Annotated in this window: 42 protein-coding genes and 1 other annotated feature; of the genes, 27 read left to right on the forward strand and 15 right to left on the reverse strand. The window is 45.5% G+C overall.

Annotation, left to right across the window (positions count from 1 at the left end):
• Nucleotides 1-21: 21 nt before the first annotated feature.
• The 11 genes from murE to lpxC all read left to right on the forward strand — a co-directional run bounded on the left by murE (nucleotide 22) and on the right by lpxC (nucleotide 13,567).
• Nucleotides 22-1,503 (forward strand): UDP-N-acetylmuramoyl-L-alanyl-D-glutamate--2,6-diaminopimelate ligase, encoded by a 1,482-nt coding sequence (murE, locus tag R8269_RS12495; RefSeq protein ID WP_318222550.1) that lies wholly within the window; start codon nucleotides 22-24, stop codon nucleotides 1,501-1,503.
• The gene (locus R8269_RS12500) at nucleotides 1,500-2,864 is read left to right on the forward strand and encodes a UDP-N-acetylmuramoyl-tripeptide--D-alanyl-D-alanine ligase (protein WP_054574276.1); all 1,365 of its coding nucleotides are present in this window, start codon (nucleotides 1,500-1,502) and stop codon (nucleotides 2,862-2,864) included. The genes murE and R8269_RS12500 overlap by 4 nt, the downstream gene beginning before the upstream one ends.
• A complete protein-coding gene (gene mraY, locus R8269_RS12505; RefSeq protein WP_005372931.1) occupies nucleotides 2,864-3,946 on the forward strand; it encodes a phospho-N-acetylmuramoyl-pentapeptide-transferase in 1,083 nt (360 codons plus the stop codon). The genes R8269_RS12500 and mraY overlap by 1 nt, the downstream gene beginning before the upstream one ends.
• Nucleotides 3,947-3,985: 39 nt before the next feature.
• On the forward strand, nucleotides 3,986-5,299 hold the full coding sequence (murD, locus tag R8269_RS12510) for a UDP-N-acetylmuramoyl-L-alanine--D-glutamate ligase (RefSeq protein ID WP_033906092.1): 1,314 nt from the start codon (nucleotides 3,986-3,988) through the stop codon (nucleotides 5,297-5,299).
• A gap of 18 nt (nucleotides 5,300-5,317) precedes the next feature.
• Nucleotides 5,318-6,514: a cell division protein FtsW gene (ftsW, locus tag R8269_RS12515; RefSeq protein ID WP_005372933.1), complete on the forward strand. Its 1,197-nt coding sequence runs from the start codon at nucleotides 5,318-5,320 to the stop codon at nucleotides 6,512-6,514.
• Entirely contained in the window at nucleotides 6,501-7,568 is a 1,068-nt protein-coding gene (gene murG, locus R8269_RS12520) for an undecaprenyldiphospho-muramoylpentapeptide beta-N-acetylglucosaminyltransferase (RefSeq protein WP_047102003.1), read from the forward strand. The genes ftsW and murG overlap by 14 nt, the downstream gene beginning before the upstream one ends.
• A gap of 23 nt (nucleotides 7,569-7,591) precedes the next feature.
• Complete coding sequence (gene murC, locus R8269_RS12525) at nucleotides 7,592-9,049, forward strand: UDP-N-acetylmuramate--L-alanine ligase (protein WP_005387395.1); 1,458 nt, start codon at nucleotides 7,592-7,594, stop codon at nucleotides 9,047-9,049.
• Nucleotides 9,050-9,241: 192 nt separating this feature from the next.
• Nucleotides 9,242-10,024, forward strand: coding sequence for a cell division protein FtsQ/DivIB (locus tag R8269_RS12530; protein WP_215810548.1), 783 nt, complete (start codon nucleotides 9,242-9,244; stop codon nucleotides 10,022-10,024).
• Nucleotides 10,017-11,279 (forward strand): cell division protein FtsA, encoded by a 1,263-nt coding sequence (ftsA, locus tag R8269_RS12535; protein ID WP_005372946.1) that lies wholly within the window; start codon nucleotides 10,017-10,019, stop codon nucleotides 11,277-11,279. Before R8269_RS12530 ends, ftsA begins: the two co-directional genes overlap by 8 nt.
• 30 nt (nucleotides 11,280-11,309) lie before the next feature.
• A complete protein-coding gene (ftsZ, locus tag R8269_RS12540; RefSeq protein ID WP_017633617.1) occupies nucleotides 11,310-12,548 on the forward strand; it encodes a cell division protein FtsZ in 1,239 nt (412 codons plus the stop codon).
• 101 nt (nucleotides 12,549-12,649) lie between these two features.
• Entirely contained in the window at nucleotides 12,650-13,567 is a 918-nt protein-coding gene (gene lpxC, locus R8269_RS12545) for a UDP-3-O-acyl-N-acetylglucosamine deacetylase (protein ID WP_005381871.1), read from the forward strand.
• Between the two features lie 113 nt (nucleotides 13,568-13,680).
• On the opposite strand, the gene R8269_RS12550 is transcribed toward lpxC, so the two are convergent.
• Complete coding sequence (locus R8269_RS12550) at nucleotides 13,681-14,139, reverse strand: DUF721 domain-containing protein (RefSeq protein ID WP_005381869.1); 459 nt, start codon at nucleotides 14,137-14,139, stop codon at nucleotides 13,681-13,683.
• Nucleotides 14,140-14,546: 407 nt separating this feature from the next.
• On the opposite strand from R8269_RS12550, the gene secA reads away from it, so the two are divergent.
• From secA to carB, 5 genes are all read left to right on the forward strand, one after another.
• Nucleotides 14,547-17,276: a preprotein translocase subunit SecA gene (gene secA / locus R8269_RS12555; protein ID WP_136976978.1), complete on the forward strand. Its 2,730-nt coding sequence runs from the start codon at nucleotides 14,547-14,549 to the stop codon at nucleotides 17,274-17,276.
• 155 nt (nucleotides 17,277-17,431) lie between these two features.
• On the forward strand, nucleotides 17,432-17,830 hold the full coding sequence (gene mutT, locus R8269_RS12560) for an 8-oxo-dGTP diphosphatase MutT (protein WP_005387387.1): 399 nt from the start codon (nucleotides 17,432-17,434) through the stop codon (nucleotides 17,828-17,830).
• Between the two features lie 110 nt (nucleotides 17,831-17,940).
• Nucleotides 17,941-18,750 carry a 4-hydroxy-tetrahydrodipicolinate reductase gene (dapB, locus tag R8269_RS12565; RefSeq protein ID WP_005381860.1) on the forward strand — a complete coding sequence of 270 codons (810 nt, stop codon included), beginning with the start codon at nucleotides 17,941-17,943 and terminating at the stop codon, nucleotides 18,748-18,750.
• Nucleotides 18,751-19,231: 481 nt separating this feature from the next.
• Nucleotides 19,232-20,371, forward strand: coding sequence for a glutamine-hydrolyzing carbamoyl-phosphate synthase small subunit (gene carA / locus R8269_RS12570; RefSeq protein ID WP_017821483.1), 1,140 nt, complete (start codon nucleotides 19,232-19,234; stop codon nucleotides 20,369-20,371).
• A gap of 16 nt (nucleotides 20,372-20,387) precedes the next feature.
• The gene (carB, locus tag R8269_RS12575) at nucleotides 20,388-23,621 is read left to right on the forward strand and encodes a carbamoyl-phosphate synthase large subunit (protein WP_005381854.1); all 3,234 of its coding nucleotides are present in this window, start codon (nucleotides 20,388-20,390) and stop codon (nucleotides 23,619-23,621) included.
• A gap of 323 nt (nucleotides 23,622-23,944) precedes the next feature.
• Here carB and R8269_RS12580 read toward each other — a convergent pair whose 3' ends face one another.
• Nucleotides 23,945-24,370: a hypothetical protein gene (locus R8269_RS12580; protein ID WP_017633621.1), complete on the reverse strand. Its 426-nt coding sequence runs from the start codon at nucleotides 24,368-24,370 to the stop codon at nucleotides 23,945-23,947.
• Nucleotides 24,367-25,236, reverse strand: a complete 870-nt coding sequence (locus R8269_RS12585) for a hypothetical protein (protein WP_167415012.1) — start codon at nucleotides 25,234-25,236, stop codon at nucleotides 24,367-24,369. The genes R8269_RS12580 and R8269_RS12585 overlap by 4 nt, the downstream gene beginning before the upstream one ends.
• Before the next feature lie 304 nt (nucleotides 25,237-25,540).
• On the opposite strand from R8269_RS12585, the gene R8269_RS12590 reads away from it, so the two are divergent.
• Entirely contained in the window at nucleotides 25,541-26,320 is a 780-nt protein-coding gene (locus R8269_RS12590) for a TSUP family transporter (RefSeq protein ID WP_017821480.1), read from the forward strand.
• Here the strand turns inward: R8269_RS12590 and R8269_RS12595 are convergent.
• The 10 genes from R8269_RS12595 to gltB (R8269_RS12640) all read right to left on the reverse strand — a co-directional run bounded on the left by R8269_RS12595 (nucleotide 26,262) and on the right by gltB (R8269_RS12640) (nucleotide 43,363).
• Nucleotides 26,262-27,116: a LysR family transcriptional regulator gene (locus tag R8269_RS12595; RefSeq protein WP_215810547.1), complete on the reverse strand. Its 855-nt coding sequence runs from the start codon at nucleotides 27,114-27,116 to the stop codon at nucleotides 26,262-26,264. The genes R8269_RS12590 and R8269_RS12595 overlap by 59 nt on opposite strands.
• Before the next feature lie 128 nt (nucleotides 27,117-27,244).
• Nucleotides 27,245-27,865, reverse strand: a complete 621-nt coding sequence (locus R8269_RS12600; RefSeq protein WP_005387377.1) for a TRIC cation channel family protein — start codon at nucleotides 27,863-27,865, stop codon at nucleotides 27,245-27,247.
• 69 nt (nucleotides 27,866-27,934) lie between these two features.
• Nucleotides 27,935-28,756 carry a vitamin B12 ABC transporter substrate-binding protein BtuF gene (gene btuF, locus R8269_RS12605; RefSeq protein WP_017821478.1) on the reverse strand — a complete coding sequence of 274 codons (822 nt, stop codon included), beginning with the start codon at nucleotides 28,754-28,756 and terminating at the stop codon, nucleotides 27,935-27,937.
• Nucleotides 28,756-29,709, reverse strand: coding sequence for a cobalamin biosynthesis family protein (locus R8269_RS12610; RefSeq protein WP_215810546.1), 954 nt, complete (start codon nucleotides 29,707-29,709; stop codon nucleotides 28,756-28,758). Before R8269_RS12610 ends, btuF begins: the two co-directional genes overlap by 1 nt.
• 11 nt (nucleotides 29,710-29,720) lie before the next feature.
• A complete protein-coding gene (gene mtnN / locus R8269_RS12615; protein WP_005381837.1) occupies nucleotides 29,721-30,416 on the reverse strand; it encodes a 5'-methylthioadenosine/S-adenosylhomocysteine nucleosidase in 696 nt (231 codons plus the stop codon).
• A 63-nt stretch (nucleotides 30,417-30,479) separates the two neighbouring features.
• The gene (locus tag R8269_RS12620; RefSeq protein ID WP_017821476.1) at nucleotides 30,480-30,908 is read right to left on the reverse strand and encodes a DUF1499 domain-containing protein; all 429 of its coding nucleotides are present in this window, start codon (nucleotides 30,906-30,908) and stop codon (nucleotides 30,480-30,482) included.
• Nucleotides 30,909-30,998: 90 nt separating this feature from the next.
• Complete coding sequence (locus tag R8269_RS12625; RefSeq protein ID WP_064353627.1) at nucleotides 30,999-32,411, reverse strand: FAD-dependent oxidoreductase; 1,413 nt, start codon at nucleotides 32,409-32,411, stop codon at nucleotides 30,999-31,001.
• 20 nt (nucleotides 32,412-32,431) lie between these two features.
• Entirely contained in the window at nucleotides 32,432-36,895 is a 4,464-nt protein-coding gene (gltB, locus tag R8269_RS12630; protein WP_064376565.1) for a glutamate synthase large subunit, read from the reverse strand.
• 448 nt (nucleotides 36,896-37,343) lie between these two features.
• Nucleotides 37,344-38,813 (reverse strand): glutamate synthase subunit beta, encoded by a 1,470-nt coding sequence (locus tag R8269_RS12635; protein WP_318222551.1) that lies wholly within the window; start codon nucleotides 38,811-38,813, stop codon nucleotides 37,344-37,346.
• Complete coding sequence (gene gltB, locus R8269_RS12640) at nucleotides 38,813-43,363, reverse strand: glutamate synthase large subunit (protein ID WP_215810545.1); 4,551 nt, start codon at nucleotides 43,361-43,363, stop codon at nucleotides 38,813-38,815. Before gltB (R8269_RS12640) ends, R8269_RS12635 begins: the two co-directional genes overlap by 1 nt.
• A gap of 551 nt (nucleotides 43,364-43,914) precedes the next feature.
• Here gltB (R8269_RS12640) and R8269_RS12645 point away from each other — a divergent pair.
• From R8269_RS12645 to R8269_RS12660, 4 genes are all read left to right on the forward strand, one after another.
• Complete coding sequence (locus R8269_RS12645) at nucleotides 43,915-44,874, forward strand: TIGR01212 family radical SAM protein (RefSeq protein ID WP_017633631.1); 960 nt, start codon at nucleotides 43,915-43,917, stop codon at nucleotides 44,872-44,874.
• A 35-nt stretch (nucleotides 44,875-44,909) separates the two neighbouring features.
• On the forward strand, nucleotides 44,910-46,655 hold the full coding sequence (locus tag R8269_RS12650) for a GGDEF domain-containing protein (RefSeq protein ID WP_025768422.1): 1,746 nt from the start codon (nucleotides 44,910-44,912) through the stop codon (nucleotides 46,653-46,655).
• 237 nt (nucleotides 46,656-46,892) lie between these two features.
• Complete coding sequence (gene arcB, locus R8269_RS12655; RefSeq protein WP_215810544.1) at nucleotides 46,893-49,247, forward strand: aerobic respiration two-component sensor histidine kinase ArcB; 2,355 nt, start codon at nucleotides 46,893-46,895, stop codon at nucleotides 49,245-49,247.
• 1 nt (nucleotide 49,248) lies between these two features.
• Nucleotides 49,249-49,698, forward strand: a complete 450-nt coding sequence (locus tag R8269_RS12660; protein ID WP_215810543.1) for a hypothetical protein — start codon at nucleotides 49,249-49,251, stop codon at nucleotides 49,696-49,698.
• A gap of 85 nt (nucleotides 49,699-49,783) precedes the next feature.
• On the opposite strand, the gene arcA is transcribed toward R8269_RS12660, so the two are convergent.
• Nucleotides 49,784-50,500 (reverse strand): two-component system response regulator ArcA, encoded by a 717-nt coding sequence (gene arcA, locus R8269_RS12665; protein WP_005381824.1) that lies wholly within the window; start codon nucleotides 50,498-50,500, stop codon nucleotides 49,784-49,786.
• Between the two features lie 361 nt (nucleotides 50,501-50,861).
• On the opposite strand from arcA, the gene R8269_RS12670 reads away from it, so the two are divergent.
• Nucleotides 50,862-51,269, forward strand: a complete 408-nt coding sequence (locus tag R8269_RS12670) for a DUF3293 domain-containing protein (RefSeq protein ID WP_005381823.1) — start codon at nucleotides 50,862-50,864, stop codon at nucleotides 51,267-51,269.
• A 64-nt stretch (nucleotides 51,270-51,333) separates the two neighbouring features.
• Nucleotides 51,334-51,816 carry a putative 4-hydroxy-4-methyl-2-oxoglutarate aldolase gene (locus R8269_RS12675; RefSeq protein WP_005381822.1) on the forward strand — a complete coding sequence of 161 codons (483 nt, stop codon included), beginning with the start codon at nucleotides 51,334-51,336 and terminating at the stop codon, nucleotides 51,814-51,816.
• On the opposite strand, the gene R8269_RS12680 is transcribed toward R8269_RS12675, so the two are convergent.
• Complete coding sequence (locus R8269_RS12680; RefSeq protein ID WP_167415017.1) at nucleotides 51,813-52,283, reverse strand: ribonuclease regulator; 471 nt, start codon at nucleotides 52,281-52,283, stop codon at nucleotides 51,813-51,815. The genes R8269_RS12675 and R8269_RS12680 overlap by 4 nt on opposite strands.
• A gap of 423 nt (nucleotides 52,284-52,706) precedes the next feature.
• Between R8269_RS12680 and thrL the strand changes: the two genes are divergently transcribed.
• The 4 genes from thrL (at nucleotide 52,707) to thrC (ending at nucleotide 57,606) form a co-directional block, all read left to right on the forward strand.
• Nucleotides 52,707-52,784, forward strand: coding sequence for a thr operon leader peptide (thrL, locus tag R8269_RS12685; RefSeq protein ID WP_074192076.1), 78 nt, complete (start codon nucleotides 52,707-52,709; stop codon nucleotides 52,782-52,784).
• Nucleotides 52,720-52,839: a sequence feature (Thr leader region), on the forward strand. (Overlaps the previous gene by 65 nt.)
• Before the next feature lie 53 nt (nucleotides 52,840-52,892).
• Nucleotides 52,893-55,352, forward strand: coding sequence for a bifunctional aspartate kinase/homoserine dehydrogenase I (thrA, locus tag R8269_RS12690; protein WP_258476711.1), 2,460 nt, complete (start codon nucleotides 52,893-52,895; stop codon nucleotides 55,350-55,352).
• A gap of 20 nt (nucleotides 55,353-55,372) precedes the next feature.
• Nucleotides 55,373-56,329: a homoserine kinase gene (gene thrB / locus R8269_RS12695; RefSeq protein WP_017635074.1), complete on the forward strand. Its 957-nt coding sequence runs from the start codon at nucleotides 55,373-55,375 to the stop codon at nucleotides 56,327-56,329.
• Nucleotides 56,326-57,606 (forward strand): threonine synthase, encoded by a 1,281-nt coding sequence (gene thrC / locus R8269_RS12700; protein ID WP_005381818.1) that lies wholly within the window; start codon nucleotides 56,326-56,328, stop codon nucleotides 57,604-57,606. The genes thrB and thrC overlap by 4 nt, the downstream gene beginning before the upstream one ends.
• Nucleotides 57,607-57,671: the final 65 nt, after the last annotated feature.

Raw genomic sequence — 57,671 nt, forward strand, 5'->3', positions numbered from 1 at the left:
GCCAAAGCTCGGAGAACAAATATGACTAAAGCCATCAGTATGGACGTGCTGCTTTCCCCTTGGGTGGATTGCCCTAGCTTATCGTCCGTTCTTGTTTCTGAATTGGAGCTCGACAGCCGAAGAGTTCAACCTGGAACCACGTTTGTAGCAGTGATTGGCCATGTTGTGGATGGGCGTAAATTCATTGCCTCTGCAATTGAGCAAGGTGCAAATGCAGCCCTGGCGCAAGCCTGTGATGTCAAAACTCATGGTACTGTGGAAATCATTGATGATGTTCCCGTCATTTACATTGATAGGTTGGACCAACGTTTATCCGCGATTGCTGGAAAGCTTTATGCTTACCCTGATATGGATTTGATTGGTGTCACCGGCACCAACGGCAAAACCACCATTACCCAGTTAATAGCGCAATGGCTAGAACTGCTTGACCATAAAGCGGCGGTAATGGGAACAACAGGAAATGGCTTCCTCAATAACTTGCAACAAGCTGCGAATACAACGGGGAATGCCGTTGAAATTCAGAAAACGCTCTCCTCTCTCGCAAATCAACAAGCCACATACACCGCGCTAGAAGTATCTTCTCATGGCCTGACGCAAGGTCGTGTCAAAGCACTATCATTTGCGGCGGGCGTGTTTACTAACTTAAGTCGTGACCACTTAGATTATCATGGCACGATGGAAGAGTATGCCAATGCAAAGCTTGGGTTGTTCACGCAACACCAATGTGAACGTGCCATTATCAATGTTGATGATGAAGTAGGTCATCAATGGGCGTCGCAGTTAAGTAATGCGATCGCTGTCTCGCTCAAGGCGAACACTGAATTTGAAAGCGCAATTTGGGCGACGGAAGTCAGTTACGCGGAGTCAGGGATTACTATTAAGTTCCATGGTAAGTTTGGCTCAGGTGAATTGCGCGCGCCATTGATTGGTGAGTTTAATGCAACCAACTTAATGCTCGCTTTTGCGACCTTATTAAGCTTAGGTAAAGAGAAACAAGCGTTACTCGAAACCGCAGGTCAACTGCAACCTGTACTCGGCCGAATGGAGTTATTCCAAACTGAGGATCGTGCCAAAGTCGTGGTCGATTATGCCCATACTCCTGATGCTTTAGAAAAAGCGCTGCAAGCTTTACGAGTTCATTGTGAAGGCCAGCTGTGGGCTATTTTTGGCTGCGGTGGTGATCGCGATGCAGGTAAGCGCCCGATGATGGCGGAAATTGCAGAGCGTCTAGGCGACAGAGTGGTGTTGACTGACGATAACCCACGCAGCGAAGACTCGGTTCAGATTGTGAAAGACATGTTAGCTGGGCTGTCAAAACCTGCTGAAGCGATTGTTCAGCATGACCGCTTCAAAGCACTGTCTTATGCCATTGAAAATGCTTCGCCAAACGACATTATCTTGTTAGCTGGGAAGGGTCATGAAGATTATCAGATTCGTAATGGCGAAACGATTCATTACTCCGACCGCGAGTCCGCAATGCAACTTTTAGGATTGACCTCATGATCAAAGTAACGTTATCTCAAATTGCAGACATCACACGTGGCGAGCGATTCGGCGACGATCTACTTATCGACGCGGTTTCTACTGATACACGAGCGATTGAGCGTGGGGCTCTATTTGTGGCGTTAGTAGGGGAGCGCTTTGATGCGCACAACTTTTGCCAACAAGCGGTAGATGCAGGTGCCGGTGCTTTACTCGTGGAAAAACGCTTAGATGTGAATGTGCCGCAAATTGTGGTGTCGGATACCAAACTTGCATTGGGTGAATTTGCTTCTTGGGTGCATCAAGCATGCCAAACACCTACCGTTGCCATCACCGGAAGTTGCGGTAAAACGACCGTAAAAGAAATGGTTGCGAGTATCCTGCAATTGAAAGGCAAAGTGCTATTCACGGCGGGTAACTTCAATAATGATATTGGTGTTCCGTTGACATTATTACGCTCACAGCAGGATGATGATTATGCCGTGATTGAGCTTGGTGCTAACCATATAGGTGAAATTGCTTACACGACTCAGTTAGTAAAACCAGATATCGCGTTAGTGAACAATGTAGCAGCCGCTCACCTTGAAGGCTTTGGTTCTATCGATGGCGTGAAACAAGCCAAAGGTGAAATCTACCAAGGCCTTTCAGCTGGTGGTATTGCGATTGTTAACCTAGACAGCAATGGTGAAGCCAAGTGGGATGAAGTGTTAGCAGATAAGAAAGTCATTACTTTTTCACAAAGTAATACTGATGCAGACTTCTTCGCTTCTAACATCGTATTGAACGCCGCAGGTGAAGCAAGCTTTGACTTACATATCGCAGCAAGCTCACAAGAAATTGAACTGTCTCTGGGTATTATAGGTCAACACAACGTTGCGAATGCGATCGCTGCTTCTATTATTGCGTTACAAATGGGAGCTACATTAGAAGAGGTTCGTGCTGGCCTTAAACATTTGAACAAAGTGAAAGGTCGCGTCGAGGTTGAAGCGCTGAGCGAAAAGATAAAATTGATTGACGACAGCTACAACGCGAGCGTGCCAGCCATGAAAGCGGCAGTTGATTTATTGGCCGCTTTCCCAGGTCAACGCTGGCTGATTTTAGGTAATATGGCGGAATTGGGCGAGGAAAGTCTTGCACTTCATCGTCAAGTCGGGGAACATGCTGCCCCACAAAAATTTGAACATGTTCTCACATATGGTGCAGACGCCAAGGTGATCAGTGATCTTTGCCAAGGCATTCATTTTGAGACGCACCAAGAGATGATTGAATACATCAAGCAGCATCTAGACCAAGCCGTTCCTGAAAACCATACGATATTGGTGAAAGGAGCGAATGGTGCACGTATGTTTGAAGTCGCTGCTGCTTTGAAGGAGTATTATTAATGATTATTTGGCTTGCCGAGCTGCTACAGCCATACCTGTCTTTTTTCCGATTGTTTGAATACTTGTCTTTTCGAGCAATCCTAAGCGTATTAACCGCTCTAGGTCTGTCATTATGGATGGGACCAATCATGATCAAGCGTTTGCAAATGCTGCAAATTGGTCAGGTAGTGCGTAACGAAGGTCCTGAATCTCACTTTAGTAAGCGTGGTACCCCAACAATGGGCGGTATCATGATCTTAGCGGCCATCTCAATCACGATTTTGCTATGGACAGACTTATCCAACCCTTACGTATGGGCGGTACTGACAGTCTTACTTGGCTACGGTGCGGTCGGATTTGTTGATGATTATCGTAAAGTGGTACGCAAAAATACCGATGGCTTGATCGCGCGTTGGAAGTACTTCTGGCAGTCGTTGATCGCGTTTGTCGTCGCTTTCGCATTGTATGCTTACGGTAAAGACACAGCAGCAACTCAGCTAGTGGTGCCATTCTTTAAAGACATCATGCCGCAGCTTGGTTTGATGTATATCATTCTGACTTACTTTGTCATTGTAGGTACAAGTAACGCGGTTAACCTGACTGATGGTCTAGACGGTTTGGCAATCATGCCAACGGTTCTTGTTGCAGCAGGCTTCGCGGTTATTGCATGGGCGACCGGTAACGTTAACTTCTCTGAATACCTTCATATTCCATACTTACCACATGCTTCTGAGTTGGTTGTCGTATGTACAGCAATCGTCGGTGCAGGCCTTGGTTTCTTGTGGTTTAACACGTATCCAGCACAAGTGTTCATGGGTGATGTCGGCTCACTAGCGCTTGGCGGCGCGTTAGGCACTATTGCTGTTCTCGTTCGTCAAGAGTTGGTGTTGGTGATCATGGGCGGTGTGTTTGTGATGGAAACGCTGTCGGTAATTCTACAGGTGGGTTCATACAAACTGCGTGGTCAGCGCATTTTTCGTATGGCACCGATTCACCACCACTACGAATTGAAAGGTTGGCCAGAACCTCGCGTAATCGTGCGTTTCTGGATTATTTCTATGGTTCTTGTTCTGATTGGTCTTGCGACATTGAAAGTGCGTTAATCGCACTTTCCAAGAACAAGATTTACAGTGTGATCAAATATGGAACGTTGGCAAAACATACATAGTGTTGTCGTCGTAGGGCTCGGTATTACCGGGCTCTCTGTCGTTAAACACCTAAGAAAAAATCAGCCACAGCTTGTGGTCAAAGTCATTGATACTCGCGTAAACCCTCCGGGTGCAGAGCGCTTGCCGGAAGATGTTCAACTGCATAGTGGTGGTTGGAATACAGACTGGCTTTCTGACGCGGATCTTATCGTGACCAACCCTGGTATTGCGCTAGCGACACCAGAGATCCAAGCCGTATTAGCAAAAGGTACGGCAGTAGTAGGTGATATCGAGTTATTCGCTTGGGCGGTGCAGAAACCGGTGATTGCGATTACGGGCTCAAACGGTAAGAGCACAGTAACCGACCTCACAGGTGTGATGGCTAACGCTGCAGGTTTGGATGTTGGCGTTGGTGGTAACATCGGTGTGCCTGCTCTGGATTTGTTAGAACAAGACGCAGACCTATATGTACTCGAACTCTCGAGCTTCCAGTTAGAAACGACGTCAAGCTTAAAGCTCAAAGCCGCTGCGTTTCTGAATCTTTCTGAAGATCATATGGATCGTTATCAAGGCATGTCTGACTATCGACAAGCTAAGTTGCGTATTTTTAACCATGCTGCTCTTGCAGTCGTGAACCGTGATGATCAAGAAACCTTCCCAGACGCAGAGATGCCATTGGTGACATTTGGCAGCGACAATCAGGACTTTGGTCTCGAGGTGGATGGCAACCGTACTTGGCTGCTCGATCACGGTCAACGAGTTGTCGCAAGTGATGAGCTTAAGTTGGTTGGTAAGCACAACTTATCTAACGCTCTGGTTGCTTTAGCGCTATTAAAAGCTGCGGACGTAAACTATCACAAAGCATTGAATGCACTTAAAAATTACACGGGACTGACACACCGATGCCAGGTGGTTGCGGATAATCAAGGCGTCAAATGGGTGAATGACTCTAAAGCAACTAATATTGCCAGCACTATGGCTGCGCTATCTGGTTTGGAATCGACAGGCAAGCTCTACTTACTCGTTGGTGGTGTTGGCAAAGGTGCTGACTTCTCGCCATTAAAACCGATCTTCGCGACGCTTAACTTGCAACTGTGTTGCTTTGGCGCTGATGGCGATGAATTTATGCCACTGCATGAATCTGCAATACGTTTCGACACTATGGAAGATGTGATTCAACAAGTATCTTCGCAGTTAAAACCAGGTGATATGGTGATGCTGTCTCCTGCATGTGCTAGCTTTGATCAATTCGACAACTTTATGGCAAGAGGTGATGCTTTCGCTGCTCTTGCTCAGAAATATGCATAATTAAAGGTTACACACTTCGTGGGTTTAGGTAACGTTAAACGCAGTATTGGCAATTGGCTCAAGCATCCAGCCCCAGAGGCGATGTTTGATCGTCAGTTAGTGTGGATTGCACTGGGTTTGATGTTGACTGGTTTGGTCATGGTAACCTCTGCATCATTTCCAATCAGCTCTCGATTAACGGAACAGCCGTTCCACTTTATGTTTCGTCATGCGACGTTTCTCGTGCTGGCGTTAGGGACCTCCGCTGTTATTTTGCAAGTGCCTTTGCAAGAGTGGTTTAAGAAGAGCCATTACTTACTTTGGGCTTCTTTCGCACTGTTGATCATCGTGCTCTTGGCGGGTAAGTCGGTTAATGGTGCGTCTCGTTGGATTCCCCTTGGGCTGTTTAACCTTCAGCCAGCGGAAGTCGCGAAGCTATCGCTGTTTATCTTCATGTCTGGTTACTTAGTTCGAAAGCAAGACGAAGTACGACAAACGTTCTTTGGTGGCTTTATGAAGCCAATCATGGTGTTTGCCTTCTTCGCAGTATTACTACTTGGTCAGCCAGACTTGGGGACGGTCGTCGTGATGCTGGTCACGCTGTTTGGCATGCTTTTTATCGCAGGTGCAAAACTAACCCAGTTTCTCGCCTTGATGGTGGCAGGTATCGGCGCTGTAGTAGGTTTGATTCTCGTCGAGCCATACCGTATGCGACGAGTAACCTCCTTCCTTGACCCGTGGGAAGATCCATTTGGCAGTGGCTATCAGTTGACTCAGTCTTTGATGGCGTTTGGTCGTGGTGAATGGTTCGGACAAGGTCTCGGTAATTCAATTCAAAAACTGGAATATCTACCGGAAGCGCATACCGACTTTGTGTTTGCCGTACTTGCTGAAGAGCTTGGTTTCGTAGGCGTAGTGCTGGTCTTAATGCTGATTTTTAGCTTGGTGCTAAAAGCGGTTTACATCGGCAAGCGTGCATTTGAAGAAGGCGAAATGTTCGGAGGTTATCTGGCTTTCGGAATTGGTATTTGGTTTGCGTTTCAAACCTTGGTTAATGTTGGAGCTGCCGCCGGTATTGTTCCAACTAAAGGTTTAACACTTCCACTCATCAGTTATGGTGGTTCTAGTCTAATAATTATGTCCGTCGCAGTGTCCATACTACTGCGTATCGATTACGAATGCCGCTTGAAACGCGAGCAACAACAATCAGAACAACAAGCTAATGAAACAAAATAAACGTTTGATGGTGATGGCTGGTGGTACTGGCGGTCACGTATTCCCAGGTTTGGCGGTAGCAAAACAGCTTCAAGAGCAAGGTTGGGAGATCCGTTGGTTAGGTACGGCGGATCGAATGGAAGCGGATTTGGTGCCAAAACATGGCATTGAAATCGACTTTATCAAAGTGAAAGGGTTACGAGGTCAAGGCGTTAAACGTCTTCTTGCAGCACCATTTCAAATTATCAATGCCATTATGCAGGCTCGTGCTCACATGAAACGCTGGCAGCCAGACGCAGTGCTTGGTATGGGCGGTTATGTTAGCGGCCCGGGCGGTATTGCCGCTTGGATGAGTGGCATTCCTGTTGTTCTGCATGAACAAAATGCAGTAGCAGGTTTAACGAACCAATGGTTATCGAAAATCGCTAAGAAGGTTTTTCAGGCTTTCCCAGGCGCTTTTCCAAATGCCGAAGTGGTTGGGAACCCAGTTCGTGAAGATGTGACTCAATTAGCAGCGCCAATTGAGCGCATGCAAGAGCGCCAAGGTCCAATTCGCATTTTGGTGATGGGTGGCAGCCAAGGCGCACGTATTCTTAACCAAACTCTGCCAGAAGTGATGTCGAAATTGGGCGAAGATTACTATGTTCGTCATCAAGCGGGCAAAGGTGCCGCCGAAGAAGTGAATGCAGCATACCAAGCTAATGGTGTGGTAAATGCAGAAGTAATGGAATTCATTGATGACGTTGCAGAAGCTTACGCATGGGCTGACCTTTTAGTTTGTCGCTCTGGAGCGTTAACCGTTTCTGAAGTCTCGGCGGCAGGTGTAGGCGCTATTTTTGTTCCATTCATGCACAAAGACCGCCAGCAAGCACTTAATGCAGACCACTTGGTGGATTGCGGCGCGGCGAAAATGATTGAACAACCAGATTTAACCGTTGAGTCTCTGACTCAGCAGATCCAACAATTGGATCGCCAAGCTTTACTTACAATGGCTGAGCAAGCGCGTGGCGCTGCAAAATTGAATGCTGACCGAGTTGTCGCACAAGCCATTGTCGCTTTGACCGAAAAGCGTTAACCGAATTATTGAGAATAGAATTGATGACAATCCAACATACACAAGACTTAGCTCAGATTCGCGCAATGGTGCCAGAGATGCGCCGCGTGAAATCCATCCACTTCATCGGTATTGGTGGTGCGGGCATGAGCGGCATTGCAGAAGTGCTGTTGAACGAAGGCTACCAAATCACAGGTTCTGATCTATCAGAGAACGCTGTGACAGAGCGTTTGGTATCAAAAGGTGCGACGGTATTTATTGGTCATCAAGCCAGTAATGTAGAAAAAGCAAGTGTGGTTGTTGTGTCAACGGCGATCAACGAAGAAAACCCAGAAGTGATGGCGGCACGTGAATTACGCATCCCTATTGTACGCCGCGCAGAGATGTTGGCTGAATTGATGCGATTCCGTCACGGTATTGCCGTTGCGGGTACACACGGTAAAACCACGACGACCGCTCTTGTCACTCAAATCTATTCTGAAGCCGGTCTTGATCCAACGTTTGTGAATGGCGGTTTGGTGAAAAGCGCAGGTACAAATGCGCGTCTAGGCTCGAGTCGTATTCTAATTGCAGAGGCAGATGAAAGTGACGCGTCATTCCTGCACTTGCAACCAATGGTGAGCATTGTTACCAATATCGAAGCCGATCATATGGATACCTATGGTGGTGACTTTGAAACCTTAAAGCAAACCTTCATCGATTTCCTTCATAATCTACCGTTTTACGGCCAAGCAATTGTTTGCATTGATGATCCTGTGGTTCGAGAGTTAATCCCACGTATTAGTCGTCAAGTGATAACTTACGGTTTTTCTGAAGATGCCGACGTACGTATTGAAGATTATCGTCAAGAGGGGCAGCAAGGCAAATTTACGGTAGTACGTAAAGGGCGAGCTAACTTAGATATCACGCTGAATATTCCAGGTCGTCACAATGCATTGAATGCGTCTGCTGCGATTGCGGTTGCTACTGAAGATGACATTGAAGACGATGCGATCCTAAAGGCAATGGCTGGTACGCAAGGTACGGGAAGACGTTTTGATCACCTTGGCGAGTTTGATACTGGCAACGGCCATGCAATGCTTGTTGATGATTACGGCCATCATCCAACAGAAGTGGATGTAACCATTAATGCAGCACGCAGTGGTTGGCAAGACAAGCGTTTGGTGATGATTTTCCAACCGCACCGTTATAGCCGTACTCGTGATTTATACGATGATTTCGCGAATGTGCTTGAACAGGTGGATGTATTGATCATGCTGGATGTTTACGCAGCGGGTGAAAAGCCGATTGCAGGTGCTGATGGGCGCGCTTTATGTCGCACAATTCGCAGCCGAGGCAAGGTAGATCCGATTTTTGTTCCAGAAATCGAGCAATTACCTTCAGTTTTAGCTAACGTTATACAAGACGGCGACCTAATCTTAACGCAAGGTGCGGGTGATATTGGTAAAGTGGCGAAACAGCTGGCAGGTCTTAAATTGAATATAAACAAGATGCTTGGCTGACACATATTGTTGATGCGAAGGACAGATAAAGACTCAGATCTCGATTTTGCGTCAATATCATTGTGATTTATTGCTATCAGTGTTTGATAGTTTACAAGAGCTCAGTATAATCCCAAGGTTAAAGTCAAGACTTTTACCTCTGCGTAATTATATGGGTAAAAAGTACACGACAAAAGTCAGGAAACGAAGACGTTGTTGAATATTGCACTGAATGACGAGCGACCAAACACGGGTAACAACCGTGGTCGCCAAGAAAAAATCTTGGGTGCGTTATTTTTCGTTGTGGTTGTGACTTTAATTAGTTCTGTTTTGTACGCGGCGATCAGTTGGATGTGGGATGACCAAAGGTTACCTCTCTCCAAAATAGTACTTCAGGGGAAACTGGAGTATGTCCAAGCTGACGATGTGCAGGCTGCATTTAGTCGAATTGATCACATCGGTACATTTATGTCTCAGGATATTGATGTATTACAGCAAAGTGTCGAAGCTCTGCCATGGGTAGCGCATGCCGCAATCCGAAAGCAGTGGCCGGATACAGTAAAAGTTTTTTTGACGGAGCATCAACCAGAAGCCATTTGGAATGGCAACGAACTGTTAGATAGAAACGGGTTCGTTTTTGATGGAGATGTTGCTCTGTTGCAAGAAGAAAAAGTGAAGCTGTACGGACCCAAAGATAGCGGACCGGAAGTCTTACAGACTTACCGTGATTTGAGTCCTAAGTTTCAGCAATTGGGTTTAGCGATATCGTCTCTGGTATTAAACGAGCGACGAGCTTGGCAAATCATCCTTGATAACGGTATTCGATTAGAGCTCGGAAAAGAGTCTCTTCTTGAGCGTATAGAGCGCTTTTTTAAGCTCTATAACAAGCTTGGCAGTGACACGCAAAGAATCAGTTATATCGATCTTAGGTACGATACAGGAGCCGCAGTTGGTTGGTTTCCTGAACAAGAGTTAGAAGAGAGTACAGATGACTAAGGCCGCTGATGACAACATTATTGTTGGTCTTGATATAGGCACTGCAACCGTATCGGCTCTAGTGGGTGAGGTTTTACCAGACGGTCAAATTAATATTATTGGCGCAGGTAGTAGCCCCTCACGCGGCATGGATAAAGGTGGCGTGAATGATTTGGAGTCGGTTGTAAAATCAGTACAACGTGCAATTGATCAAGCTGAATTAATGGCAGAGTGCCAGATCAGCCGAGTCTTCATTTCGTTGTCTGGTAAGCATATCGCAAGCCGAATTGAAAAAGGTATGGGCACGATTTCTGATGAAGAGGTGTCTCAAGAAGACATGGATCGCGCTATCCATACCGCAAAATCGATTAAAATCGGTGATGAACAGCGAATTCTTCATGTGATCCCGCAAGAGTTCACCATTGATTACCAAGAAGGAATCAAAAATCCGCTTGGTTTATCTGGGGTAAGAATGGAAGTGAGTGTCCACCTTATCTCATGCCATAATGACATGGCACGCAACATTATTAAGGCGGTAGAACGCTGCGGCCTTAAAGTAGAACAACTCGTATTTTCTGGGCTTGCTGCTAGCAATGCAGTAATCACCGAGGATGAAAGAGAGCTTGGAGTTTGTGTGGTTGATATTGGCGCCGGCACGATGGATGTGGCCATCTGGACTGGCGGTGCGTTACGTCACACAGAAGTATTTTCGTACGCAGGAAATGCTGTAACCAGTGATATTGCTTTTGCTTTTGGTACGCCAGTGAGCGATGCTGAAGAAATAAAAGTCAAATATGGCTGTGCTTTGAGTGAACTGGTCAGTAAGGATGACACGGTTAATGTACCAAGCGTAGGTGGACGACCATCACGTAGCCTGCAACGTCAAACGTTGTCAGAAGTGATTGAGCCACGCTACTCTGAGCTTATGGGACTGGTTAACCAAACTATCGACTCTGTACAAGCAAAATTGCGCGAAGAGGGTATCAAGCACCATCTCGCCGCGGGAGTTGTACTCACTGGCGGTGCTGCGCAAATGGACGGAGTGGTAGAATGTGCGGAACGCGTATTCCGCAATCAAGTAAGGGTCGGCAAACCGCTCGAAGTCAGCGGATTAACTGACTATGTAAAAGAGCCGTACCATTCTACGGCAGTTGGATTACTTCATTACGCAAGAGACATGCAGTCTAGCGACGATAGCGATTATAATGAACCTAAACGCTCATCTGTAACTGGCTTTTTCGATAAATTGCGTAACTGGATACAAAAAGAGTTTTAACCTGAGTTGCAGGATAAACGGAGACAACACATGTTTGAACCGATGATGGAAATGTCTGACGATGCAGTAATCAAGGTCGTTGGGGTTGGTGGCGGCGGTGGTAACGCCGTTGAACACATGGTGCGTGAATCCATCGAAGGTGTGGAATTCATCAGCGTCAACACTGATGCGCAAGCACTTCGTAAGACAAGCGTTGGCAATGTTATTCAGATCGGTGGTGATATCACTAAAGGTCTGGGTGCAGGTGCTAATCCACAGGTTGGCCGTGACGCAGCTCTCGAAGACAGAGATCGAATTAAAGATTCCCTGACTGGCGCCGATATGGTGTTTATCGCAGCTGGTATGGGTGGCGGTACCGGTACTGGTGCAGCGCCTGTTATTGCTGAAGTGGCTAAAGAGCTTGGCATTCTAACAGTAGCGGTAGTAACTAAACCGTTTAGTTTTGAAGGTAAAAAGCGTTTGGCATTTGCTGAGCAAGGTATCGATGAGCTGTCTAAGCATGTTGACTCTTTGATCACGATTCCAAACGAAAAGCTACTTAAAGTACTTGGTCGTGGTGTAACACTACTAGAAGCTTTTGCAAGCGCTAACGATGTTCTTAAGAATGCCGTTCAAGGTATTGCTGAGCTAATTACTCGCCCTGGCATGATCAACGTCGACTTTGCGGACGTAAGAACTGTAATGTCTGAAATGGGTCACGCAATGATGGGTAGCGGCATCGCCAAAGGTGAAGACCGTGCTGAAGAAGCGGCTGAAATGGCAATTTCTAGCCCACTTCTGGAAGACATCGATCTAGCGGGCGCTCGTGGTGTTCTTGTCAATATTACTGCTGGTCTGGATATGCGTCTTGACGAGTTTGAGACGGTTGGTAATACAGTGAAGGCATTCGCTTCTGACAATGCGACTGTTGTTATCGGTACTTCTCTAGACCCTGATATGACTGACGAAATCCGCGTAACAGTTGTAGCGACAGGTATTGGTAATGAGAAAAAGCCAGATATCACGCTAGTTGCGGGTGGTAAAGCTAAAGTGGCACCGACGCCGCAAGCTCAACCACAGCAACAAGCAGCGGCAACGCAAGCTGAAGAAAAACCGGCACAGACTTTGCAAAATAATCAAGTGCAAGAGAAGCCACAGGTAACTCCTCAGCCGACAAACACTGCTCCTTCTTCTCCAGCTTCGTCGAGCCAAAGTTCTGCGGCTCCAAAGCAAGAAAAGGAAAGTGGTTATTTAGATATACCGGCATTTTTGCGTCGTCAGGCTGATTAATCTTTAACCCATAAATTTGACATGGCTCAAAATTATGGTAGCATTCACGGTCGACGTTACAGACGGCCGTGTTTTGTAGCAAATTTTTGAGAGGCAAGCAGATGATCAGACAACGTACTCTGAAAGAAATAGTGAAAACAACTGGTGTGGGTCTCCACTCTGGTCGTAAAGTCACACTTACTCTGCGCCCGGCTGCTGCAAATACAGGTATCATTTACCGTCGTACAGATGTAAATCCACCTGTAGATTTTCCAGCTGATCCAGCTTCGGTTCGTGACACTATGCTATGTACAGCACTAGTGAACGACGAAGGCGTGCGTATTTCAACTGTTGAGCACTTGAATGCGGCACTTGCTGGTATGGGCATCGATAACATTGTTGTCGAAGTAGACGCACCTGAAATTCCGATCATGGATGGTAGTGCAAGCCCATTTGTATACTTGCTACAACAAGCAGGTATCGAAACGCAAAATGCGCCAAAACGCTTCATCCGCATCAAAAAGCCAGTTCGTTTTGAAGATGGTGATAAATGGGCAGAATTTGTACCATTTAACGGCTTCCGTATGGACTTCGAAATTGAGTTTAATCACCCAGCGATTGAATCAGACGAGCAACGTTTGCTGTTTGATTTCTCGTCAAAAGGCTTTGTTCGTGAGATTTCTCGAGCACGTACGTTTGGCTTTATGCGTGATATCGAATATCTACAATCTCAAAACCTAGTTTTGGGTGGTAGTTTTGATAATGCTATCGTTTTGGATGATTACCGTATTCTTAATGAAGAAGGTCTACGCTTTGAAAATGAGTTTGTGACTCACAAAGTGTTGGATGCGATTGGTGACCTTTACATGTGTGGCCATCCAATCATTGGTGAATTCCGTGCCTTTAAATCTGGCCACGGTTTAAATAACCAACTGTTACGTGCTGTTCTTGCAGATCAGGAAGCGTGGGAGTGGACTACATTCGAAGAAGAAGTCGGCTCACCAGTAGCATTCGCAGAACCAAATATGGTGCTTGCGTAAATACTTGGCATTAGAATTAATAAAAAACCAGGTTTGTGCCTGGTTTTTTGCTATTTGGCTTTAATCTTCGACTTATCAATAACATTCAAGCTTTCAGCATATTGAAATAACGTTCACTTACGATCTTCCTTTTCTGCCATATCGGCTAATCGTTTTAAACGCTCTTGAATTTTAGGTGGCGCCATGTCGGCAATCGTCATTAATGACTTTGCTGCAGATTCTGTTAGTGGTGGACGCTTAGGTCTGTCGTCTTGTTGAAAGCGGTTTCTATATAGTGAAGGATTGATCCTCACTTCAACGCTCATCAGCTTGGCAAAGCCTTGAGTACGAAGTTTATTTAGGATCATGAGGCGATCGTAATCGATCTTCATTTTGATCGCGGCACTAGAGACATCGATCAATAGATGGCCGTTACGAACATTCGCTACTCGGCAATGATCGGCCGTCCCCATGGGTAAGACCTCTTGCAAAGCTTGGTTAAGCTGTAAGATTTCTCCAGCATGTTCTTGAATCTGCTTGAACTGTGACTCAGCAATAACATCTTCAGTCGAGGTTGGACGGTGATCACGCATAGGTAAAATCTAATTTTGTTGAGATATAGCTATTCTAGAGCAGCTTTCTATCAAGGTATAGTTTACATTAACGTCTTTAGCTTCAGTTTTACAATGTAGCAAGGTAAAAAGCAAAGTTTGCTCTGGATGGATTACACATATTGCGGTATGCAATATCGGCTAATCAGTCACCACTTTAAGTAAAAACTTCAGAGTGCTTCAAACAAATACGTCTATTTATGGTTGTATCGATTAAAAATCCTTACACTAAGCCACATTGTTTCAAAACTTAGCCTTGAAATATGGATGTTTGAACTCAATATCTTTGATAAATGATTTATCTCAGTATTCTTAGTTCCAAACTGGCAGAGACTGAAGGCATTATGAGTAGATCGGGAACGGTCTGAATAAAGAGAGATTCACGAAAAATGATAACTAAGCTACTGACAAAAGTGATTGGCAGTCGCAACGACCGAACACTGCGCCGCCTTAGAAAAATTGTAAAAGAAATTAATAACTATGAGCCAACATTCGAGGCTCTAAGTGACGAAGAGTTAAAAGCAAAGACGGTTGAATTCCGTGAGCGCCTAGATAAGGGTGAAACTCTTGATAAACTACTTCCAGAAGCTTTTGCTACGGTTCGTGAAGCATCTAAGCGTGTCTACGGTATGCGCCACTTCGACGTCCAGCTTATCGGTGGTATGGTTCTAAATGCGGGTCAAATCGCTGAAATGCGTACGGGTGAAGGTAAAACGCTGACGGCAACGCTTCCTGCTTACCTAAATGCCCTAGCTGGTAAAGGCGTTCATATTGTAACAGTGAACGATTATCTAGCTAAACGTGATGCAGAGACAAACCGCCCTCTATTTGAATTTTTAGGTATGACTGTTGGCGTAAACGTGCCAAACATGCCTCCTCAAGAGAAAAAAGAAGCGTACCAAGCTGACATCTTGTACGGAACGAACAATGAATTTGGTTTTGACTACCTTCGTGACAATATGGCTTTCCGTAGCGAAGATCGCGTACAACGTGAACGCTTCTTTGCAGTTGTCGATGAGGTGGACTCAATCCTAATTGATGAAGCTCGTACCCCTTTAATCATTTCTGGTCCTGCTGAAGATAGCTCTGAGCTATACACCCGAATCAACCTTTTGATCCCGCATCTTAAAAAGCAAGACAAAGAAGACTCTGAAGAATATCGTGGTGATGGTCACTACACTGTTGATGAGAAATCAAAGCAAGTATACCTCACAGAAACGGGCCAAGAGTACGTTGAAGAACTGTTGGTGAAAAATGGTCTTATGGAAGAGGGTGACACACTTTACTCTCCGACTAACATCAGCATGTTACATCACGTGAATGCCGCTTTGCGTGCTCATGTGTTGTTTGAGCGCAACGTTGATTACATCGTTACTGACGAAGGTGAAGTAGTAATTGTTGATGAACATACTGGTCGTACAATGCCAGGTCGTCGTTGGTCTGAAGGTCTTCACCAAGCAGTAGAAGCGAAAGAAGGCGTTAAGATTCAAAACGAAAACCAAACTTTGGCTTCGATTACCTTCCAGAACTACTTCCGCTTATACGAAAAACTGTCTGGTATGACAGGTACTGCGGATACTGAAGCGTTTGAGTTCCAATCTATTTATGGCTTGGAAACGGTGGTTATCCCAACCAACAAACCAATGATTCGTAACGATATGCCGGATGTGGTGTACCGTACCGAAGCTGAGAAGTTTGCTGCAATCATTGAAGATATCAAAGAGCGCGTTGCGAAAGGTCAGCCAACATTGGTTGGTACAGTATCGATTGAAAAATCAGAACTTCTTTCTAACGCATTGAAGAAAGCGAAGATCAAACACAACGTATTGAATGCGAAATTCCATGAAAAGGAAGCGGAAATTGTTGCTGAAGCGGGTATGCCTGGTGCGGTAACTATCGCGACCAACATGGCCGGTCGTGGTACGGACATTGTGCTTGGCGGTAGTTGGCAATCAAAAGTGGAAGCTTTGGAGAACCCAACTCAAGAACAAATCGATGCGATTAAAGCAGAGTGGAAAGTGGTACATGATCAAGTACTAGATGCTGGTGGTCTACACATCATTGGTACTGAGCGCCACGAATCTCGCCGTATTGATAACCAGCTACGTGGTCGTTCTGGTCGTCAAGGAGATGCGGGTTCATCTCGCTTCTACCTATCTATGGAAGACTCTTTGTTACGTATTTTCACTTCTGATCGTATGGCGAGCCTTATCCAAAGTGGTATGGAAGAAGGTGAAGCAATTGAATCGAAAATGCTTTCTCGCTCAATTGAAAAAGCACAGCGTAAAGTGGAAGGTCGTAACTTTGATATCCGTAAGCAGCTACTAGAATACGATGATGTGGCGAACGATCAGCGTAAGGTTGTCTACGAGCTGCGCGACGAATTGATGAACGTTGAAGACATCAGCGGTATGATCGAGCAAAACCGTGAAGATGTGCTAACAGCGGTTATTGATGAGTACATCCCGCCACAATCACTAGAAGATATGTGGGACGTTGAAGGTCTGCAAGAGCGCTTGAAAGCAGACTTCGATCTTGATGCGCCAGTGAAGCAATGGCTTGAAGAAGACGATAAGCTTTACGAAGAGGCGCTACGCGAGAAGATCATCAATCTAGCCGTTGAAGTGTATAAAGAGAAAGAGGAAGTGGTGGGTGCGCAAGTGCTTCGTAACTTCGAGAAATCGGTTATGCTTCAAACTCTGGATACGCTTTGGAAAGAGCACTTGGCAGCAATGGATCACTTGCGTCAGGGTATTCACTTACGCGGCTATGCGCAGAAGAACCCGAAACAGGAATACAAGCGTGAATCGTTTGAACTGTTTGAAGGTCTACTAGAAGCGCTGAAAACTGATGTGATTACTGTTCTATCTCGCGTTCGAGTCCAGCAACAAGAAGAAGTTGAACGTATGGAAGAGCAACGTCGTGCGCAAGCTGAAGAGGCCGCTCGTCGTGCTCAAGCGCAACACGCAGCAGCACAAAACCCTCTTTCTGAAGGTGAAGAATCTGAAGAAGGTTCAAGTCAGCCAATGGTACGTGATGAACGTAAAGTAGGTCGCAATGAGCCTTGCCCTTGTGGTAGTGGTAAGAAGTATAAACAGTGCCACGGCAAGATCGACTAACGTATTAGTCAGATAATTTTTTAAAGAGTCGCCTAGGCGGCTCTTTTTTTAAGCAAATTCTGTGGCTGTCGAATTTCATAAGTTTTGATAGCATCGGATAGTTTTAGAGATGCAAAGACCGTTGAAGTGTAACGGCTTGAGAGTTAGGAACCCCTATGAAAAGAATTCACATAGTCGCGGCTATTATTTTTAACCAAGACAAATCAAAAATTTTTATTACAAAGCGTCCAGACGACAAGCATAAAGGCGGGTTTTGGGAGTTTCCCGGCGGGAAAGTCGAGTCAGGAGAAAGTATTGAACATGCTCTAGCAAGAGAACTTGAAGAAGAAGTAGGAATTGAAGTTACTGAGCAAGCCCTTTTCGAGCATTTGGAATATGACTATCCAGACAAATCACTTAAGTTTGATTTTATTACGGTATCTAAGTTCAGTAATGAGCCTTACGGCCGAGAAGGTCAAGAAGGTCGCTGGGTTGAGATAAGAGAATTGGGTAACTATGCCTTTCCTGAAGCGAACGTGCCTATCTTGGAGCGTGTCGTAAAAGAGTTCGCTTAAGCCTGATGAACTTGCTTGTGGTAACCACGGTATGTTGTTAGTTTAAACAGATTAAGCGAAACGAGAGAACGAGAGCAAACCTCGTTATCCAGAGAAGGAGAGAAAGCGCAATGGTTCGTATTGCAATCGCAGGAGCAGCAGGCCGAATGGGCCGTAATTTGGTTAAAGCTTCACACCTTAACCCAGAGGCGACAGTGAGCGCGGGATCAGAACGACCTGAGTCCTCACTTGTCGGTGTCGATATCGGTGAGCTTTGTGGTGAAGGTAAATTCGATGTGTTCTTAACGGATGATCTTGCTAAAGACGTCGATAATTTTGATGTAATCATCGATTTTACTGCCCCAGTAAGTACGTTGGCGAATCTTGAACTGTGTAAGAAGCATGGAAAGAGTATTGTGATTGGGACGACTGGTTTCAGTGATGCAGAGCGTGAACTGATTGACGAAGCCGCTAAGCAAGTGCCTGTTGTCATGGCTCCTAACTACTCTGTTGGTGTGAACCTAGTATTTAAGCTTCTTGAGAAAGCAGCCAAAGTGATGGGCGACTACTGTGATGTTGAGATTGTCGAAGCACATCATCGTCATAAAGTTGATGCTCCTTCTGGTACCGCTATCGGGATGGGCGAAGCCATTGCTGGTGCGATGGGCAACAAGCTGAATGATGTAGCTGTCTATGCGCGAGAAGGTATCACAGGTGAACGTACTAAAGATGAGATCGGCTTTGCTACAATTCGCGCTGGCGATATTGTCGGTGAGCACACAGCCATGTTTGCTGATATCGGGGAACGAGTGGAGATAACGCACAAAGCGACCGATCGTATGACGTTTGCTAATGGCGCCGTCAAGGCCGCTGTTTGGTTGAGTGCCAAACCAGCGGGCTTTTATACCATGACAGATGTTTTGGGATTGAATGAACTCTAAATACATAATTATTCGCCGGCGGTAGCCGGCTTTTTTATATCTATAGAATTAGTTGTAAATGAAATGATTCTAACAGAAAGTATTTTGGTGCTTACTTTTGTTGTTGTTTTGGTTGTTTTGTGGGTGTTTTGGGTTTTGATGCCTAAAAACTAATGTCTTTTTTGTTGTGTGAACGTTTGCGTGAAAAACTCATACTTTTTTGTGATCTCTAAAAAGTTCAAATTTGTAAAATTCATTAAACCTCTATGCCTCTCTATGTAATAGCATGTAAAAGTTATCTTTTTGGGCCTTACTGATTCAAAATGACCTTACTCGCTAGAAATTAATCATTTATTTTTGATTGTAGGTTGACAGGTTTCGAGTCCAACTTTAGAATACCGCCAATTTGTCTGAAATACCTATTTATGTAGATTTTATAGGTAAAGGAAGGCATGTTTGCAGTTTGATTTATTTTTTTTGCATTTTTATTCTGGAGGTTGTCTTGGGTAAATTAGCACTGTTGGTCCTAGAAGATGGGACAGTGTTCCGCGGAGTGTCCATAGGGGCAGATGGTCTTTCCGTTGGTGAAGTCGTTTTTAATACCTCGATGACGGGGTATCAAGAAATCCTCACTGATCCTTCCTATTCTCAGCAAATCGTCACTCTCACTTATCCTCACATTGGCAATACCGGAACCACTTCCGAAGATGAAGAATCCTCTTCCATTCATGCACAAGGCCTTGTGATTCGCGATCTTCCTCTAATCGCTTCTAACTTCCGTAACGAACAATCCCTCTCTGATTATCTTAAGTCTCAAAATATCGTTGGCATCGCTGATATCGATACTCGTAAGCTCACTCGTATCCTGCGTGAAAAAGGTGCTCAAAACGGCTGTATTGTTGCGGGCAATAACCTAGACGAAGCTTTGGCACTAGCGAAAGCAAAAGAATTCCCAGGCTTAAAAGGAATGGACCTTGCGAAAGAAGTTACAACAAAAGAAGCGTATCAGTGGAAACAAGGTTCGTGGACGCTTGAAGGTGGACTTCCAGAGGCGAAAGATGACAGCGAGCTGCCATACCACGTTGTCGCTTACGACTTCGGCGCAAAACGCAACATCTTACGAATGTTGGTTGACCGCGGCTGCCGCTTAACGGTTGTACCTGCAGAAACGTCAGCGGAAGAAGTTCTGGCACTAAATCCAGATGGCGTATTCTTATCGAACGGCCCTGGTGACCCAGAACCATGTACTTACGCGATTGAAGCAACCAAAGTGTTCCTAGAAAAAGGCCTGCCAATTTTTGGTATTTGTCTAGGTCACCAAATTCTGGCGCTAGCATCAGGTGCGCAAACGGTGAAAATGAAGTTTGGTCACCACGGTGCAAACCACCCAGTAAAAGATTTAGAGCGTAACGTTGTGATGATCACTTCGCAAAACCACGGCTTTGCGGCAGATGAAGCAACATTACCGGAAAACTTACGTGCTACTCACGTATCGCTATTTGATGGCTCTTTGCAAGGTATCCACCGCACAGACAAGCCAGCATTTAGCTTCCAAGGTCACCCAGAAGCGAGCCCTGGTCCACATGACGCGGCACCGCTATTTGACCACTTTATCGAACTAATCAAAAAACACAGCGCTTAATTCGGAGTAGTAGATAATGCCAAAACGTACTGACATTCAAAGTATTCTAATTCTTGGTGCTGGTCCGATTGTTATCGGTCAGGCATGTGAGTTTGACTACTCTGGCGCACAAGCGTGTAAAGCTCTTCGTGAAGAAGGCTACCGAGTTATCCTGGTTAACTCTAACCCAGCAACGATTATGACTGACCCAGAGATGGCAGATGCGACTTACATCGAGCCGATTCAGTGGGAAGTTGTACGCAAGATCATCGAGAAAGAACGTCCTGATGCAGTTCTGCCAACTATGGGTGGTCAGACAGCACTTAACTGTGCGTTAGATTTAGAGAAGCACGGCGTTCTCGCAGAGTTTGGCGTAGAGATGATTGGTGCAACGGCTGATGCAATCGACAAAGCGGAAGACCGTTCTCGTTTTGATAAAGCGATGAAGTCTATCGGCCTTGAGTGTCCTCGCGCAGATACAGCGAAGAGCATGGAAGAAGCTTACAAAGTTTTAGATATGGTTGGCTTCCCTTGTATCATTCGTCCATCGTTCACCATGGGTGGCACTGGTGGTGGTATCGCGTACAACAAAGAAGAGTTCGAAGAAATCTGTCGTCGCGGTCTGGACTTATCTCCGACCAACGAACTTCTTATCGATGAGTCACTAATCGGTTGGAAAGAGTACGAAATGGAAGTCGTTCGTGACAAAGCGGACAACTGTATCATCGTATGTTCAATCGAGAACTTTGACCCAATGGGCATCCATACGGGCGACTCAATCACGGTTGCTCCAGCACAAACACTGACTGACAAAGAATACCAGCTTATGCGTAATGCATCGCTAGCTGTTCTGCGTGAAATCGGTGTTGAAACAGGTGGTTCAAACGTACAGTTTGGTATCAACCCGAAAGATGGTCGTATGGTCATCATCGAGATGAACCCGCGTGTATCTCGCTCTTCTGCGCTAGCATCAAAAGCAACAGGCTTCCCAATTGCGAAAATTGCCGCGAAACTGGCTGTTGGCTTTACGCTAGACGAACTACAAAACGACATCACAGGTGGTGCAACACCCGCGTCATTTGAACCAACTATCGACTACGTCGTAACTAAGATCCCTCGCTTTAACTTCGAGAAATTTGCTGGTGCAAACGATCGTCTGACAACTCAGATGAAATCGGTTGGTGAGGTAATGGCGATTGGTCGTAACCAACAAGAATCTCTTCATAAAGCACTGCGTGGCCTAGAAGTTGGCGCAACTGGTTTTGATGAGATGGTCGATCTGGAAGCGCCAGATGCACTGACTAAGATTCGTCACGAACTTAAAGAAGCAGGTGCAGAGCGTATCTGGTACATCGCCGATGCATTCCGAGCGGGTATGTCAGTCGACGGTGTGTTCAACTTGACTCAAATCGACCGCTGGTTCCTGGTTCAAATCGAAGAAATTGTAAAACTCGAAGAACAAGTCAAGGCGGGCGGCTACGCAGGTTTGACCAAAGAAGTGCTTCGTCAGATGAAACGCAAAGGCTTCTCTGATGCTCGCTTGTCTAAATTGCTTGGTGTCGCTGAAAGTGAAATTCGCCGTGCTCGTGAGCAGTTTGATATTCATCCGGTTTACAAACGTGTGGATACATGTGCAGCAGAGTTTTCTTCTGACACGGCTTACATGTACTCATCTTACGATGAAGAATGTGAAGCAAACCCAACAGACAAAGATAAGATCATGGTTCTTGGTGGCGGTCCAAACCGTATCGGCCAAGGTATTGAATTCGATTACTGTTGTGTCCATGCATCACTTGCGCTGCGTGAAGACGGTTACGAAACCATTATGGTTAACTGTAACCCAGAAACGGTATCTACTGACTACGATACGTCTGATCGTCTGTACTTCGAGCCAGTAACTCTGGAAGATGTACTGTCTATCGCTCGCGTTGAAAAACCAAAAGGTGTGATTGTTCAGTACGGTGGTCAAACGCCACTTAAACTGGCTCGTGCTCTAGAAGCGGCTGGTGTGCCAATCATTGGTACTAGCCCAGATGCTATCGACCGTGCGGAAGACCGTGAACGCTTCCAAGCCGCTGTTGACCGTTTAGGTCTACTTCAGCCAGAAAACGCGACAGTAACAACGATGGAGCAAGCGGTTGAGAAATCGAAAGAAATTGGCTTCCCATTAGTTGTTCGTCCATCTTATGTACTCGGTGGTCGTGCGATGGAAATCGTGTACGACGAGCAAGACCTGCGTCGCTACTTCAACGAAGCAGTAAGCGTATCGAACGAGTCTCCAGTTCTGCTAGACCGTTTCTTGGATGATGCAACCGAAGTTGATATTGATGCTATCTGTGACGGTGAACGCGTCGTTATCGGCGGTATCATGGAGCACATCGAACAAGCGGGTGTTCACTCTGGTGACTCTGCATGTTCACTGCCTGCATACACGCTAAGTCAGGAAATTCAAGACAAGATGCGTGAGCAAGTTGAGAAGTTAGCATTCGAACTCGGTGTACGCGGTTTGATGAACACGCAGTTTGCTGTGAAAGATAACGACGTTTATCTAATTGAAGTGAACCCTCGTGCTGCTCGTACGGTACCATTCGTATCGAAAGCGACAGGCGCTCCTCTAGCGAAAATCGCTGCACGTGTAATGGCGGGTCAATCTCTAGAGTCACAAGGCTTTACTAAAGAGATTATCCCTCCTTACTACTCAGTGAAAGAAGTGGTTCTGCCGTTCAACAAATTCCCTGGTGTTGACCCTCTATTGGGCCCTGAAATGCGCTCAACAGGTGAAGTAATGGGTGTGGGTGCAACGTTCGCAGAAGCTTACGCGAAAGCAGAGCTAGGTTGTGGTGCGGTTTATCCTGAAGGTGGTCGTGCGCTACTGTCTGTACGTGAAGGTGATAAAGAGCGTGTTGTTGACCTAGCTTCTAAGTTAGTGAAACTGGGTTACCAGTTGGATGCGACACACGGTACTGCTGTAATTCTGGGCGAAGCGGGTATTAACCCACGTTTGGTAAACAAAGTACACGAAGGTCGTCCACACATTCTTGACCGCATCAAGAACAACGAATACACCTACATCGTAAACACGGCTGCTGGTCGTCAAGCGATTGAAGATTCGAAAGTTCTACGCCGTGGTGCACTGGCAGAAAAAGTGAACTACACAACGACACTGAATGCAGCGTTCGCTACATGTATGTCTCATACTGCAGACGCAAAAGCGTCAGTAACTTCGGTTCAAGAGTTACACGCTAAAGTGAAAGCGAGTCTAGACGCGTAACAGATAAAAATCAGTAAGCTCATTAATCAGGGCTTACATGACAACCTCATTGCCCGCTCATTTGAGCGGGCTTTTTTATATCGAGGTTTTTCTAAAATGAAGAGCATTAAAGTGTGCTAGGAACGATTGGTATGCTTTGCTTTTGAAGATCATTAAGCTAATGATGGCAAGCAATGTGCCCAAAGATGAAGCAATAGAACTACCACTTGCTGCAACAAAATTAATGCTGTAGGACTGAGGTATTAAGCCGACCATAACTCTTTAAGCAGATAGGTAATTAGAAAAAGTTAAAATAAGCAGTGTCGAGCTTAAAGACATACTAACTATGGAGTGCTTCGATATGTTCTTTTTTCTAGGACTAAGTTATAAGTTGATTCTTCAGTATCAAGAGAGTATCCGTTACTTTTTGCAAAAACATCTGCTGCTAGTAGCGAGGGATAAAGAAGAAAAAAACTAGTTACCGATATAGTTAGGAATATCTTACTAGAGCTTTTAAACTCACTTTTAGTTAGGAAATTATTTGATTTTAATGTTTTTACGGACATTCTAGAGCATTCAAATAAGATCAAACTAGAGCCTATAATCAAAATATCAGCCTGATCAAAAGATGAATAACTTTCATTATTATAGATGTTAAGATAAAAGTCTGACAATCCATCAAAACCATATATTAACAGTGATATTGCTGATGCTAATAAAATTATTAAATAAAAAAACACTTGCGTTCGGTCGTAACTCCCTTTTTTCATCGTAACAAACCTCGCTGTATTTCTTGCGAGAAAATCATACTTTGAGTTTTACGTTGAATCTCATTATATTCTTCTTTTGCTCTTCTCTTTGCTTCTATATCTCTTTGCTTTAAGTAAATATCTATAGAGGCTATTAACTTCTGTGTTAAACCTCGTTTATCATTTTCTCTATTCAATAAAAGACCTACAGCCGAGCTTATCAAAATAGCCCCTAATAATGGGCCAGCACTTAAAGTTACAACACTGCCACCCACTGCTGCGGCAAAGTTTACAAATATAGCTGCTGCAGCTGACGATAACCCGATAGTGATTATATCACTAGCTAAAGTACCAAATAGTTTGGCTAAGGTTTGACGGTCATTGAGGAAAAAGTCAATCACTCTGTATGTGGATATTAAGATAATTGTTATTATGCCCCCACTTCTAATGGATTGTAATGCCCCTTCTGGTCCAACAGCGAACTTTGCCACAGTTGGAGTGGGAAGAAATTTTCCTAATCCAGAAAGCTTTGAGTGCATAGCAGGGGAGCCTGTGAGTATGATATGTGGAGCTCCAGAATAATTTTTAACGATAACAGAGCTATTATTTCCGTACAAATAGTTTGATAAGTTGGTTATAAAAACTAAGTCCTGTCCTGTAGCATAATAGTTTGCTGTATTTTCAAACATTCCCTTTATCTTTTCCCAACGTTCTAATTTCGCTTTATCTTTTACATTGTTCTTGACAACGATATCGAAGCTCTCGATAGATAAGATAATGGTTTCTTGATTTCGATGTTGATGATTTGATTTATAAAGTGGGTAGGTGCTTATACTAGCACTATTTTTTGAGGATTGATGTCGTGATAAAGGGTAGTTGCTAGTCATGTATTTTCCTCAGATATCGGGCCTTGAGAGCTGACAATGTAAACTCTACATGCTGAACAGATCTTTCATATTCGTCTAGTTTTATATTTAAAGGTAAGCGTTTGATCTCATTATCAGGAATAGATTTGTGACAGTGATTCAATTCTTTCTGACAACTAAATTTTATATAAAAGTTTGGAGTCAAGTTTAAGCATTAATTCTATGAAAATTAGGAATAGATTGGTGTCTTGACTTTCCATTGGTAGTTTTGTGAATAAGTGCTACCGTTTCTTCCTCTTTGATACCTCTTCAAAAAGGAAGTGTAGTGGAAATCACGGTTGAGATTTTGTTGGCCTTATTTTTGGTTGCGACTGCCGCAGGCTTTATTGATGCGATGGCTGGTGGGGGAGGGCTCATTACGCTCCCTGCGCTTTTGGCTGCGGGGTTGAGTCCGACTCAAGCTCTAGCAACCAATAAGTTACAAAGTTCGTTTGGCAGTTTCTCTGCTAGCTGGTATTTCGTGCGTAACGGTATTGTCAGCTTAAAGGAAATGCGTTTCGCGATACTCTGTACTTTTATTGGTGCAGCGATCGGTGCCGAGGCTGTGCAGTTTATTGATGCTAGCGTACTCACCAGTTTGATCCCTGTTCTTTTGATAGCCATTTCCCTCTATTTTTTACTCGCGCCAAGTACGCGAAAAATCGATGGAGAACCAAAGTTATCTGAAGCGATGTTTGCGCTATGCATTGGTGGCGGGATCGGTTTCTATGATGGCTTTTTTGGCCCTGGGACTGGATCTATTTTTACTGTTTGTTTTGTTGCACTAGGTCACTTTTCTTTGGTCGAAGCCACAGCTAGAACCAAAATCCTCAATTTCACGTCAAACATAGCGGCACTACTCTTTTTTATCTTAGCTGGGTTGCCAGTGTGGAAGCTTGGCTTAACTATGGCTGTTGGCGGTTTTCTTGGTGCTCAGTTAGGGGCGAAGGTCGTGGTAAGTAAAGGACAAAAATGGATTCGTCCTCTAGTTATAGTGATGTCGATGCTTATGGCAACGAAACTTCTTTGGCAACAACATCAGCAATGGATTCTGTCAGTGCTTTAACTCGTTCGCTACGATATGTGCTGTGACGTAAGCAGATATGTATTGGTCGAACTAACTGATCTAGCTCTTCAAAGTCATAACAGAACTTAGATGTGATATTAAGTGTCGTTAGGATAGATTTAGGGATTAAAGCGGGAGCCATACCTCCCAAAGCAAGTTGTGCTGCCGCAGTATACGAATCCATTTCCATCAAAGGTTCGATTCCGTGTTTGGATAAAATAGCTTGTTGATATGTGTTGGCAGGGTTAGTTAGGTCATTGGTCAAAATAGCTTTAGGTAGTTGTGAAAGTGAATGTCGACTGACAATTGAGAAAGGTTCATCGGCGAGGTGAAGGCTCATTAATCCATGGTGAGGCGGTAAATAACCAGCACAGAATCCCAGTGTCGCTTTACCTGATTTCACATTCTCAATAATGCGTGGCGTATGATTGGTCGATATTCGTATGTACTGATCATGGGCAAAGTGTTCTGCCATGATCATGCTGAGGTATCCCGCCACTAAGGTTTCAGAGCAGTCCATTTTGATTAAAGAAGTGTCTTCTATTTGTTGTTGATCGTAGATTTTTCCTCTTAACTCATTGAACGTGGGTTCTATTGTGTTTATGAGGGCAAGGCCATCGGAGGTCAGCTTTATGTGCCGACCATTTGGCTCTATCAATTTTTTTCCTAACTTCTTCTCTAGATTTGAAATACGTTTACTCACGGCAGACTGACTAATATAGAGTTGACTGCCCGTGCGGCTCATGGTTTTTTCTTTACTGAGGACAAGTAACGTTTCAATACCTTCAAGCAACATAATGATTAATGAAAGTTAGGAATGGTTGAGATAATTTAGCGAATTGCCCAAGAATTGGCGAATCAAATGAGCACAAATGAGAGGAGCCGACACTTGGTCGACTCCATGATGAGTGATGTTGTTGGTGTTTAACGGTTAATGGCGAAAGTTGGCAGGGATAGATGCCAACGAATCGCACCGAGACGTATAATGAGCGTTGAGATTACACCAGCGAGCAAAGCCGTTGAGTGGTCATAACCCATGTTTACCGCCATCGTATGGAAGATGCCGCCAATAATACATGCCGTAGCATAGACTTCACTTCTTAATACCATAGGAACTTCGCGAGCCAGCACGTCTCGTATAATGCCACCGCCACAGCCAGTAATAACCCCCATTATCACCGCGACCATCCCAGATGCATTGTAGGCGAGTGCCTTTTCTACTCCTATTCCCACAAATACAGCGAGACCGATGGCATCACAAACGGGTAATACCCACCATGAGAGTCGCTTGGGTCTTCGAATAACAAGCATGGTTAGTAGACACGTAACAAATATCACCCATAAGTAAGTCGTATCTGTTATCCAAAATACGGGAGTGGCACCAAGCGCCATGTCTCGGATTGTTCCGCCACCTATAGCAGTCACACTGCCGAGCACGATAACGCCGAATGGATCCATTTTTAAACGGCCCGCCAGTAATACGCCAGAGATAGCGAAAACAGCGGTACCGAACAAATCGATCATATAAAGCAGCATGGAGTCCATGTTACTTAGTACCTTTAAATAGTGTGAGAAAAAATGGGCGGAAATTGTACGGTATTTGCCACGAAATCGTTAGCGTTTTTGACGAACGCTTTTAAAGTGCTCACACACTTCCTTGATCGCGTTCAATGTGCGTGGTGTGGGACGGTTAATCCAATCAGAGTTTAGGGACCAGATGTGTTTGTTTTTAAGAGCAAGAAGCTCATTACTCCACTCAGTCCACATACCATCGTTACTCATTGCGTGACGAGAAGTAAAAATAACCTCTGGCTGGCGAGTAATGACTTGCTCGATGCTAACTTGAGGATAAGGCGCGCTAGATGCGGCGAAAATGTTCTCACCACCGCAAAAAGTAAAGACTTCACTTGGCCAGTTCTTTCCGGCGACAGTGATGATAGGCTTTTCACTCAACTGATAAAAGTAACGAACTTTCTCGTTCGTGTTGTACTGTTCTTTTAGTGTACTCAGTTGCGTTCTAAAATCTTCAGCCGCCTTTTTTCCTACTTGTGGAGTTTCGCTGTATTGGCTGAGTTGCTCGATATTATTGGCGATATCTTCTAATGAACCTGTAGTGGAGTAATAGATAGGAATACCGAACTGTTTAATTTTCTCCAACTCTTTAGCGGGGTTTCCGGCTGGCCAAGCAATCACTAAGTCCGGCTGAAGAGCAATAATACGCTCTAATTTAATTCCTTGATAATTTGAGACTCTTTCTAGCTGCTTTGCCTGTTCTGGATAATCGCTCATTTCGCTGACAGCAACAAGCTGCTCTCCTAGCCCTGCTGCAAAGGCAATTTCGGTGGCATGTGGAGCTAAACTTATAATGCGTTGAGCGGGTTGAGCGAAGGTCGCTGTCGAAACAAATAGCGTTAATGCGAAGCATAATTTATTCATCATAATCCTTGATAAATTATTCCTAAAAGCAAACTTTGGATTGCGATCCAAGCCAGGACGCGCCAAACGAGCAGCGTTTGTATTTGTGAAAGGTGAATAGCCGATGGCGCAATGCGCCCACCGATTTTTGCGCGCTCTGCACGCACACCTTGATAGATAGCAGGGCCGCATAAAGACAGTTGTAGTTTGTGTCCGATAGTACATAACACCCAACTAGGTCCTGGTAAGGGCCAAGACTTCGCTTGCTGTTGTATTCCAGAGAGCACATTACTTGTATTCTTTCCGGCAGCTAAAAGTATGGCAAAGAGACGAAGTGGAATAATATCCAGAGTAGCAACCAGTTGAATCACAGGTTTACCAAAGGGCAAATATTGGCGTCGGCTAGGGGACCACACTCGCGCTAATTCTGTTGTGAGTCGATACATTAACGCACCAATACCACCTGTTAGTGCGTACCAAAATAGCACGCCGATAACGTTGCGGCTGTATCCCATAATCAGGGTTTCTGAGCCAGCTTTACCTATGCCAACGATCGAGAGGTTACCAGTGTCGCGATTAAGATATGGTTGCAGTAATGCTCGACATTGGGCTTTGTCTTCCGAAGAGATACTTGTGACGAGCTGTTTCGTTAACGTTTCGCTGTTGCGCCAGTCTAGCGCAAGGATCAATAGAACCAGTTCATATAAAGGGATTTGCCAAACAAATGGCTTTACTGCAATCAGTAATATCAAGCAAGGAAACAGCATCAAGCCTAGTGCAAGACTGCCTGAGATTACACTCTGTGAGTAATTGTGATTATTGTTCACTTTGTTGGCTAGCTGTTCTGCTAGCTTTCGCCATAAAGTGATGGGGTGCGCTGAATGGGGGATTGGCACTAGAAGGTGCAAGATCAGTGCGCCCCACATTATAAGGAGCGCACCGTTGGCATAAAATGACTGAAAAACTTCTTCCATGAATGAGTCGTTTACTTAATGAGTTCCAGCATTTTGAATACCATTTCGGAAGAGCTTTTTGCTGCTAGAGGTAGGAACTCATCAAAGCTCATTGGTGATTCTTTATCAGCGACATCAGAGATTGCACGCACAACAACAAACGGTGTGTTGAATTGGTGACAAGTTTGAGCGATAGCAGATGCTTCCATTTCTACAGCGATAACAGACGGAAAGTGTTTACGAATAAACTCTTGACGCTCAGCAGTACAAACAAACGCATCGCCAGTACAAATTAGGCCGCGAACCGCATGAGTGTTTTCCATTTGTGCTAGGGCTTTTTCTGCTAAGTCCATTAGCTTGTCATCCGCTTTGAATGCAGCTGGTTGACCGGCCATTTGGCCAATTTCATAACCAAAAGCGGTTACGTCTGCATCGTGATGACGAACTTCTGTAGAGATAACTACATCGCCAAGGTTTAAGCTTGAATCGAAACCGCCAGCAGAGCCTGTGTTAATCACAACGTCTGGTTGGTATTCATCAAGAAGGATTGTCGTGCCCACTGCCGCTGCAACTTTACCGATGCCCGATTGTAGTACGACGACTTCGACATCGTTAATTTGACCAGAGAAAAACGTACAACCTGCTTTATTTACAGTTTTGCAGTTTGTAATTGCTTGCTTCAGGATGGTCACTTCTTGTTCCATCGCACCGATGATACCAACTTTCATAACACTCTCTTTAGGTAAATATTTTAGTTGGCCGAGAGTATAGCACTCCCCGTTGGCAGTTTTCTATTTGATGAGCTTAGCTTGAGTGAGCTTTTCTCGTAATTGATCGGCGCGCTTTCTGTTTACGCCAAAGTCAGAGTAGCCCACACGAGATTCCGAGCGCACAATCAGTTGGTCTCCTGCTATTTTTAGTTCGAGGTCATCCACGAAGCGCATGATTTTAGATGTGCACTCGATACGAAGGTAGTTGCTTTCTTTCACCGCGGTTTTCGCGCCTGGCAGTTCAAGCGCAACTTGCTCAATAGCGTCGATGTTCGCTGAATCAACTAAGATGAATGGCGTTAGGTTGTATTTTTCTCGCGAGTCTTGGGTGGAGACGCAGTTTGGTTTGTCACCACAAGGTGATTGAGAACGATCCGTCATGGTTGTGACTCCTTGGCTACAAGCGGTTAAGCCGAGCAAAGTAATGGAAAGGAGAGCGGCTTTTTTCATTGTATTTACTCTTATAATTTGCTTCTAATTATATGGATACAAAAGAAAAAGGATCCAATAATAGGACCCTTTTTGTGAGGTTAACTGAGATTAAACTTCGAGGTAATCGAGAATGCCTTCTGCCGCTTTTCGTCCTTCATCAATTGCGGTTACGACAAGATCAGAACCTCGTACCGCATCACCACCCGCGAAGATCTTTTCATTGCTGGTCTGGAACTGGAACTCTTGCTTCGCTGGGGCTTTGATACGACCCCATTGATCCAAATCGACATCAAACGGTGCTAACCAGTCCATTTTGTGCGGCTGGAAACCAAACGCCATGATAACAACGTCTGCTGGTAGAACGTGCTCGCTGCCTTCAACGGGCTCTGGACGTCGGCGACCCGCTTCATCAGGTTCACCAAGTGCGGTTTTCACCACTTTGACCCCCGAGACTTTGCCTGACGCATCCACTTCCACTCCCAAAGGCTGAAGGTTGAACATGAACTTCACGCCTTCTTCCTTTGCGTTTTTTACCTCGCGACGAGAGCCTGGCATGTTGGCCTCATCACGACGATAAGCACAAACTACGTTGGAGGCACCTTGGCGAATTGAGGTACGAACGCAGTCCATTGCTGTATCACCACCACCCAGTACGACGACTTTCTTTCCTGCCATATCGATAAAGGGTTGGTTACTCTCAAGATCCATGACTTTGTAGGTGTTCGAAATTAAAAATGGCAGCGCGTCATACACACCCGGCGCATCTTCATTATCTAGACCTGCACGCATGTATTTATAGGTGCCAACGCCCAAGAAAACAGCATCGTATTCATCAAGTAGCTCTTGCATTTGGACATCTTTGCCTACTTCCATGTTCATGCGGAACTCGACGCCCATTTCAGTGAACACACGGCGGCGGTTTTCCATCACGCCTTTTTCAAGCTTGAAGGAAGGAATACCGAAGGTCAGAAGGCCTCCAATTTCAGGGTAGCGGTCAAACACGACTGGCTTAACGCCATTGCGCACTAGGATATCCGCGGCAGCCAAGCCAGCTGGGCCTGCTCCAATGATTGCGACCTTTTTATCGGTCCACTCCACCTTGGACATATCTGGCTTCCAGCCCATTTCAAACGCTTTGTCGGTAATGTACTTTTCTATGTTACCGATGGTGACGGCACCAAAGTCATCATTAAGCGTGCATGAACCTTCACATAGGCGGTCTTGAGGACAAACGCGCCCACATACTTCCGGTAGGCTATTGGTTTGATGCGATAGTTCAACCGCTTCAAGAATACGACCTTCATTGGCAAGTTTTAACCATTGAGGGATGTAGTTGTGGACTGGGCATTTCCATTCACAATATGGGTTGCCACAATCTAAGCAGCGATCCGCTTGTGCAGTCGCCTGTTGTTTAGTGAACGGTTCATAGATTTCAACGAACTCGATCTTACGAACTTTGATAGGCTTTTTCGCAGGATCTACACGCTGCACATCGATAAATTGATAAACGTTCTGGCTCATGATTCAAACATCCTCCATGATTACTGTGCTTGAACACGCAGCTCTGCGGCACTGCGGCTCTGGTGACCAAGTAGCGTGCGAAGATCTGCCGCTTGTGGTTTCACCAAATAGAACTTTGGAATCCATTCATCAAAGTTCGCCAAAATATTTTCAGCATGACTCGACCCTGTTTCTTCAAGGTGTTCCGCAATTAGGCCACGCAAATGTTCTTGGTGGATGTAAAGATCGGACAATGAGATAGCTTCGACAGACTCAGTATTAACTCGACCTTCAAAGCTTTGGTTCTCATCCAGAACATAGGCAAAGCCTCCAGTCATACCCGCGCCAAAGTTCACACCTGTCGCACCAAGAATGGCAACAATACCGCCAGTCATGTACTCACAAGCGTTATCGCCAGCACCTTCAATGACGGCTATCGTACCTGAGTTTCGTACGCCGAAACGCTCACCTGCTTTACCGGCTGCAAATAGTTTACCGCCGGTCGCGCCGTACAGACAGGTGTTACCAATGATGGTTGCTTCATTACACTTAAATGCAGTGCCAAGGTGAGGTTTGATAACCACTTTACCACCCGCCATGCCTTTGCCCACGTAGTCGTTCGCATCGCCCGTGAGGTAAAGCTCTACACCACCTGCGTTCCAAACACCAAAGGACTGGCCTGCGGTGCCGTCAAGATAGATTTTGATAGGGGAAGCCGCCAACCCTTGGTTGCCATAGCGTTTTGCTATTTCGCCAGATAAGCGTGCACCAACAGAACGATCAGTGTTGATGACATTGTAGAAGAAACTTGCCGATTGACTGTTTTCGACCGCATGCATGGCATCATCAACGATCTTTTGGTTGAGCTCAGCTTTATCAAACGGTTTGTTTGGCTCTGTCCAAAATAGCGGATGGCCCTCAGGTGATACTGGAGCTTCTAGAATATTGGATAGATCCAGCTTGGTCTGTTTCGCTGTAAATCCCTCTACTGCCTCAAGTAAATCGGTACGACCAATCAAGTCCGTCAGCTTTTCAACGCCAAGTTCGGCGAGTAATCCGCGCACTTCGTCTGCCAGGCCGATGAAGTAATTCATCACCATTTCTGGTAGACCTTTGAAGTATTCTTTACGCAGTGTCTCGTCTTGAGTCGCAACCCCAGTTGCACAGTTGTTGAGGTGACAAATTCGTAGGAACTTACAACCCATAGCGACCATTGGCGCAGTACCAAAACCGAAGCTTTCTGCACCTAAAATTGCGGCTTTAACTACGTCTAAACCAGTCTTTAGACCACCGTCTACCTGTAGGCGGATCTTATGACGCAGACCATTAGCAACCAGAGCTTGTTGTGTCTCTGCCAACCCCAACTCCCAAGGGCTACCAGCGTATTTTACCGAAGTTAATGGGCTTGCTGCGGTACCACCGTCGTAACCCGAAATGGTAATAAGATCAGCGTAAGCCTTGGCTACACCCGTTGCGATGGTGCCGACACCTGGCTCGGAGACGAGTTTTACCGAAACCAGCGCATTCGGGTTGACTTGTTTAAGGTCGAAGATCAGCTGGGCCAAATCTTCAATCGAATAGATATCGTGATGCGGAGGAGGGGAGATCAGAGTCACGCCTTGTACCGAATAACGCAGTTTTGCGATTTCTGCGGTGACTTTGTGTCCTGGTAGCTGTCCACCTTCACCCGGTTTCGCACCTTGTGCCACCTTGATTTGCAGTACATCCGCATTAGTCAGGTAATGCGGCGTTACACCAAATCGGCCAGAAGCAATCTGTTTGATACGTGAGTTACGCTCAGTACCGAAACGGCGAGGATCTTCACCGCCTTCACCCGAGTTAGAGTAACCACCAAGACGGTTCATCGCCGTTGCAAGTGCTTCATGCGCTTCTGGGCTAAGTGCGCCAATGGACATTGCCGCTGAGTCAAAGCGTTTGAACAGTTCAGTGCGTGGTTCTATTTGCTCAAGTGGAAGCGGTGAGTCTGATTTTTTCAGCGACATTAAGTCACGCAGCATGGCAACAGGGCGTTGGTTTACCTGCTTAGCAAAGCTCTGATAGTCGTTACTTTCGCCAGATTTAACGGCCTGTTGCAGCGTGCCGACAACATCCGGGTTGTAAGCATGATACTCACCGCCATGGACGTACTTTAACAAGCCGCCATGATCAATCGATTTGCGTTTAGCCCATGCTTTACGAGATAAGTTTGTAAGATCTTGCTGGAAGTCGTCAAAATTCGCGCCTTCAATTCGAGTTGTGACGCCTTTAAAACACAGATCGACCACATCTTGGCTCAAGCCAACTGCTTCAAATAGTTGTGAGCAGCGGTAAGAGGCGATGGTTGAGATCCCCATTTTCGACATGATCTTGTACAGGCCTTTGTTGATGCCGTATTGGTAGTTTTGCATCACATCGCGGTAGTCTTTCTCTAGTGCTTTATCATCAATCAGTTTACCTAACGCTTCATAAGCAAGGTATGGGTAAACCGCAGTGGCACCAAAACCAAGTAAGACGGCAAATTGGTGTGGATCACGGGCTGTTGCGGTTTCGACAACAATGTTGGCATCGCAACGTAAGTTCGCGTCAATCAGACGAGTTTGAACGGCGCCGACTGCCATTGCTGCAGGAATTGGCAGCTTGCCTTTGACTAAAGCGCGATCTGAAAGCACGACTAGAACCGTGCCTTCACGCACCACTTGTTCTGCTTGCTCACACAGATCATCAATGGCTTGTTTGAGATCTTTCTGTTGTGGATCGTAGTTGATATCGAGAATGGTATTACGGTAATGATCGTCACTCAGCTCTAGTAGTTGCTGCATGTCTGAATAGAGCAGTACTGGAGAATCAAAGGTTACACGATGCGCGTGGCCATCGGTTTCACAGAAGACGTTCATCTCCTGGCCGATGCTGGTCGCCAGCGACATGACGTGTTTCTCACGCAGTGGATCGATTGGTGGGTTGGTGACCTGCGCGAACTTCTGACGGAAGTAATCAGTCACCAAGCGCTCTTTCGAAGAAAGAACCGCCATCGGGGTGTCATCACCCATCGAACCGACGGCTTCTTGCCCCATATCACCGAGGACACGCAATACTTGATCGACTTCTTCATTGCTCATAGCAAACTGCTTTTGATAAGTCTTAAGCAAGTCTTCATCAAAGCTGCGCTCACCTACTTGATCTTCAGGCAGCTGAGAGAACGGTGTTAGTTTGCGAACGTTGTTCTCCATCCATTCGCGATAAGGGTGACGAGATTTCAGGTCATTATCGATCTCGCTAGATTGCCAAAGCTTACCTTTACGAGTGTCGATGACGAGCAATTCCCCCGGACCTACACGACCTTTTTTGGCAACTTCATCTGGGGCGTAATTCCAAATCCCTACCTCAGACGCCAGAGTGATCAACTTGTCTTTGGTAATTACATAACGCGCAGGACGTAGACCGTTTCGGTCTAGGTTACAAGCAGCATAACGACCATCGGACAGTACGATACCTGCTGGGCCATCCCATGGTTCCATGTGTTTGGAGTTGAAATCGTAAAACGCACGCAAATCCGGATCCATGTCAGGGTGGTTTTGCCATGCTGGCGGCACAAGCATACGCATGGCACGGAAGATATCCATGCCGCCAGCTAAAAAGAGATCTAGCATATTATCTAGGCTAGACGAGTCTGAGCCTGTCTCGTTCACAAACGGTGCTGCAGTTTGTAGGTCAGGCAGCAGTGGTGACGAGAACTTGTAAGCACGAGCGCGTGCCCATTGTCGGTTACCTTCAATGGTATTGATCTCACCATTATGAGCAAGGTAGCGGAACGGTTGAGCTAATGGCCAACGCGGTTGAGTGTTGGTAGAAAAACGCTGGTGGAACAGACAGATAGCAGATTCCATACGTAGATCGGCAAGATCAAGATAAAAGCGCGGTAAGTCCGCAGGCATGCATAGGCCTTTGTACACCAAAACTTGAGTCGACAAGCTACAGATGTAGAAATCCGGATCTTCGGTGATTTGTTTCTCGATGCGACGGCGTGCGATGTAGAGACGACGTTCAATGTCACGCTCGCGCCAACCTGCCGGTGCAGAGATAAAGACTTGCTGAATATTTGGAAGCGAGTTGGCCGCAATTGGACCGAGTACTTCTGAATTAGTTGGTACTTCACGCCAACCAGCCACAGTTAGCGTCTCTTGCGCCAGTTCTTTGTTGACGATGTCTTTAGCGAGTTGAGCTTTGACTGGATCTTGGTTGAAGAAAATCATCCCTACGGCGTATTGCTTGCCAAGGTTGAAACCATTTTCTTCGGCAATAAGACGTAAATAGGAATCGGGCTTTTGTAATAGAAGACCACAACCATCACCAGTTTTACCATCGGCGGCGATACCACCACGGTGAGTCATGCGGTCAAGTGCAGAAATTGCTGTACGTACCAGCTTGTGGCTTTGTTCGCCTTCCATATGCGCGATCAAGCCAAATCCACAGTTGTCTTTCTCAAGACTTGGATCATAAAGAGCCATTGCAATTCTCCCTTTGCTTATCCGTCATCCCGACAGATATATCAACACTGCTTACGTTGATATCGATGACTAACTATGCGTCATCTTTATAGCTTTATGTATAATTATTCAGTAAAAGTTGTGAAATATTTAACATTTTTTGAGTGTTTTATTTTCATCAACTTCACAAGCTATAGCTTATTGTAAAAAAGGTCAAGTTATTAGTGGATCATCACGTGAATATGCGATTTACCATTTAATAAGCTAAAATAGTTTAATAATTTCAAATAGATAGAAAATTGATTGTTACAAAAAAGTAACATTTGATTCTGTGGGAGATAAAAAAGACCAGCATAAAATGCTGGTCAAAATAGAAAGATTGGAAGGAATTGTTTTCTTTCTTCACCGATAGCCATCGATATTGCTGATGGCTATTAGGCAATTGAAAGAGAGAAGCATGACTGCTTCGTTAAGCAGAAAGCATCAGTGAATCTGCTTTTGCTTCTAGGTTTGTGCCACCCATTAAGTAATCATCGATAGCACGGGCACATTCACGGCCTTCGTTGATACAACGAACCACCAAAGATTGGCCTGTTCGCATATCACCAGCAGCAAATACACCTTCTTGGTTTGTAGCAAAACCTTGAGTTGCTACGTTACCACGATCATCTAGCGCGATATCCAGTTGAGCAAGTACGCCTGTTGGTTCAGGGTGTAGGAATCCCATCGCTAGAAATGCCATATCACATGGAATCACACGCTCGCTGTCTTCTACTTCTTTGAAGCTTGGGCGCTCGCCTGGTTTTGCATCTTGCCAAACGATATCAGCAAGACGAAGGCCTGTGACTTCACCTTTGTCATTTCCGATGAACTCTTTGGTCAGGATGTTCCAGTGACGATCGACACCTTCTTCATGAGAGGTCGAAGTACGTAGGATCATTGGGTATTGAGGCCAAGGCATATTGGCTGGGCGCTTCTCTGGTGGAATCGGCATGATTTCCACTTGAGTTACGCTTGCTGCGCCGTGACGGTTTGACGTACCTACACAGTCTGAACCGGTATCACCACCACCGATGACAACCACATGTTTACCTTTTGCGTGAATCTCTTCCGTTTTCAGGTCCATGTTATTTGCACGGCGGTTGTTTTGACCTAGGAATTCCATTGCGAAGTGAACGCCTTTGAGCTCACGACCCGGAACTGGCAAATCACGTGGAACTGTTGAGCCTCCCGTCAGTAGAACCACATCGAATTCTTGACGCAGTTGCTGAGCATTTACATCAACACCGACGTGTTGGTTTACTTTAAACTCAATGCCAGCTTCTGCCATTAGATTGATCTTGCGATCAATGACTTCCATGCTCAGTTTAAAGTCTGGGATACCAAAACGTAGCAGACCGCCCACTTTCTCGTCTCGCTCGAATACTGTCACGGTATGGCCTGCGCTGTTTAGCTGCTCAGCAGCCGCAAGACCAGCAGGTCCAGAACCAATGATCGCCACCGTTTTACCAGTGCGAGAACGTGGTGTTTTTGGTTTGGCGTACCCTTCACGATACGCCGTTTCTACGATAGTTTTTTCGATATTACAGATAGTGATTGGGTCTTGGTTGATACCAAGAACACAAGCACTTTCACATGGAGCAGGGCAAACACGACCAGTGAACTCTGGGAAGTTATTGGTTGAGCTTAGAATGTTCCAAGCTTCTTCCCAGCTATCACGATAAACCGCATCGTTAAACTCTGGGATGATGTTACCGATAGGGCAGCCGTTATGACAAAACGGCACACCACAATCCATACAACGAGAAGCCTGAGTATTGATCTTGTCACCAAACTCCTCGTTCAGAACGAACTCTTTGTTGTTCTTGATGCGTTCAGCTGGGTCGATCTTCTGTGGTAGTTCACGACCATGCTCTAAAAATCCAGTAGGCTTACCCATTATACGGCCTCCACTTGAGTTTCGTTTCCTTGAGACTGTGCTTCAGCTTTACGCTTTTGAAGAACCGCTTTGTAGTCACGCGGCATTACCTTAACCATAGAGGCTAGGCTTGCTTCAAAGTTGTCTAGGAAAGACTGAGCGACTTCACTTCCTGTGAATTGAACATGCTTAGTTAGCATGTCGAGTAATAGATCTCTGTCTTTTTGCTCGATTGGATCTAGGTCTACTAACTCTGGGTTCAGTTTTGACTCAAAGTCACCTGATTTATCCCATACGTAAGCCACGCCACCACTCATACCTGCGGCAAAGTTACGACCTGTTGACCCAAGGATGATGGCTGCACCGCCAGTCATGTATTCACAACCGTGGTCACCGACGCCTTCTACTACTACTTTCGCGCCTGAGTTACGAACACAGAAACGTTCACCAGCCATACCACGAATGAAAGACTCACCCGAAGTTGCACCGTAGAAGCACACGTTACCAACCACGATGTTGTCTTCCGCGACAATGCTTGATTTCGCATCTGGATAAAGTACTAAAGTACCGCCGGATAAGCCTTTACCCCAGTAGTCGTTCGCGTCGCCTTCCACTTCGAACTTCACGCCCTTAGCTAGGAATGCGCCGAATGACTGACCTGCAGAACCTTTGAACTTCACGTTCATTGGCTGAGGTAGACCTGCATCTTTGTACACTTTCGAGATTTCGTTCGACAACATGGTACCTGCAGAGCGGTCCGTGTTGACGATAGGGAACTCGGCATTCACCGCTTCGCCTTTCTCTAGTGCAGGAATCGCTGCTTGAATCAGCTTACGGTCTAGCACTTCTTCTAGGTTGTGGTTCTGTTGAGCTTGGTTGAATACACCATCAGCTTCACGTGGTTGCTCAACGTGGAGAACAGGAGACAGATCTAGGTTCTTGTATTTCCAGTGAGAAATGTCTTGGCGGATCTTCAGTTTCTGACCTTGACCGACCATTTCATCGATAGTGCGGAAGCCAAGCTCAGCCATGATTTCACGTAGACCTTGTGCCATGTATTGGAAGAAGGTAACGACGTCTTCTACGCGGCCATCAAAGCGCTCGCGAAGCGTCTTGTTCTGAGTCGCGATACCAACAGGACAAGTGTTCTTATGACACTTACGCATCATGATACAACCTTCAACCACTAATGCTGCGGTTGCTACGCCCCATTCTTCTGCACCAAGTAGTGTTGCCACTGCAAGGTCGCGAGGTGTCTTCATCTGACCATCTGCTTGAACCACGATACGGTTACGTAGACCGTTCTTCAGTAGCGTTTGGTGCGTTTCTGCCAAGCCAAGTTCCCAAGGAAGACCGGTATGGCGGATTGAAGACATTGGTGATGCACCTGTACCGCCGTCGAAACCTGCGATTAGTACAACGTCCGCTTTCGCTTTCGCTACACCAGAAGCGATCGTACCTACGCCTGCTTCTGATACCAGCTTCACGTTTACACGGCCTGCGCGGTTCGCGTTCTTCAAGTCGTAGATAAGCTGAGCCAAATCTTCGATTGAGTAGATATCGTGGTGTGGTGGTGGAGAGATAAGGCCAACGCCCGGAGTCGAGTGACGCGTTGCACCGATCCAGTCATCTACTTTATCGCCTGGTAGCTGACCACCTTCACCTGGCTTCGCACCTTGAGCCATTTTGATTTGCAGCTCTTCAGCGTTAGTTAGGTAGTAAGAGGTTACGCCGAAACGACCTGAAGCCACCTGCTTGATTGCAGAGCGTTCCCAATCGCCGTTCTCTTTGCGCTCGAAACGCATTGGGTCTTCACCACCTTCACCAGAGTTCGATTTCGCGCCAAGACGGTTCATCGCAACAGCTAGTGTGGAGTGTGCTTCGTAAGAAATAGAACCGAATGACATAGCACCGGTCGCGAAGCGTTTCACGATGCTTTCAATTGGCTCGACTTCGTCGATAGAGATAGAACCAGCTGGGTTCTTAATGAACTCAAGTTGGCTACGTAGGGTTACCGCGTTGTCACCTTGCTTATCTACAGCAGTCGCGTATTGCTTGAACTGATCGTAGTTCTTGTTGCGCGTAGACTCTTGCAGTAGAGAAATGGTTTCTGGGTTGAATAGGTGCTTCTCACCACGCTGTTTCCATTGGTAAACACCACCAACATCCAGCATTTGAATTGGGATTTCGCGTTGTGGGTAACCGATGCGGTGACGGATCAGCACTTCTTTGGCGATATCATCAAGGGTAAGACCTTGGATACGAGAAACCGTACCTGTGAAGTATTTGTCGACCACTGACTTGTGGATACCCAACGCTTCGAAGATTTGTGCGCCGTGGTAAGACTGTAGCGTCGAGATACCCATCTTCGAGAAGATCTTCAGAAGACCACCATTGATCGCTTTACGGTAGTTGTTGAACAGATCACGAGGGTTCGCTTCTGGATCCAACTTCTTCGTACGTTGAAGTTCAATGATGGTTTCAATCACTAGGTAAGGGTTAACCGCATTCGCACCGTAACCAAGTAGCGTTGCAAAGTGGTGCGTTTCACGCGCGTCACCAGTTTCAACCACGATGTCACACTTCGCACGTAGACCTTTACGGATCAAGTGGTGGTGCACTGCGCCAACTGCCAGCATTGCTGGGATCGCCGCGTGGTTTGAATTCACTGCGCGGTCAGTGAGTAGGATGATTGAGTAACCATCGATAACCGCGTCTTCTGCGTATTGGCAGATACGTTTTAATGCACGCTCAAGTTTGCCTTGATCTTCACTAGCTTGGAATACGATATCCAACGTTTTCGCTTGTAGGTGCTCGTTATCGATCGCACGTAGTTTTTCAAGCTCTGAGTTCGCCAGAACCGGCGATTCTAATTCGACTTTCTGACAGTGAAGTGGTGTTTCAGTCAGAAGGTTTTGGTCTTTACCCAAGTAAGTGTTCAGCGACATAACCATACGCTCACGGATCGGGTCGATCGGTGGGTTGGTTACCTGTGCGAACAGCTGCTTGAAGTAGTTAGAAAGATGTTGAGACTGATGAGATAGAACCGCAAGAGGCCAGTCGGCACCCATTGCTGATAATGGCTCTTTCGCGTCATTCGCCATTGGAACGATGATTTCGTTCACTTCTTCAGTGCTTACGCCAAACGCTTGTTGGCGGTGTAGAAGGTGTTCTGGCTTAGGTTGGCTGAACTGGTTGCTCGCATCTGGCAGCTTCTTCAAGCTCAGTAGGTTTTCTTCTACCCATTTCTCGTAAGGCTGTGCCGTTGCGATGGTGTCTTTCACTTCTTCATCGGAGATGATGCGACCTTGCTCTAGGTCTGCAACGAAGATACGACCCGGTTGTAGACGACCACGGAACTCTACGTTCTCTGGTTCAATATCCACAACACCAGATTCAGATGCCATCACTAGGAAGTTATCTTTGGTCACTGTGTAGCGAGAAGGGCGCAAACCGTTACGGTCTAGTGTCGCACCAACTTGAACACCATCAGTAAAACATACTGAAGCAGGACCATCCCATGGTTCCATGATGTTCGCGTGGTACTGATAGAACGCGCGACGTTTAGGATCCATGTTTTTGTTTTCTTGCCATGCTTCCGGGATCATCATCATCAATGCGTGTGGCAGGCTGCGACCAGAAAGAACTAGGAGCTCAAGTGCCATATCGAAGTTAGATGAATCCGAGCTGCCTTCCTGACAGATTGGAAGAAGCATGTCGATTTCAGCCTGAGTAAACAGGTCTGATTCTAGGATTGCTTCACGGGCTTTCATCCAGTTCAAGTTACCGCGAACTGTATTGATTTCGCCGTTGTGGGCAATGTAACGGAAAGGCTGTGCAAGACGCCATTTCGGGAAGGTGTTGGTAGAGAAACGAGAGTGTACCAGTGCCAGTGCAGTCACCATGGTCGGGTTTTGCAGATCGAGGAAGTACTGAGGTACTTGCTCGGTCGTTAACTGACCTTTGTACACCAATGTCTTGTAAGACATGGAGTTAATGTAGAAGTCGTCACCAATGTTCGAAACGCTTTCTAGGCAAACACGTACTGTGTAGTTACGAAGCACGTACAGTTTGCGTTCTAGTTCTTCAGGTGTGATGCCAGGGCCACCAGAGATAAACACATGCTCAAACTGAGGCTCTGTGCTTAGTGGGTCTGCACCAATCATTGAGTTATCGGTTGGCAATACGCGGTAGCCGATAACTTCAAGATCTAGACGTTGTGCGTTACGTTCTAGAATGTCACGGCATTGCTCGCGTTTGTATTCGTCTTTCGGGAAAAGAACGACACCAACACCATACTTTTCAAACGAAGGCAGTTTAATGCCTAGCTTAACGGCTTCTTCTAATAGGAATTCATGAGGTTTTTGTAGCAAGATACCCGCACCATCACCGCTGCATGGGTCACAACCTTGACCACCACGGTGTTCCATGCGAGCCAGCATATCCAATGCTTGAGTCACTACTTCATGAGATTTACGGTTTTTAAGGTGAGCAACAAAACCGATACCACAAGCGTCATGCTCCAGTTCCGGAGTGTACAGACCCTGTGGATTTTGCTCTCTATCTACCATAGATACATCCTTCCAGTTCAATGTCGACGCAAAAGTACCGGGCAGCAAATACTACCTAGACTATTGATTACGTCTTGTCCTTTATATTTATTATCGCCACCGATCTAGGTTGACCGGTCTTGATTCCTTTCCGTATCTCGCAGGAAAAGTTTTGCGAGAAAAACAATCCTTGGTGGTATCCCTTTATTTATTATCACTATCTAGTGATTTATATAGGTAGGAGTGGGATAACACCGACAAATCCCGCAGTGTGCTTTGTAATAAAAGTCACAAAAATAACGGGGTTGTGTAAGTATCCTACAATTTTGTCACTTCAGAATGCAATGAAAAACTCGGCGTTGTGACCCAATTTTTTCGTTTAATTATGCATTTTTAGTTTAACATTTACGCAACATGAACGATTTTTGTCTTTAATTATGCAAGTTTATTGATTTTGACCCGCATAATGGGTGTTTGAATTGATTAATATTGTGTGTTTTTTCTTGCAGGGATGTAATTTATTTACACAGATCGTAGTGAGATTGATTACGATTTATTGTTGGTGAGAATTTATGCAGTTACATGAGTTGGTCAATACAATCGGCCAAGATCTTCAGCGTCGATACGGTGAAAAGGTTCATAAGTTAACATTGCACGGTGGATTTAGTTGCCCTAACCGCGATGGCACGATTGGGCGGGGAGGATGTACATTTTGCAATGTGGCTTCGTTTGCAGATGAAGAAGTCCAGATAAAAAGCATTCACGAACAGTTAAAAGATCGCGCAGGTGAAATTCACAGAGCGAAGAAATATCTCGCTTATTTTCAGGCCTACACCAGTACCTATGCCGAGGTACAAGTTCTCAAAAACATGTATGAGGAAGCACTAAAGGCTGCAGACATGGTTGGTCTTTGTGTGGGGACGCGTCCTGATTGCGTCCCTGATGCGGTATTGGATTTACTGTCGGGCTATGTACAGCAAGGTTATGAAATTTGGCTAGAACTAGGTCTTCAAACCGCCAACAATGACACCCTAAAACGTATCAATCGTGGTCATGACTTTGAGTGTTATGCCGAAATCACTAAGCGTGCGCGAACACTTGGAATCAAGGTTTGTACTCACTTAATTGTGGGTTTACCCAAAGAAACCCGCGCCGAAAATATTGAAACGCTGCAAAAAGTGTTGGCCGTGGGAACGGATGGCATCAAGTTACATGGCTTGCATATTGTCGAAGGTAGCACCATGGCGAAAGCTTGGCGTGCTGGAAAGCTAGAAGCCCCTGAATTAGAAGAATATGTTGCGATCGCCAGTGAAATGATTCGTATGACACCACCAGATGTGATTTATCATCGCGTTTCATCAGCAGCTAGGAGGCCCACGTTATTATCGCCTCTGTGGTGTGAAAACCGTTGGCTAGCGATGACGGAAATTGGTCGAGATCTCAGTGCTCATGGTGCTCAAGGGAGTCTTACGGGGAATACCTTTATCTATACTAAACCGGAATTAATAGCAGATCGCTCAATAAATAACTGATATATTTTAACCAGTGTTCTTTGAAGGTTTAAACGATGGATCAGTTACTCAATTGGCTTTGGGGTGGTCAAGGCGGTTATGGCTATGTCGTCTTGTTGTTAATCGCAGGCGTGTGCGCGTTAGCACTGATCTATTTGCACTTTCAGACATCACTTAAGCAACTAGTAACGGATTCTCCCTATCCAGTCATAGTGGTGGACACTAGCCATGCTCAGCTCTTGCTATCTAACCAGGCTGCGATGCAGTTATTAGGCATTCGCTCTTTGGGAACGGGGTATTTGTATCCTGCTTTATTCGATATTCATGAGCTTGAGCAGTTTCTCGAGCGCTTCTCTAGTCGTCATTTTCGTCAGCAGGCTTTTGACTGGCGACTATCTGATAGTGAATCTATTAAAGTGGAGCTGTCAGGCAGAAAGAGTTTATTGCGCAATCATCGAGTTTGGATTCTTTATGCTCAGCCATATCAAGCCACTCACCAAGAGCAGCAACAAGAACTTGCCCAATTAATCATCGCACGTTCGGCATTAGACTCACTTTCAGAGCTGATTTGTACCCAAGACCGCCAAGGCAATCTATTAACGACCAATCGAGCATTTGATCAATTCTGGCAAGGGCGAAGGGAAGAAGCTTGCGCATCCAAGGCCTTGGGTGAGATGACCAGAAAAAGCGAACGTAAATGGACAACGGATCCACAAGGTCGAAGTTGCTTATTGGAAGTCAATCAAAACTCTCTTGTTTCGCCGAGTGGTGAGCTTATCGGTACGCTGTCTATTAGTCATGACGTGACTGAATGGCACAAGATGCAACAGAATCTGCGAGATGAAATGGAGCGTCGCAAAGATACAGAGGTGGCGCTAGCGCAAAGAGATACTATCTTACAAACGATTCTGGATGCCAGTCCGGACTCTATTGGTATTTTCAATGAGAACATGGTCTATCAAGCGTGTAATCAGCCTTTTGTTAAGGCGTTAGGCATTTCAAAAATTTCTGATTTGATAGGTAAGCGCCTCCAAGACGTGATTCCTAAAGAGATGTACGCGCGCTTAGCAGACAGTGACTTAGAAGCATTACGCCAGTTAGAGCCAGTTCGATACATAGATAAAGTCGTGAGTAGTGATGGTAAAAGTACGTGGTTTGATGTGGTGAAATCGCCTTTTAAAGATAAAGCATCAGGAACGAATGGTGTGCTGATCATGGCGCGTGATATTTCTGAGCGTTATCTTGCAGAACAAAAGTTGGAAAAAGCCAACCTAGAGTTAGAAAAATTGAGCTTTATGGATAGCTTAACTCAAGTATCGAACCGACGCCGTTTTGACGAACAGCTGCAGGTATTGTGGTACCACCACGCTCGAGAAAAGCTGCCGCTCACCATCATGTTATGTGACATCGACTTTTTCAAAGATTACAACGACTGTTACGGTCACCAACAAGGTGATGAAGCGTTAGTCAGTGTCGCTACCGTGTTTACACAAGTCATCAATCGTTCTTCGGATTGTGTTGCGCGTTATGGTGGCGAGGAGTTTGGTTTTATATTGCCGAATACCACCACGGAAGGTGCGCGCAACGTAGCGCAGCGTATTCATGAGAAAATTCTACAGCTTGATATGGAACACGACAGTTCAGAAGCATCTGAACGCCTTACCGTCAGTATCGGTCTGGTCTCTTACATTCCTCAGCATGGTGATGAACCCGAAATGGGCATCGCTATGGCTGACAGTGCGTTATACCAAGCTAAAGCTGATGGACGTAATCGCACCTGTATCCACCCCAGTTCTTGCTAACGCTTTGTGACCGCTTGCTCTAAGTTGATAGCTGATTGTTTAAATCACCGTATTAAACACGTTAAACTTACAGAAGCCTGTGCGCTCGTTGGTTTATCTTTCTATCTCGTGTCACAAGCGCAGATCGCACCGTGTGTTTTTCACTAATCAAACAGACCTAAATTGCGTTAGGTCGAGTGCATTTACCTGTTTTTCATCATCGAATGGCGCTATCTAGCCACCACCATGGAGTAGTTAATGAAACCCATGAAAAATCTCGCCCAGTATTATGTCGACTTGCTAGTCAAACTGGGGATTGTTCGCTTCTCTATTTTGCTAGCCCTTGCGCTGGTGGCATTAGCTGTTGTGGTGCAGGTAGGGATTACTTTAGCTCTCAAAGGGCGAGTAGATGATATCGACATTGTCCGTTCGGTGTTTTTTGGTCTATTGATCACCCCTTGGGCGGTTTACTTCCTCTCTGTGGTTGTCGATCAACTAGAAGAGTCTCGCCAGCGTTTAACTAAGCTGGTGTCCAAACTGAAGGACATGCGTTCGCGAGATCAAGAGTTGAATTACCAACTTCAACAAAACATTGAAAAGCTTAACCAAGAAATTGAAGAGCGTATTAAAGCGGAAGAAGCACGTGAAGAGGCGATGCAAGACCTCGAAAACGAGGTGTTCCAACGCGAACGTACTCAATTAGAGTTGGCAGAACGTACCGCATTACTGCGTTCATTTATTGATGCCTCACCAGACTTAATTTACTACCGCAATGCGGATGGTGTTTTCTCTGGCTGTAACCGCGCGATGGAAGAGCTAACGGGCAAGAAAGAGCACCAGTTAGTCGGATTAAGCCCTTGGGATGTGTATAGCAAAGAAATCGCCGAGCATATCGTTGATACTGACCAAAAGGTTTTTGCCGATAATCAAGCGATTACTTACGAGCAATGGCTCGAATACCCAGATGGTCGCAAGCATTACTTTGAGCTGCGTAAAGTGCCATTTTACAGCAAAGATGGCCGTCACCTTGGTCTCGTTGGGTTCGGTCGTGATATCACTGAACGTAAGCGCCATGAAGAGTCGTTAGAGAAAGCAAGCCGCGACAAAACTACCTTCATCTCAACCATCAGTCATGAGCTGCGAACGCCGCTGAATGGCATTGTAGGCTTAAGTCGTATGCTTCTAGATAGTCCGTTGACAGAAGAGCAGCGTAAACACATGCAGACCATCAATGTGAGTGCGATTACTCTAGGTAACATCTTCAACGATATTATCGATATGGATAAATTTGATCGCCGTAAGTTAGAACTATTACCTGCGCCACTTAACTTCGAAGACTTCGTCGCAGAGATTGAGAGTATCTCTGCTCTGATGGCGGAACAAAAAGGGTTACGCTTTGACTTAGAACGTTTAAGCGACTTGCCAAAAGCAATTGAAGTGGATGCAACCCGTCTACGTCAGGTGATTTGGAACTTGGTCAGCAACGCAATGAAGTTCACCAAGGAAGGTGGCGTTGTGATGACAGTGAGCGCGGATGTCGAAGACGATTTTGCGACCATTATTATGGAAGTGGAAGACACAGGTATTGGTATCCCAGACGAAGAGCTAGATAAGATCTTTGCGATGTACTACCAAGTGAAATCAGGCAAGGACAACCTGCACGCGGTCGGTACAGGTATTGGTTTGGCGGTATCTAAGCAACTGATCAATATGATGGATGGTGACATTACGGTTACCAGTGAGGAAGGCTTTGGTAGCACTTTTACTGTATCGATCCACGTTCCGATTGTTGAACTAGCTGAGCCAGTCATTGATGCGATACGCGACAATGTGCGCCTCAACATATTTATGGTCGAAGACATCGAGCTTAACGTAACTGTGGCTAAATCGTTACTAGAGAGCCTAGGGCACTCTGTCACCGTGGCAATGACGGGCCAAGAAGCGTTAGTGAACTTTGTGCCAGAAAAATACGACTTAGCGTTGTTGGATATCCAACTGCCTGATATGACGGGCTTTGATGTCGCCAATTATTACCGCAAGCATTATAACAATCTTCCTCCATTGGTCGCCTTAACTGCTAATGTAATGAAAGATCGTCGTGAATACTTAGATAACGGCATGGATGATGCGATCAGTAAGCCGCTGGCAGTGAATGCTATTCAGTCAGTGATTGATAAATTCTTCGCTCACCAGTTAGAACAACCTAAGGAAGTGGTGAGCGGTCCCGAAACAGTGGAAGAGCCAGTGCCTTCTCCTGTGATTGAGACACATTTGCTCGATATGGATATGTTAGAGTCTTACGTCGACATTGTTGGTGCAAAACCTGTCTACGACAGCATAAAAATGTTTGAAGATATGATGCCAGACTATATCGATGTCTTAGATTCGAACATGACAGCGAAAGATCAAGATGGGATTGTTTCTGAAGCGCATAAAATCAAAGGTGCTGCAGGTTCAATTGGCCTGAAACGTATCCAAAGTGTGGCGCAAAAAGCGCAATCGCCTGATATGCCTGCATGGTGGGAAAACATTTCAGACTGGGTTGAAGAGATCAAAAATGAATACCAAAACGATATTCAAGTCCTCAAAAGTTGGTTGGAACAAAGGAAATAACATGAAAAGAATCGCACCATTGGCGTTAGTCATGGCATTGATGGCAGGCTGTAGTTCCGTTCCAAATGTGAATTGGCAACAAAACAGTCAGATTACGATTAATGAGGTTAATGTTGAGCTCAAAAGTAATTTATGGGTGAACCTCATGCCGAATATTGGGGACGTGCAAGAGCAAAGTATTCAAGGTGCACTTTACCTCGAAGGAGATCAGTTACTTCCTGCAAATCTAACGGCAGAAGCTCTTATTATTAAACAGGGGCAAAAAGAGTGGTTGGTGGACAGTGCGTCTTTAGATACTCGAACGCACAGTGAAAGCCGATGGGAGGTGGCGTTCTCGTCTCACATTGATTTGAACACAGAAAAATCGGTTGATATCGCAGTGCTTCTAGACGATGCGGGTAAACAGCGTTGGTTAGTCGAAAAGTACGTGAAGATTAACAAGGTTTATTAACCGCAATGATGTTGCATTAGTCGTTAGACCTAAAACAAAAAGGGCTTGCTCAATGAGCAAGCCCTTCGCATATTAGCGGTTAAATCTAGTCTTCTAGATCGCCACAGAAGCGGTAACCTTCGCCGTGGATAGTGGCGATGATTTCTGGAGTACCTGAAACAGACTCAAAGTGCTTACGGATACGACGAATCGTTACGTCTACAGTACGGTCGTGTGGCTTAAGTTCACGACCAGTCATCTTCTTAAGAAGATCTGCACGAGTTTGAATCTTACCCGGGTTCTCACAGAAGTGCAGTAGTGCGCGGAATTCAGAGCGAGGTAGCTTGTAGCTATCACCAGCAGGGCTTACTAGAGAGCGGCTGTTGATGTCTAGTACCCAACCGTTGAATTCATACTTTTCTACCGAGCGCTTCTCTTCTTGCACCGCGTTAGAGCTCATTGAGCGACTAAGTAGGTTACGTGCACGAATAGTTAGTTCACGTGGGTTGAATGGTTTAGTGATGTAGTCATCTGCACCAATCTCAAGACCTAGGATCTTGTCTACTTCATTGTCACGGCCTGTCAGGAACATTAAAGCAATGTTCGCTTGCTCGCGTAATTCACGCGCTAGTAGAAGGCCATTCTTGCCTGGAAGATTAATGTCCATAATAACCAAGTTGACTGAGTTATCAGACAACACTTGGTGCATCTCTTCACCGTCACTGGCTTCAAAAACAGCGTATCCCTCTGCTTCAAAAATACTCTTAAGAGTGTTACGAGTTACTTGCTCATCTTCAACGATAAGAATCTGCGGGGTTTGCATTGGCGGTACCTAAATTTGTGACAAAATTGTGCTAATAGAATAAATTCTAGGCAAAAATATAACATACAGGTAATGTGATTTTGATAATAAATCAAGTTGATCAAAAAAACACTTCTTTCAGTTATCCGCCCTCCATGGAATTTTGCCAACTCACCAGTATCCAATGGCGACGTTTATTCTAAAGGGCTTGTTTACCTTTCATTTCCTGCTTTCAGTGGGGCCTGAAACGTAAACACCCTAAGATATTGAGCGGATTTTATATTGTTAACAGCATGCTAACAATGCTCAAATGTTAATTCCATTCAGTTTGTTGATTTATATCAATTGATGAAATGTAACTGTTATTAATCGTTTAAGACTTATGATAGAAAAAAGTAATAAGAACATAGACGCATCGTTATGGAATGCTTATTCAGAATCTTTTTTCAGATTCGAAGCCGAGTGGCGTGTTTCAAACTATGCTGTGATAACCGCTTGGAACCCATACAGTAACTTGAGGTCCAAAGAAGAGAACAGCATAAACAATCACGCGTTAGAAAAACAGCTACAGCACGTTAATTACGCGCCTGTCACGGTAGGTGATAGCGCTTTTACATGGTATGAGGAAAGCTTTGCCGTCGAGTTGTCGCCAGAGGTAGCCGTTGAATTGGCGAGTGACTTTCAACAAAACGCGATTTATTACGTCATTAATGACCAACTTTATCTTATTGCGTGCTCGCAGCCGAAAGTTTTTCATACGTTAGGCTCCATTAAACCTCGGCTCGTATAGAAGGTATAGAAAAGGATACTGCTCACTGAAGCACCGCTTGGGTGAGAAAATTCACGGAGGAAATATGAGAGACATTACACCCGATATTTGTGACCAATTTGAAGACCAAGTGAGCTTGCTTACTTTACCATTGCAGAACTTTGGTCAACGTAGCGCTTTTTACGGTGAAATCGTTACGGTGCGCTGCTATCACGATAACTCGAAAGTGCGTGAAGTACTGGGCGAAGATGGAACGGGTAAAGTATTGATTGTTGACGGACATGGATCGTGTCAGAGAGCATTACTCGGCGATCAATTAGCGATACTCGGAATAGAAAATGGGTGGGAAGGTATCATTGTCTATGGTGCAATACGCGACGTAGCACAAATATCTCAAATGGACATTGGCGTTCAAGCTCTTGGAACTAACCCGTTTAAAACAGAGAAACGCGGGATAGGAGAGGTAAACGTAACCTTAACGATGCAAAACCAAATCGTTCAACCTAAGCACTACGTTTACGCGGACTGGAACGGTGTGTTGATTTCTAAGCAAAAGCTGGACTTCTAAAAACGAAAGCCTAAACCAACCTCAAAGCCTTGTTGCCAATCTTGGTAATCAAGAGTCGCGTGAAGATCCAGTTTATCGGTAATTTTTACGCGACTTGAGACTTCAGCCGCGAGGCTACTGTCGTCTTGGCGAATACCTTCCGCTGTTTCGTTCTTGTAAGAGCGAACTGTACTTTTCAGCGTGACACGATCATTAAAGTGATAGCTGATCCCACTCAAAAAACCACTTTGATTTTGGGTAGGAGAGTTATTGACTCGCGCACCGACATAAACGTCTACCGAATCAAAAAGCTCGTAAGCGTAACCCGTATCGATATTCCAAACATCAAAACTGTCAGACTGATAACTGTCGCTGGAAATGAATAGTTTATGAGGAGAAGGGGATGTTTTACCTGGAAGCGGCGGAAGCTCGTTTGCTAGACAAACACCAGGCACAAAAAACAGCAACAGAAAAAGCCCTCTTTTCATGTTCACCACTCCTTGTGTCAACTTTTTTATTAGTATGCGCCCAAAGCTTCTCACTATTAAAGCATAGAATATGAAAGCTAGCTCACCTATTTTCTAAATAATTCGATCCTATGAACATAAGTCACAGTTAAGTTGTTGTTATGTGTCACAACCCTCTCGAATTATTTGATCGTACGTTTTATGGCAAAGATCAGACTAGTTATTAGATAAAAAACCGAACTGGTGATGATGGTTAAGTCCTTTACAAAAACTAACTGTAGATTTTTAAATGATCAATAATGTGTAATTAACTATAAATATCAATGACATTGCTTAGCAGAATTCTCTGAAAGATGGAAAAACAAACAATTTTTTGTTGACTATGTATCAGAAACTCGGTAAACGTAGAGTTAAGCAAACACAATTAACGTTGAATATTTATTTATGCCATCTAACAGCCTAGTAGTAATGACCACGACCATTATTATTACCGACACGACACATGTTGGGGCAGGCTGCTGAGCGAAAGAAATTCACAAAAAAGGCCTGTATCCAACAAGATACAGGCCTTTTTTTATGCTTTTTTATCCAGAATTTAGACAAATTTAAGAAGATATACCGGAGGAAGGGATGCGAGTATTGAAGTTTGGCGGATCATCACTAGCTGATGCAGATCGCTTTTTGAGAGCGGCAGACATTATTGCCAATAACGCTCAACAAGAAGAAGTGGCGGTTGTTCTTTCCGCTCCTGGTAAAACAACAAACAAATTGGTTGCGGTCATTGAAGGCGCATTGCGCAATGGTGAAGCAGAACTACAAATCAAAGAGTTGGAGGAGTCGTTTAAAACGCTCTTCACTCAAGTCCAAGCAGTACTACCCAATATCGATGGTTCAGCTTTCGATAACCAAGTGAAAACTTCTCTCTCTCAATTACGCCAATTCGTTCATGGCATCAATCTTCTTGGCATGTGCCCAAACAATGTTAATGCACGTATTATTAGCAAAGGCGAACGCGTTTCGATTCAATTGATGAAAGCGGTGTTAGAAGCCAAAGGCCAGCCTGCACATCTTATCGACCCAGTTGAATACCTATACGCAAAAGGTGATCACCTTGAAGCCATGGTTGATGTAGATGTTTCAACGCAAAACTTCCGCCAAAACCCTCTGCCTCTGGGCCATGTGAATATAATGCCTGGCTTTACCGCAGGTAACGAGAAAGGTGAATTGGTAACACTTGGTCGCAATGGCTCTGATTATTCGGCGGCGGTTCTTGCGGCGTGTCTGCGCGCAGATTGTTGTGAGATCTGGACTGACGTAGATGGTGTATACAACTGCGACCCTCGTTTAGTGGAAGATGCTCGCTTACTTAAATCTCTTAGCTACCAAGAAGCAATGGAGCTTTCTTACTTCGGTGCTTCCGTTTTGCATCCGAAGACCATCGCTCCTATCGCGCAGTTCCACATCCCATGTCTGATCAAAAACAGCTTTAACCCACAAGGTGCAGGAACTCTGATTGGGCAAGACACTGGTGAAGACAATCTGGCGATCAAAGGTATCACGACGCTAAACGACCTAACCATGGTTAACGTCTCCGGCCCAGGTATGAAGGGTATGGTTGGCATGGCAAGCCGCGTATTTGGCGCAATGTCTTCCGCTGGTGTGTCTATTGTTCTTATTACTCAGTCTTCTTCTGAGTACAGCATTAGCTTCTGTATTGAGGCAGAAGATAAAGCAAAAGCGCAACAAGTACTGGCCGATGCGTTTGAGTTGGAACTGAAAGATAGCTTATTAGAGCCGGTCGAGTTTATTGATAATGTTTCAATCATAACGTTGGTTGGTGACGGCATGCGTACATCGCGCGGTGTTGCATCTCGCTTCTTCTCATCTCTTGCTGAAGTGAACGTAAACATTGTAGCCATCGCACAGGGCTCATCTGAGCGTGCTATCTCAGCCGTGATTCCTGAAGATAAAATCTCTGAAGCAATCAAAGCGTGTCACGAAAACCTCTTCAACTCTAAGCACTTCCTAGACGTCTTCGTGGTTGGTATTGGTGGCGTTGGTGGTGAGCTGGTGGATCAGATCGAGCGTCAACAGGCGAAGCTTGCGGAAAAAGGCATCGTTATTCGCGTGTGTGGCTTGGCAAACAGCAAAGGTCTTTTACTTGATAGTGAAGGTCTGCCACTCGAGCATTGGCGTGATCGTATGTCGGCAGCGACAGAAGAGTTCAGCCTAGCGCGTTTGATTTCTTTGGTTCAACGTAACCACATCATCAACCCAGTATTGGTTGACTGTACATCAAGTGAAGATATCGCGAACCAATACGCTGATTTCCTAGCAGCTGGTTTCCATGTCGTTACACCAAATAAAAAAGCAAACACAGCAAGCATGGCTTACTACCATCAGCTTCGCGATGTTGCGCGCAGCTCTCGTCGCAAGCTGATGTACGAAACAACTGTGGGGGCGGGTCTACCGGTAATCGAAAACCTGCAAAACCTAATCTCAGCGGGTGATGAGCTAGAGCGCTTTAGCGGTATTCTTTCTGGCTCTCTGTCATACATCTTCGGTAAGTTAGATGAAGGTATGAGCCTAAGTGAAGCTACTAATATCGCAAAAGAAAATGGTTTTACTGAACCGGATCCTCGTGATGATCTTTCTGGTATGGATGTCGCGCGTAAGCTTCTGATCCTAGCTCGTGAAGCAGGCATGTCTCTAGAGCTAGAAGACGTTGTGGTTGATCAAGCACTGCCACCAGGTTTTGATGATTCTGGTAGCGTTGATGAATTTATGGCGCGTTTACCTGAAGCAGACGCCTACTTTAAAGAATTATCTGCAAAGGCAGCGGAAGAGGGCAAAGTACTGCGCTACGTTGGTGAGATTAATGAGGGCAAGTGCACAGTAAGCATCGCAGCGGTGGATGAAAACGATCCAATGTATAAAATCAAGGACGGTGAAAACGCACTGGCATTTTACAGCCGTTACTATCAGCCAATCCCACTAGTGTTACGTGGCTATGGTGCAGGCACCGAAGTAACGGCTGCGGGTGTATTTTCTGACGTGATGCGTACTTTAGGTTGGAAACTAGGGGTATAACAATAATGAGTTCAAGTGATATGGATGTAGTGGTTTATGCCCCAGCATCAATTGGTAATGTAAGCGTTGGCTTTGATGTGCTGGGGGCTGCCGTGTCTCCAGTGGATGGCACACTATTGGGTGACCGTGTATTGGTGAAATCTGGGGCTGATCCGTTCAGCCTTAAAACGGCGGGTGATTTTGTTGAGAAATTGCCAACTGAACCAAAAGAGAACATCGTCTACGACTGTTGGCTCGTGTTTGCTCGTGAGTTAGACAAAAAAGGCGTTGAGCTAAAACCACTTGAGATGACGCTAGAAAAGAACATGCCAATTGGCTCTGGTTTAGGCTCAAGTGCATGTTCTATCGTCGCTGCATTAGATGCATTGAACCGATTCCATGGACAGCCACTTAACGAGACAGAATTATTGGCGCTGATGGGAGAGATGGAAGGCAAGATCTCTGGTGGTATTCACTACGACAACGTTGCGCCATGTTACCTTGGTGGTGTGCAACTGATGCTTGAAGAGTTGGGTATCATCAGTCAAGAAGTGCCTTGCTTTGATGATTGGTACTGGGTGATGGCGTATCCGGGTATCAAGGTATCAACGGCGGAAGCGCGTGAGATCCTACCATCTCAATACCGCCGACAAGATATCATTGCTCATGGTCGCCACCTTGCGGGCTTTATTCATGCGTGTCATTCTGGTCAGCCAGAACTTGCTGCAAAAATGATCAAAGACGTGATCGCAGAACCGTATCGTGAGAAACTGCTTCCAGGTTTTGCGAATGCACGTCAATACGCAGCGTCTGCGGGTGCATTGGCAACCGGTATTTCTGGCAGTGGTCCGACACTGTTCAGTATTTGCAAAGAGAAAGATGTCGCTGAGCGAGTTGCTCGCTGGTTAGAACAAAACTACGTACAAAACGAAGAAGGATTCGTCCACGTTTGTCGTCTAGATAAGCAGGGTTCGAAAGTAACAGGAAGTGAGCTATGAAGCTTTACAATATAAAAGAAAATGATGAACAAGTTTCCTTTGGCCAAGCCGTTCGCCAAGGGTTAGGCCGTAACCAAGGTCTATTTTTCCCATCGGAATTACCAAAATTTGAAGATATCGATGCGCTGCTTGCAGAAGACTTTGTCTCTCGTAGCACTAAGATTCTATCGGCGTTAATTGGAGATGAACTTACAGAGGAGCAAGTGAATGCTCTTGTTGATGCTGCATTCCAATTCCCTGCGCCTATCAACCAAGTAAAAGATGGTGTTTACGCACTGGAGCTGTTCCATGGCCCAACGCTTGCGTTTAAAGACTTTGGTGGTCGCTTTATGGCGCAATCTCTTGCAGCCGTTTCGGACGGTGGCAAGATCACCATTCTGACAGCAACTTCTGGCGATACTGGCGCAGCCGTTGCGCATGCTTTCTACGGTATGGAAGACATCAACGTTGTGATTCTTTACCCGAAAGGTAAGATCAGCCCACTGCAAGAGAAGCTATTCTGTACGCTTGGTAAGAACATCCATACTGTCGCGATCGATGGAGACTTCGATGCGTGTCAGGCACTGGTCAAGCAAGCTTTTGATGATTCTGCACTGCGTGAAGAGATCGGTCTGAACTCTGCAAACTCAATCAACATCAGCCGTTTGATGGCGCAAATCTGTTACTACTTTGAAGCCGCTGCGCAAATGAGCAAGCAAGAGCGTGAAAACCTAGTGGTATCAGTACCAAGTGGTAACTTTGGTAACCTAACTGCTGGTCTACTGGCAAAAGCGCTGGGCTTGCCTATCAAACGCTTTATCGCGGCAACTAATGCCAATGACACTGTTCCTCGCTACCTAGAAACAGGTAAGTGGGAGCCAAAACCAACAGTCGCAACAACATCGAACGCGATGGACGTGAGCCAACCAAACAACTGGCCTCGTATTGAAGAGCTGTGCCGCGTGAAAGAGTGGGGCTTGGAGACGTTAGGTAAAGGCGCAGTATCTGATGAGCAAAGCGCACAGTCAGTGAAAGATTTACATGCTCTAGGCTACCTATGCGAACCGCATGGTGCGATTGCTTACCGAGTGCTTGAAGAACAATTGCAAGACGGTGAAACCGGTCTGTTCCTATGTACTGCTCACCCTGCGAAGTTCAAAGAAGTCGTGGATGATATTCTAGAATCCGATATCGAGCTTCCTGCGCCACTAGCGAAGCACGCTGCGATGGAGCTGCTATCGGAAGAGCTCGACGCAGACTTTGACGCATTGAAACAAGTACTGCGCCGCGTGCAGTAAGCTTCAAAGTATAGTAAGTATCAAAAACAGAAATAACGAGAGGTGAATGAGTAATCATTCACCTT

This window comes from Vibrio sp. Vb0667 (genome assembly GCF_033391095.1).

Coding starts and splice junctions, on each gene's coding strand:
- R8269_RS12650 (WP_025768422.1), top strand. CDS start 44,910: ATGGATCAGTTACTCAATTGGCTTTGGGGTGGTCAAGGCGGTTATGGC.
- R8269_RS12580 (WP_017633621.1), bottom strand. CDS start 24,370: ATGAAAAAAGGGAGTTACGACCGAACGCAAGTGTTTTTTTATTTAATA.
- R8269_RS12635 (WP_318222551.1), bottom strand. CDS start 38,813: ATGGGTAAGCCTACTGGATTTTTAGAGCATGGTCGTGAACTACCACAG.
- R8269_RS12675 (WP_005381822.1), top strand. CDS start 51,334: ATGAGAGACATTACACCCGATATTTGTGACCAATTTGAAGACCAAGTG.
- R8269_RS12645 (WP_017633631.1), top strand. CDS start 43,915: ATGCAGTTACATGAGTTGGTCAATACAATCGGCCAAGATCTTCAGCGT.
- murE (WP_318222550.1), top strand. CDS start 22: ATGACTAAAGCCATCAGTATGGACGTGCTGCTTTCCCCTTGGGTGGAT.
- thrL (WP_074192076.1), top strand. CDS start 52,707: ATGCCATCTAACAGCCTAGTAGTAATGACCACGACCATTATTATTACC.
- dapB (WP_005381860.1), top strand. CDS start 17,941: ATGGTTCGTATTGCAATCGCAGGAGCAGCAGGCCGAATGGGCCGTAAT.
- murG (WP_047102003.1), top strand. CDS start 6,501: ATGAAACAAAATAAACGTTTGATGGTGATGGCTGGTGGTACTGGCGGT.
- ftsA (WP_005372946.1), top strand. CDS start 10,017: ATGACTAAGGCCGCTGATGACAACATTATTGTTGGTCTTGATATAGGC.
- R8269_RS12680 (WP_167415017.1), bottom strand. CDS start 52,283: ATGAAAAGAGGGCTTTTTCTGTTGCTGTTTTTTGTGCCTGGTGTTTGT.
- gltB (WP_064376565.1), bottom strand. CDS start 36,895: ATGGCTCTTTATGATCCAAGTCTTGAGAAAGACAACTGTGGATTTGGC.
- thrA (WP_258476711.1), top strand. CDS start 52,893: ATGCGAGTATTGAAGTTTGGCGGATCATCACTAGCTGATGCAGATCGC.
- R8269_RS12660 (WP_215810543.1), top strand. CDS start 49,249: ATGAAAAGAATCGCACCATTGGCGTTAGTCATGGCATTGATGGCAGGC.
- R8269_RS12620 (WP_017821476.1), bottom strand. CDS start 30,908: ATGAAAAAAGCCGCTCTCCTTTCCATTACTTTGCTCGGCTTAACCGCT.
- mutT (WP_005387387.1), top strand. CDS start 17,432: ATGAAAAGAATTCACATAGTCGCGGCTATTATTTTTAACCAAGACAAA.
- mtnN (WP_005381837.1), bottom strand. CDS start 30,416: ATGAAAGTTGGTATCATCGGTGCGATGGAACAAGAAGTGACCATCCTG.
- R8269_RS12500 (WP_054574276.1), top strand. CDS start 1,500: ATGATCAAAGTAACGTTATCTCAAATTGCAGACATCACACGTGGCGAG.
- R8269_RS12610 (WP_215810546.1), bottom strand. CDS start 29,709: ATGGAAGAAGTTTTTCAGTCATTTTATGCCAACGGTGCGCTCCTTATA.
- ftsZ (WP_017633617.1), top strand. CDS start 11,310: ATGTTTGAACCGATGATGGAAATGTCTGACGATGCAGTAATCAAGGTC.
- R8269_RS12600 (WP_005387377.1), bottom strand. CDS start 27,865: ATGGACTCCATGCTGCTTTATATGATCGATTTGTTCGGTACCGCTGTT.
- murC (WP_005387395.1), top strand. CDS start 7,592: ATGACAATCCAACATACACAAGACTTAGCTCAGATTCGCGCAATGGTG.
- mraY (WP_005372931.1), top strand. CDS start 2,864: ATGATTATTTGGCTTGCCGAGCTGCTACAGCCATACCTGTCTTTTTTC.
- secA (WP_136976978.1), top strand. CDS start 14,547: ATGATAACTAAGCTACTGACAAAAGTGATTGGCAGTCGCAACGACCGA.
- arcA (WP_005381824.1), bottom strand. CDS start 50,500: ATGCAAACCCCGCAGATTCTTATCGTTGAAGATGAGCAAGTAACTCGT.
- btuF (WP_017821478.1), bottom strand. CDS start 28,756: ATGAATAAATTATGCTTCGCATTAACGCTATTTGTTTCGACAGCGACC.
- thrB (WP_017635074.1), top strand. CDS start 55,373: ATGGATGTAGTGGTTTATGCCCCAGCATCAATTGGTAATGTAAGCGTT.
- lpxC (WP_005381871.1), top strand. CDS start 12,650: ATGATCAGACAACGTACTCTGAAAGAAATAGTGAAAACAACTGGTGTG.
- gltB (WP_215810545.1), bottom strand. CDS start 43,363: ATGGTAGATAGAGAGCAAAATCCACAGGGTCTGTACACTCCGGAACTG.
- R8269_RS12670 (WP_005381823.1), top strand. CDS start 50,862: ATGATAGAAAAAAGTAATAAGAACATAGACGCATCGTTATGGAATGCT.
- R8269_RS12585 (WP_167415012.1), bottom strand. CDS start 25,236: ATGACTAGCAACTACCCTTTATCACGACATCAATCCTCAAAAAATAGT.
- R8269_RS12550 (WP_005381869.1), bottom strand. CDS start 14,139: ATGCGTGATCACCGTCCAACCTCGACTGAAGATGTTATTGCTGAGTCA.
- carB (WP_005381854.1), top strand. CDS start 20,388: ATGCCAAAACGTACTGACATTCAAAGTATTCTAATTCTTGGTGCTGGT.
- R8269_RS12595 (WP_215810547.1), bottom strand. CDS start 27,116: ATGTTGCTTGAAGGTATTGAAACGTTACTTGTCCTCAGTAAAGAAAAA.
- arcB (WP_215810544.1), top strand. CDS start 46,893: ATGAAACCCATGAAAAATCTCGCCCAGTATTATGTCGACTTGCTAGTC.
- murD (WP_033906092.1), top strand. CDS start 3,986: ATGGAACGTTGGCAAAACATACATAGTGTTGTCGTCGTAGGGCTCGGT.
- thrC (WP_005381818.1), top strand. CDS start 56,326: ATGAAGCTTTACAATATAAAAGAAAATGATGAACAAGTTTCCTTTGGC.
- R8269_RS12625 (WP_064353627.1), bottom strand. CDS start 32,411: ATGAGCCAGAACGTTTATCAATTTATCGATGTGCAGCGTGTAGATCCT.